Annotated in this window: 52 protein-coding genes, 1 tRNA gene and 4 pseudogenes (1 of these 57 only partly in view); 24 read left to right on the top strand and 33 right to left on the bottom strand. The window is 70.3% G+C overall.

Annotation, left to right across the window (positions count from 1 at the left end):
- The 7 genes from ACTMS0_RS12000 to ACTMS0_RS11970 form a co-directional block, all read right to left on the bottom strand.
- Nucleotides 1-947, bottom strand: the 5' portion of a protein-coding gene (locus ACTMS0_RS12000; protein ID WP_441155217.1) for a TIGR03557 family F420-dependent LLM class oxidoreductase. Its footprint begins 16 nt before the window's first position; only the first 947 of its 963 coding nucleotides appear in the window; its start codon is at nucleotides 945-947; its stop codon lies off the left edge, out of view.
- A gap of 188 nt (nucleotides 948-1,135) precedes the next feature.
- Nucleotides 1,136-2,395 (bottom strand): RNA polymerase sigma factor, encoded by a 1,260-nt coding sequence (locus ACTMS0_RS11995; RefSeq protein WP_441155574.1) that lies wholly within the window; start codon nucleotides 2,393-2,395, stop codon nucleotides 1,136-1,138.
- Between the two features lie 3 nt (nucleotides 2,396-2,398).
- Nucleotides 2,399-2,791: a YciI family protein gene (locus ACTMS0_RS11990; protein ID WP_441155573.1), complete on the bottom strand. Its 393-nt coding sequence runs from the start codon at nucleotides 2,789-2,791 to the stop codon at nucleotides 2,399-2,401.
- Nucleotides 2,792-2,905: 114 nt separating this feature from the next.
- Nucleotides 2,906-5,116, bottom strand: a complete 2,211-nt coding sequence (locus ACTMS0_RS11985; RefSeq protein WP_441155216.1) for an alpha-galactosidase — start codon at nucleotides 5,114-5,116, stop codon at nucleotides 2,906-2,908.
- Complete coding sequence (locus tag ACTMS0_RS11980; protein WP_441155215.1) at nucleotides 5,113-6,024, bottom strand: carbohydrate ABC transporter permease; 912 nt, start codon at nucleotides 6,022-6,024, stop codon at nucleotides 5,113-5,115. The genes ACTMS0_RS11985 and ACTMS0_RS11980 overlap by 4 nt, the downstream gene beginning before the upstream one ends.
- A complete protein-coding gene (locus ACTMS0_RS11975) occupies nucleotides 6,021-6,977 on the bottom strand; it encodes a carbohydrate ABC transporter permease (protein ID WP_441155214.1) in 957 nt (318 codons plus the stop codon). Before ACTMS0_RS11975 ends, ACTMS0_RS11980 begins: the two co-directional genes overlap by 4 nt.
- 21 nt (nucleotides 6,978-6,998) lie before the next feature.
- Nucleotides 6,999-8,327 (bottom strand): ABC transporter substrate-binding protein, encoded by a 1,329-nt coding sequence (locus ACTMS0_RS11970; protein ID WP_441155213.1) that lies wholly within the window; start codon nucleotides 8,325-8,327, stop codon nucleotides 6,999-7,001.
- Between the two features lie 279 nt (nucleotides 8,328-8,606).
- Between ACTMS0_RS11970 and ACTMS0_RS11965 the strand changes: the two genes are divergently transcribed.
- Together ACTMS0_RS11965 and ACTMS0_RS11960 are read left to right on the top strand one after the other, a co-directional pair.
- On the top strand, nucleotides 8,607-10,667 hold the full coding sequence (locus tag ACTMS0_RS11965; RefSeq protein ID WP_441155212.1) for a beta-galactosidase: 2,061 nt from the start codon (nucleotides 8,607-8,609) through the stop codon (nucleotides 10,665-10,667).
- A gap of 36 nt (nucleotides 10,668-10,703) precedes the next feature.
- Nucleotides 10,704-11,486, top strand: coding sequence for a DeoR/GlpR family DNA-binding transcription regulator (locus tag ACTMS0_RS11960; protein WP_441155211.1), 783 nt, complete (start codon nucleotides 10,704-10,706; stop codon nucleotides 11,484-11,486).
- A gap of 13 nt (nucleotides 11,487-11,499) precedes the next feature.
- On the opposite strand, the gene ACTMS0_RS11955 is transcribed toward ACTMS0_RS11960, so the two are convergent.
- Entirely contained in the window at nucleotides 11,500-11,736 is a 237-nt protein-coding gene (locus tag ACTMS0_RS11955; RefSeq protein ID WP_441155572.1) for a hypothetical protein, read from the bottom strand.
- Nucleotides 11,737-11,834: 98 nt separating this feature from the next.
- Nucleotides 11,835-12,088: pseudogene (locus ACTMS0_RS11950) on the bottom strand (DivIVA domain-containing protein).
- Between the two features lie 308 nt (nucleotides 12,089-12,396).
- On the opposite strand from ACTMS0_RS11950, the gene ACTMS0_RS11945 reads away from it, so the two are divergent.
- A complete protein-coding gene (locus tag ACTMS0_RS11945) occupies nucleotides 12,397-13,182 on the top strand; it encodes a GntR family transcriptional regulator (protein WP_441155210.1) in 786 nt (261 codons plus the stop codon).
- A gap of 353 nt (nucleotides 13,183-13,535) precedes the next feature.
- Nucleotides 13,536-14,453: a sporulation protein gene (locus ACTMS0_RS11940; RefSeq protein ID WP_441155571.1), complete on the top strand. Its 918-nt coding sequence runs from the start codon at nucleotides 13,536-13,538 to the stop codon at nucleotides 14,451-14,453.
- Nucleotides 14,454-14,524: 71 nt separating this feature from the next.
- On the opposite strand, the gene ACTMS0_RS11935 is transcribed toward ACTMS0_RS11940, so the two are convergent.
- Nucleotides 14,525-14,902: a hypothetical protein gene (locus tag ACTMS0_RS11935; protein ID WP_441155209.1), complete on the bottom strand. Its 378-nt coding sequence runs from the start codon at nucleotides 14,900-14,902 to the stop codon at nucleotides 14,525-14,527.
- A 154-nt stretch (nucleotides 14,903-15,056) separates the two neighbouring features.
- Entirely contained in the window at nucleotides 15,057-17,099 is a 2,043-nt protein-coding gene (locus ACTMS0_RS11930; RefSeq protein ID WP_441155208.1) for a glycerophosphodiester phosphodiesterase family protein, read from the bottom strand.
- 198 nt (nucleotides 17,100-17,297) lie between these two features.
- On the opposite strand from ACTMS0_RS11930, the gene ACTMS0_RS11925 reads away from it, so the two are divergent.
- Nucleotides 17,298-17,705 (top strand): hypothetical protein, encoded by a 408-nt coding sequence (locus ACTMS0_RS11925; protein WP_441155207.1) that lies wholly within the window; start codon nucleotides 17,298-17,300, stop codon nucleotides 17,703-17,705.
- Nucleotides 17,706-17,782: 77 nt separating this feature from the next.
- Here the strand turns inward: ACTMS0_RS11925 and ACTMS0_RS11920 are convergent, their stop codons facing one another.
- Nucleotides 17,783-20,005, bottom strand: coding sequence for a HelD family protein (locus ACTMS0_RS11920; protein ID WP_441155570.1), 2,223 nt, complete (start codon nucleotides 20,003-20,005; stop codon nucleotides 17,783-17,785).
- A 249-nt stretch (nucleotides 20,006-20,254) separates the two neighbouring features.
- The gene (locus ACTMS0_RS11915; RefSeq protein ID WP_441155206.1) at nucleotides 20,255-21,331 is read right to left on the bottom strand and encodes a LolA family protein; all 1,077 of its coding nucleotides are present in this window, start codon (nucleotides 21,329-21,331) and stop codon (nucleotides 20,255-20,257) included.
- A gap of 97 nt (nucleotides 21,332-21,428) precedes the next feature.
- Here ACTMS0_RS11915 and ACTMS0_RS11910 point away from each other — a divergent pair, with 97 nt between their 5' ends.
- Nucleotides 21,429-22,085 (top strand): response regulator transcription factor, encoded by a 657-nt coding sequence (locus ACTMS0_RS11910; RefSeq protein WP_441155205.1) that lies wholly within the window; start codon nucleotides 21,429-21,431, stop codon nucleotides 22,083-22,085.
- Nucleotides 22,086-22,189: 104 nt separating this feature from the next.
- The gene (locus ACTMS0_RS11905) at nucleotides 22,190-23,530 is read left to right on the top strand and encodes a sensor histidine kinase (protein ID WP_441155569.1); all 1,341 of its coding nucleotides are present in this window, start codon (nucleotides 22,190-22,192) and stop codon (nucleotides 23,528-23,530) included.
- Here ACTMS0_RS11905 and ACTMS0_RS11900 read toward each other — a convergent pair.
- Both ACTMS0_RS11900 and ACTMS0_RS11895 read right to left on the bottom strand, forming a co-directional pair.
- Nucleotides 23,527-25,350, bottom strand: a complete 1,824-nt coding sequence (locus tag ACTMS0_RS11900; RefSeq protein ID WP_441155204.1) for a tetratricopeptide repeat protein — start codon at nucleotides 25,348-25,350, stop codon at nucleotides 23,527-23,529. The genes ACTMS0_RS11905 and ACTMS0_RS11900 overlap by 4 nt on opposite strands.
- 47 nt (nucleotides 25,351-25,397) lie before the next feature.
- On the bottom strand, nucleotides 25,398-25,859 hold the full coding sequence (locus ACTMS0_RS11895) for a MarR family winged helix-turn-helix transcriptional regulator (RefSeq protein WP_441155568.1): 462 nt from the start codon (nucleotides 25,857-25,859) through the stop codon (nucleotides 25,398-25,400).
- A 49-nt stretch (nucleotides 25,860-25,908) separates the two neighbouring features.
- Here ACTMS0_RS11895 and ACTMS0_RS11890 point away from each other — a divergent pair, with 49 nt between their 5' ends.
- Nucleotides 25,909-26,436 carry a VOC family protein gene (locus tag ACTMS0_RS11890; protein ID WP_441155203.1) on the top strand — a complete coding sequence of 176 codons (528 nt, stop codon included), beginning with the start codon at nucleotides 25,909-25,911 and terminating at the stop codon, nucleotides 26,434-26,436.
- Between the two features lie 118 nt (nucleotides 26,437-26,554).
- Entirely contained in the window at nucleotides 26,555-27,535 is a 981-nt protein-coding gene (locus ACTMS0_RS11885) for a hypothetical protein (protein WP_441155567.1), read from the top strand.
- Nucleotides 27,536-27,551: 16 nt separating this feature from the next.
- Here the strand turns inward: ACTMS0_RS11885 and ACTMS0_RS11880 are convergent, their stop codons facing one another.
- The 4 genes from ACTMS0_RS11880 to ACTMS0_RS11865 form a co-directional block, all read right to left on the bottom strand.
- Nucleotides 27,552-27,731: a DUF4236 domain-containing protein gene (locus ACTMS0_RS11880; RefSeq protein WP_441155202.1), complete on the bottom strand. Its 180-nt coding sequence runs from the start codon at nucleotides 27,729-27,731 to the stop codon at nucleotides 27,552-27,554.
- A gap of 163 nt (nucleotides 27,732-27,894) precedes the next feature.
- Complete coding sequence (locus tag ACTMS0_RS11875; protein ID WP_441155201.1) at nucleotides 27,895-28,404, bottom strand: GNAT family N-acetyltransferase; 510 nt, start codon at nucleotides 28,402-28,404, stop codon at nucleotides 27,895-27,897.
- Complete coding sequence (locus ACTMS0_RS11870; RefSeq protein ID WP_441155200.1) at nucleotides 28,404-28,859, bottom strand: RrF2 family transcriptional regulator; 456 nt, start codon at nucleotides 28,857-28,859, stop codon at nucleotides 28,404-28,406. Before ACTMS0_RS11870 ends, ACTMS0_RS11875 begins: the two co-directional genes overlap by 1 nt.
- Before the next feature lie 7 nt (nucleotides 28,860-28,866).
- Complete coding sequence (locus ACTMS0_RS11865; RefSeq protein ID WP_441155199.1) at nucleotides 28,867-29,934, bottom strand: helix-turn-helix transcriptional regulator; 1,068 nt, start codon at nucleotides 29,932-29,934, stop codon at nucleotides 28,867-28,869.
- A 261-nt stretch (nucleotides 29,935-30,195) separates the two neighbouring features.
- On the opposite strand from ACTMS0_RS11865, the gene ACTMS0_RS11860 reads away from it, so the two are divergent.
- Nucleotides 30,196-30,972, top strand: coding sequence for a RhlG family 3-oxoacyl-ACP reductase (locus ACTMS0_RS11860; RefSeq protein ID WP_441155198.1), 777 nt, complete (start codon nucleotides 30,196-30,198; stop codon nucleotides 30,970-30,972).
- Between the two features lie 106 nt (nucleotides 30,973-31,078).
- Here ACTMS0_RS11860 and ACTMS0_RS11855 read toward each other — a convergent pair whose 3' ends face one another.
- Entirely contained in the window at nucleotides 31,079-31,510 is a 432-nt protein-coding gene (locus tag ACTMS0_RS11855) for an SsgA family sporulation/cell division regulator (RefSeq protein ID WP_007457244.1), read from the bottom strand.
- Nucleotides 31,511-31,804: 294 nt separating this feature from the next.
- Here ACTMS0_RS11855 and ACTMS0_RS11850 point away from each other — a divergent pair, with 294 nt between their 5' ends.
- Nucleotides 31,805-32,362, top strand: coding sequence for a TIGR02611 family protein (locus tag ACTMS0_RS11850; RefSeq protein WP_441155566.1), 558 nt, complete (start codon nucleotides 31,805-31,807; stop codon nucleotides 32,360-32,362).
- A 49-nt stretch (nucleotides 32,363-32,411) separates the two neighbouring features.
- Nucleotides 32,412-32,483: transfer RNA gene (locus ACTMS0_RS11845), tRNA-Val, on the top strand.
- Between the two features lie 78 nt (nucleotides 32,484-32,561).
- On the opposite strand, the gene ACTMS0_RS11840 is transcribed toward ACTMS0_RS11845, so the two are convergent.
- The 3 genes from ACTMS0_RS11840 to ACTMS0_RS11830 are packed head-to-tail and all read right to left on the bottom strand — an operon-like array spanning nucleotide 32,562 to nucleotide 35,544.
- Nucleotides 32,562-33,782, bottom strand: a complete 1,221-nt coding sequence (locus ACTMS0_RS11840) for a tyrosine-type recombinase/integrase (RefSeq protein ID WP_441155197.1) — start codon at nucleotides 33,780-33,782, stop codon at nucleotides 32,562-32,564.
- Entirely contained in the window at nucleotides 33,782-33,979 is a 198-nt protein-coding gene (locus tag ACTMS0_RS11835; protein ID WP_441155196.1) for an excisionase family DNA-binding protein, read from the bottom strand. Before ACTMS0_RS11835 ends, ACTMS0_RS11840 begins: the two co-directional genes overlap by 1 nt.
- The gene (locus ACTMS0_RS11830; protein WP_441155195.1) at nucleotides 33,976-35,544 is read right to left on the bottom strand and encodes a replication initiator; all 1,569 of its coding nucleotides are present in this window, start codon (nucleotides 35,542-35,544) and stop codon (nucleotides 33,976-33,978) included. The genes ACTMS0_RS11835 and ACTMS0_RS11830 overlap by 4 nt, the downstream gene beginning before the upstream one ends.
- Nucleotides 35,545-37,268: 1,724 nt before the next feature.
- Between ACTMS0_RS11830 and ACTMS0_RS11825 the strand changes: the two genes are divergently transcribed.
- On the top strand, nucleotides 37,269-40,394 hold the full coding sequence (locus ACTMS0_RS11825; protein WP_441155194.1) for an HD domain-containing protein: 3,126 nt from the start codon (nucleotides 37,269-37,271) through the stop codon (nucleotides 40,392-40,394).
- A gap of 52 nt (nucleotides 40,395-40,446) precedes the next feature.
- A complete protein-coding gene (locus tag ACTMS0_RS11820; protein WP_441155193.1) occupies nucleotides 40,447-40,908 on the top strand; it encodes a hypothetical protein in 462 nt (153 codons plus the stop codon).
- 602 nt (nucleotides 40,909-41,510) lie between these two features.
- Here the strand turns inward: ACTMS0_RS11820 and ACTMS0_RS11815 are convergent.
- Nucleotides 41,511-41,690, bottom strand: a pseudogene (locus ACTMS0_RS11815) (IS5 family transposase); the annotation flags it as partial.
- Between the two features lie 44 nt (nucleotides 41,691-41,734).
- Here ACTMS0_RS11815 and ACTMS0_RS11810 point away from each other — a divergent pair.
- Nucleotides 41,735-42,292, top strand: a complete 558-nt coding sequence (locus tag ACTMS0_RS11810) for a dihydrofolate reductase family protein (RefSeq protein WP_441155192.1) — start codon at nucleotides 41,735-41,737, stop codon at nucleotides 42,290-42,292.
- 272 nt (nucleotides 42,293-42,564) lie between these two features.
- Here the strand turns inward: ACTMS0_RS11810 and ACTMS0_RS11805 are convergent, their stop codons facing one another.
- Nucleotides 42,565-42,816, bottom strand: coding sequence for a winged helix-turn-helix domain-containing protein (locus ACTMS0_RS11805; RefSeq protein WP_441155191.1), 252 nt, complete (start codon nucleotides 42,814-42,816; stop codon nucleotides 42,565-42,567).
- Between the two features lie 410 nt (nucleotides 42,817-43,226).
- On the opposite strand from ACTMS0_RS11805, the gene ACTMS0_RS11800 reads away from it, so the two are divergent.
- Both ACTMS0_RS11800 and ACTMS0_RS11795 read left to right on the top strand, forming a co-directional pair.
- Entirely contained in the window at nucleotides 43,227-43,445 is a 219-nt protein-coding gene (locus tag ACTMS0_RS11800; protein WP_441155190.1) for a flavin reductase, read from the top strand.
- The gene (locus ACTMS0_RS11795) at nucleotides 43,442-43,615 is read left to right on the top strand and encodes a hypothetical protein (protein ID WP_441155189.1); all 174 of its coding nucleotides are present in this window, start codon (nucleotides 43,442-43,444) and stop codon (nucleotides 43,613-43,615) included. Before ACTMS0_RS11800 ends, ACTMS0_RS11795 begins: the two co-directional genes overlap by 4 nt.
- Nucleotides 43,616-43,993: 378 nt before the next feature.
- Here the strand turns inward: ACTMS0_RS11795 and ACTMS0_RS11790 are convergent, their stop codons facing one another.
- The 5 genes from ACTMS0_RS11790 to ACTMS0_RS11770 all read right to left on the bottom strand — a co-directional run bounded on the left by ACTMS0_RS11790 (nucleotide 43,994) and on the right by ACTMS0_RS11770 (nucleotide 47,655).
- Entirely contained in the window at nucleotides 43,994-44,545 is a 552-nt protein-coding gene (locus tag ACTMS0_RS11790; protein ID WP_441155188.1) for a topology modulation protein, read from the bottom strand.
- A 703-nt stretch (nucleotides 44,546-45,248) separates the two neighbouring features.
- Entirely contained in the window at nucleotides 45,249-45,395 is a 147-nt protein-coding gene (locus ACTMS0_RS11785; protein ID WP_441155187.1) for a hypothetical protein, read from the bottom strand.
- A 189-nt stretch (nucleotides 45,396-45,584) separates the two neighbouring features.
- On the bottom strand, nucleotides 45,585-45,713 hold the full coding sequence (locus tag ACTMS0_RS11780; RefSeq protein WP_441155186.1) for a hypothetical protein: 129 nt from the start codon (nucleotides 45,711-45,713) through the stop codon (nucleotides 45,585-45,587).
- Between the two features lie 121 nt (nucleotides 45,714-45,834).
- Entirely contained in the window at nucleotides 45,835-46,494 is a 660-nt protein-coding gene (locus ACTMS0_RS11775; RefSeq protein WP_441155185.1) for a DUF1003 domain-containing protein, read from the bottom strand.
- 132 nt (nucleotides 46,495-46,626) lie between these two features.
- Nucleotides 46,627-47,655 (bottom strand): Acg family FMN-binding oxidoreductase, encoded by a 1,029-nt coding sequence (locus ACTMS0_RS11770; protein ID WP_441155565.1) that lies wholly within the window; start codon nucleotides 47,653-47,655, stop codon nucleotides 46,627-46,629.
- A gap of 1,302 nt (nucleotides 47,656-48,957) precedes the next feature.
- Here ACTMS0_RS11770 and ACTMS0_RS11765 point away from each other — a divergent pair.
- On the top strand, nucleotides 48,958-49,356 hold the full coding sequence (locus ACTMS0_RS11765) for a hypothetical protein (protein ID WP_441155184.1): 399 nt from the start codon (nucleotides 48,958-48,960) through the stop codon (nucleotides 49,354-49,356).
- 218 nt (nucleotides 49,357-49,574) lie between these two features.
- On the opposite strand, the pseudogene ACTMS0_RS11760 reads toward ACTMS0_RS11765, so the two are convergent.
- The 3 genes and pseudogenes from ACTMS0_RS11760 to ACTMS0_RS11750 all read right to left on the bottom strand — a co-directional run bounded on the left by ACTMS0_RS11760 (nucleotide 49,575) and on the right by ACTMS0_RS11750 (nucleotide 51,277).
- Nucleotides 49,575-50,394: pseudogene (locus ACTMS0_RS11760) on the bottom strand (slipin family protein).
- Entirely contained in the window at nucleotides 50,391-50,948 is a 558-nt protein-coding gene (locus tag ACTMS0_RS11755) for a DUF5994 family protein (RefSeq protein ID WP_441155183.1), read from the bottom strand. The pseudogene ACTMS0_RS11760 and the gene ACTMS0_RS11755 overlap by 4 nt, the downstream one beginning before the upstream one ends.
- A gap of 35 nt (nucleotides 50,949-50,983) precedes the next feature.
- Entirely contained in the window at nucleotides 50,984-51,277 is a 294-nt protein-coding gene (locus tag ACTMS0_RS11750) for a lipopolysaccharide assembly protein LapA domain-containing protein (RefSeq protein WP_441155182.1), read from the bottom strand.
- Nucleotides 51,278-51,951: 674 nt separating this feature from the next.
- On the opposite strand from ACTMS0_RS11750, the gene ACTMS0_RS11745 reads away from it, so the two are divergent.
- The 6 genes and pseudogenes from ACTMS0_RS11745 to ACTMS0_RS11720 form a co-directional block, all read left to right on the top strand.
- Nucleotides 51,952-52,683, top strand: coding sequence for a GAF and ANTAR domain-containing protein (locus tag ACTMS0_RS11745; protein WP_441155181.1), 732 nt, complete (start codon nucleotides 51,952-51,954; stop codon nucleotides 52,681-52,683).
- A 130-nt stretch (nucleotides 52,684-52,813) separates the two neighbouring features.
- Nucleotides 52,814-53,506 (top strand): GAF and ANTAR domain-containing protein, encoded by a 693-nt coding sequence (locus tag ACTMS0_RS11740; RefSeq protein WP_441155180.1) that lies wholly within the window; start codon nucleotides 52,814-52,816, stop codon nucleotides 53,504-53,506.
- 167 nt (nucleotides 53,507-53,673) lie between these two features.
- Nucleotides 53,674-54,474: a SigB/SigF/SigG family RNA polymerase sigma factor gene (locus ACTMS0_RS11735; protein ID WP_441155179.1), complete on the top strand. Its 801-nt coding sequence runs from the start codon at nucleotides 53,674-53,676 to the stop codon at nucleotides 54,472-54,474.
- 297 nt (nucleotides 54,475-54,771) lie between these two features.
- Complete coding sequence (locus ACTMS0_RS11730) at nucleotides 54,772-55,068, top strand: hypothetical protein (RefSeq protein ID WP_441155178.1); 297 nt, start codon at nucleotides 54,772-54,774, stop codon at nucleotides 55,066-55,068.
- 21 nt (nucleotides 55,069-55,089) lie between these two features.
- On the top strand, nucleotides 55,090-55,464 hold the full coding sequence (locus tag ACTMS0_RS11725) for a DUF5994 family protein (RefSeq protein ID WP_441155177.1): 375 nt from the start codon (nucleotides 55,090-55,092) through the stop codon (nucleotides 55,462-55,464).
- Nucleotides 55,457-55,566 (top strand): annotated as a pseudogene (locus tag ACTMS0_RS11720) (inorganic diphosphatase); the annotation flags it as partial. The gene ACTMS0_RS11725 and the pseudogene ACTMS0_RS11720, both read left to right, overlap by 8 nt.

The raw sequence follows: 55,566 nt of genomic DNA, 5'->3' as shown, positions 1-55,566 counted from the left end.
CGCGGCAGCAGCTGCTCCTGCGCCCACTCCAGGAACATCGGCTGGCTCTCCCCGCCGACCTGCACGATCGCGACGTGGCTGAACCCGGCGTCGACGAACTTCTTGAACGCCTCGACGTGCTGGTCCACGTCCGGCCCGCAGGAGATGGTGTCGGCGACGTCCTCCTCGCGTACGAACTGGGTGGCGGCGGCGAACGACTCGGGGCCGGGCAGTTCCGCGTTCACCTTCCAGCCCAGCCCGAACCAGCGGAACTGGTCGTGGACGATCTTCCGGCACTCGGCCTCGTCGGGGCCGTAGCAGATGGCGACCTGCCCGAACCGTGGCTTCCCGACGCCGCCGGCGTCGTCGTACATGTCGACGAGGTGCGGCAACGGCTCGGTGGCGACGAGGCCGTCGCCGTACTCGGCGGCCAGGGTGACCGACTGGCGGCCGGAGGCGGCGATCACCATCGGCACCGGCCGCTCCGGCCGGTCCCAGACGTAGGCGTCGGGCACGTCGTAGTGGTTGCCGGAGAAGGTCAGCGTCTCCCCGTTGAGCAGCGGCCGGATGATCTGGAGGGCCTCCTCGAACATCTCGTGCCGCTGCTGCACGTGCGGCCAGCCACCGATCACGTGCTCGTTGAGGTTCTCGCCGGAGCCCAGGCCGAGGGTGAACCGCCCGTCCGAGAGCACACCGACGGTGCTCGCCTTCTGCGCCACGACCGCCGGGTGGTAGCGGCGGATCGGGCAGGTCACGAAGGACATCAGGTGCGCCCGCGAGGTGGCGTGGGCGACCGCGCCGAGCACCGACCAGGCGTACGGGGAGTGGCCCTGGGAGTCGAGCCAGGGGTAGTAGTGGTCGGACATGACCAGGTGGTCGAAGCCGGCCGCCTCGGCGCGCACGGCGTAGTCGACCAGCTGCTTCGGGCCGGCCTGCTCGCACATGAGGGTGTAGCCGACGTTGACCATGGTGCCTCCTCGTTCCGGCCGCGCGGATCCTCCCGGGATACCCCGGTCGGCGTCGGCCAACCCTTGGCCGATGGAGTTCCTTAACCGGTTCATTGCGCTCGGCCGGTCGCCGTCCTACGCTGATGCCTGCGCCGCCGGGAGCCAGGTAAACCTGTGCGCCGGTTGAAGCAGAGCAAAGGGCCGACAGGTCATGTTCCCTGTCGAGTGGCGAGGCGGGCGGCGTGCATGCGCAGGTACCGCTGCTCCGGCAGGCTCGTGGTCAGGTCCGCCGCCACGCCGTAGTCGGCGATGGCGCGCTCCCGGTCGCCGGCCATCTCGTGCAGGTGGGCGCGGGCGGCCGGGAGCCGATGGTGACCGGCGAGCCGCGAATCGGCGGCGAGGGTGTCGAGCGCGGCCAGCCCGGCCGCCGGGCCGTGCACCATGGCCGTGGCCACCGCCCGGTTCAGGGAGACCACCGGGCCGGGGGAGAGCCGCTCCAGCACCTCGTAGAGCGCGAGGATCTGCGGCCAGTCGGTCTCCTCGGCGCTCGGCGCCTCGTCGTGCAGCGCGGCGATGGCCGCCTGCACTTGGTATGGGCCGACCGGCCCCCGGGGCAGCGCCCAGGTGACCAGCGCGACGCCCTCGCCGATGGCCGCCCGGTCCCAGCGCGAGCGGTCCTGGTCGGTCAGGGAGACCAGTTCTCCGGACGGGCCGGTGCGCGCCGCGGACCGCGCGTCGGTGAGCAGCATCAGCGCGAGCAGCCCCGCGACCTCGCTCTCCTGCGGCAGCGCCGCGTGCAGCGCCCGCGCCAGCCGAACCGCCTCCTCGGCGAGGTCCACCCGGCGCAACTCGGCGCCGACGCTGGCGGTGTGCCCCTCGGTGAAGATCAGGTAGAGCACGTGCAGCACCGCGGCCAGGCGGGCCGGCCGCTCCGTCGCGTCGGGCATCCGGAACGGCACACCGGAGGAGCGGATCCGCTGCTTGGCGCGGCTGATCCGCTGCGCCATCGTGGCCTCCGGCACGAGGAACGCCCGGGCGATCTCCGCCGTGGTCAGGCCGCCGACGGCTCGCAGGGTCAGCGCGATCGCCGAGGCGGGGGAGAGCGCCGGGTGGGTGCAGAGGAAGAGCAGGACCAGCGTGTCGTCGCGGTCCGCGCCCAGTTCGTCGTCCGCCGCGGGCGCGGCCCGCCGGTCGTCCGGCTCGCGGGTAGCGGCCAGATCCTCCCGCCGCCGCCGCGCCGTCTCGGAGCGGACCAGCTCAATCATCCGGCGGTACGCAACCTGGATCAGCCATCCCCGGGGGTTGTCCGGCAGCCCCTCGACGGGCCACTGTGTCACCGCCGCGAGCAGCGCCTCCTGGACCGCGTCCTCGGCGGTGGCAAAGTCACCGAAGCGGCGGGCGAGCACGCCGAGGACCTGCGGCGCCAGGTCGCGCAGCAGGTCCTCGACGTCACGGTCAACCGTGTCCAGGTGTCACAGCTCCTCGGGCGGGGCCGACATGACCGGGTGCACCTCGATGGGCATGTTCAGCGGCCGGCGGCCGGGGCCGGGCGCGGTCGAGATGTGCGCCGCGATCGCCACGGCCCGCTCCGGGGTGTCGACGTCCACGATCCACCAGCCGGCGAGGAACTCCTTCGTCTCGGCGAACGGCCCTTCGGTCACCACCGGCGTCCCGTCGGCGCCCGCCCGCACGATCTTCGCCTGCGCCGGGCCGCCGAGGCCCTCCCCCTGGACCCACTCACCGTCGGCGACCAGCTTCGCGTTGACCTCCCCCATGAACCCGATGTGCGCCCGGATCTCCTCCGGCGTCCAGGTGTGGACCGGCGGGAAGTCGGTGCCGGCGGCGCTGAACTGCATGAGCAACATGTACTTCACGTCTGGCTCCTCAGGTCTCGGGCACCATCGTCGGTGCTCTCACCCGTAGGTAGAAGCCGACGCACCGCCGCTCGACATCCGGCGCCGAGAAATCTCCGAAAAAGTTCAGTCGACACCGGTGACCTCCAGCAGGAGGGCCTGCTCCGGATGCAGCGCCGGCACCTGGAGCCCGACCGAGGCGAGCGCCGCCCCGGACAGGGTGGCGCCACCGGCGGCCAGCCAGCCCGGTTCGGTCATCTGGAGCACCGCCGGTTCCGGCACGCCCGCCGCCGGGCGGACCGCGTACCGCCGGGTCCGGTCCAGCCCGGGGAGCCGGACCGGGCCCGGCGCCTGGGTGACCGAGGTGGCCAGCCGCGCCACCGCGTACACGGCCCGGGAAGCGTCGTGGGCGACCACGCCGTGCGCCCAGACGGCTGGGTCCGGATGGTCGACCCGGACCACCCGCCCGGTGTGCAGCAGCGGGCGGAGCCGCTTGTGCAGGGCCACCCAGGCGGCCAGCTCCCGGCGCTCGTCGGCGCTGATCGCGCCGATGTCCCACTCGATGCCGTGATGGCCGAAGAGCGCGGTCGCCGCCCGGAAGCCCAGGTCGTGGACGCGGTGGGTGGTGTGCGACCGCTCCGGCCCGACGTGGGTGCCGACCAGTTCGGGCGGCAGCAGCAGCCCGGTCCAGCGCTGGATGGCCAGCCGTTCGAGGGCGTCGTTGCAGTCGCTGGCCCAGACCCGGTCGGTGCGGCGCAGGATCTCCAGGTCGACCCGGGCGCCGCCGGAGGCGCAGCTCTCGATCTCGACCTCCGGGTGGCGGGCTCGCAGCTCGTCGAGGAGCCGGTAGACCGCGAGGGTCTGCTCGTGCACGCCCGGCCGGCCGTGGTGGGCGGCCTCGGTGAGGTCCCGGTTGTGGTCCCACTTGAGATAGCTGATGCCGGGATGCTCGGTGAGCAGGGTGTCGAGCCGGCCGAGCAGGTACGCGTACGCCCCGGGGTGGGCGACGTCGAGCACCTGCTGGTGCCGCCACTCGGGCGGCAGCCGGCCGGGTACCGCGAGCACCCACTCGGGGTGGGCGCGGAACAGGTCCGAGTCGGGGTTGACCATCTCCGGCTCGACCCACAGCCCGAACGCCATCCCGCGCCCGGTCACGTGGTCGACGAGCGGTGTCAGGCCGTCCGGCCAGACCTCCTCGTCGACGTACCAGTCCCCGAGGCCGGCGCGGTCGTGCCGCCGGCCCCGGAACCAGCCGTCGTCGAGGACGAACCGTTCCACCCCGACCTCGGCGGCCCGGTCGGCGAGGGCGCACAGCCGGTCCAGGTCGTGGTCGAAGTAGACCGCCTCCCACACGTTGAGGGTGACCGGCCGGGGCGTGCGCGGGTGGGTCGGCCGAGCCCGCAGGTGCCGGTGCAGGGCGTCGCTGAGCCCGTCCAGTCCGGCGTCGGACCAGGCGGCGTAGAGCAGCGGGGTGGCGTACTCGGCGCCCGGCGCGAGCATCACCTCGCCAGGGGCCAGCAGCTCGCCGCCACCCAGGATCGAGTCGCCGGTGGGCCGGCGTTCCGCGAAGGTCACGTGGTCACCGCTCCACGCGGTGTGCACCGCCCACACCTCGCCGTGCCCGAACCCGAACCCGGCCGTGCCGGCCACCAGCAGCAGGGTGGCGTCGTGGCCGGTGCGGCCGTGCCGGCCCTCCCGGACCCAGGTGCCCATCGGCCACGGGTGCCGCTGCGGCGACCGTTCCCGGCACCACCGGCCGGTCAGGTCGAGCAGTTCGGTGGCGACCGCCGGCACCGGCAGCACCGGCGTCAGCTCCCGCAGTTCGTAGCCGGTGGCGCCGTCGTTGCGCAGCCGGTGCCGTACGGTCAGCACCCCGTGCGGGTCCAGCGCCAGCTCGACGATGAGCGAGAGACCGGCGGCCGGGTCCGACGCCCGCACGGACACCCGCGCCGCGCCGGCCCCGTGGTGGTCCCGCTCCTCATCGGGTACGCGCACCGCGTCGCCGCCTCGGGCCACGCGACCCGGGTCGGAGGCGCCGTCGGCGACGTCGATCCCGTCCAGGCGGAACGCCGTGGACCAGGCCGCACCGTCCCGGTGCCCGGCCAGCGCCGGCCGGCCGCTCCACCCCGCACCCGGCTCGGGCAGTAGAGACAGCACGGTCGGCGCGTCGAAGCTGCTCGGCACCACCGGTGGTACGGTCGCGGCGACCAGTGTGGACAGGTCCTCGTCGGTGAGCGGGCCCAGGTCGGCGCCCCAGTGCACGACGCGCGGCAGACCGGGCCCGCGCGCGTCGAGCACCAGGCTGGCCCGGGCGCGGCGGAGGTGCAGGATCGTCATCCTTTGCTGGCTCCCAGGGTGAGGCCCCGGACGAACTGCTTCTGCAACAGGAAGAAGATCACCAGGGTCGGGATCGCGACCAGCACCGAGCCGGCCGAGACCAGGTTGTTGTCGGTGAAGAACTCGCCGCGCAGGTTGTTCAGCGAACTGGTCACCGGGAACTTGTCCCCGGTACGCATGAGCACGGTGGCCCAGAAGAACTCGTTGTAGATCCAGGTCACCTCCAGCGTGGCGAGGGCCGCCAGGGCGGGCCGGCACAGCGGCATGGTCACCTGCCAGTACTGCCGCCAGATGCTCGCCCCGTCGACCATCGCCGCCTCGTACAGGTCGCGCGGGAGCGCCTTCATGTAGTTGCTCAGCACGAACACGCAGAAGCCGCACTGGAAGGCGACGTTGACCAGGATCAGGCCCCAGTAGCTGTCGTACAGCAGCTCGGAGTCGCTCATGAACTCCGGCAGCGGCACCTGGGTGAAGAGGCGGAACAGCGGGATCAGCAGGGCCTGCTGGGGCAGCAGGTTCGCCGCGGTGAACAGGCCGAGCAGGACCAGGTTGGTCCGCCAACTGAACCGCGCGATGACGAACGCGACGCAGGACGCGAGGAAGAGCGTCAGCAGCACCGCCGGCACCGTGATGTACACGGAGTTGAGGAAGTGCTGGCCGAACTCGGCGGTCCGCCACGCGGTGACGTAGTTGTCGAAGGTCCAACCGCCGAGCGAGACGTAGCCGTTGGCGGCGGTGTACTCGTACGACCGCAGCGAGGTGAGCACGGCCCACAGGATCGGGAACAGCCAGCTCACCGCCACGACGGCGAGGAAGACGTGCAGCAGCACCCGGGCCGGGCGCAACGGCCGGCGGGCCGGGGCCGGCGCGGTCGCCTCCTCGGCGCGGCTCAGCGTCGCGGTGCTCATCGCCGGTCCTCCCTCATGACGGTGGCCAGGTAGACGGTGATGAAGACCAGCGAGACGACCAGCATGATGGTCGCCAGCGCCGAGCCGAAGCCGATCCGGCTGGCCTCGCCGACCACGTTCGCGGTGACCAGCGCGGAGATGAGCTCCAGACCGTTGCGGCCCTTGTTGATGACCCAGACCAGGTCGAACGCGCGCAGCGACTCGATCACGGTCACCACCAGCACGATGATGTTGATCGGGCGCATGACCGGGAAGACCACCTTGAAGAAGGCGCTGGTCTCCGAGGCGCCGTCGACGGCGGCGGCCTCCCGCAGCGACGGGTCCACGCCCTTCAGCCCGGCCAGGTAGAGCAGCATGATGTAGCCGACGTGCCGCCAGCCGGCCGCGACCAGCACCGCCCAGATGTTGACGTCGGGGTCGCCGTACCAGTCGACGCCGGTGCCGAGGACGCCGTTGAGCAGCCCCTGGTCGCGCGAGTAGATGAGCTGCCAGACGAAGCCGATCAGCGCGAGGGAGAGCACGACCGGCAGGTAGAGCGCGGTCTGGTAGAACCGGGTGCCGCGCAGTTCCTTGTCGAGCAGGACGGCCAGGAACATCCCGAACGGGGTGGCCACCACGAAGAGCGCGGCCAGCCAGAGCATGTTGTTCTGCACGGCCGGGACGAACGGCGGGTAGATCTCGACCACGTCGGAGTAGTTGCGGCCACCGACCCACTCGATCTCGCTGATCGGGCCGATGCCGTCCCAGTCGGTGGCCGACAGCGCCACCGTGGCCAGCGCCGGCAGCCAGACGAGCGCGACGACGAGCAGCAGCGGTACGAGCACCATCAGCGCGATGACCACGCGGTCGGTGCGGGACAGGAGCCGTAGCCGACGGCCGCGTCCACGCGTGGTGGTGGTCGCGACCGGCGGCGGTACGGCGCGGTCCGCTTGGACCAGGGGCAGGTCGGACACGATGTCCTCCCCCTTCCGCCGTCAGTCGGTGAAGATCGATTTTTTCTGGTTCTCGATGCTGTTGGTGAGCCCGTCGATGTCGGCCGGGTCCTTGATGAACTGCTGGAGCGCCGGGATCATGACCGTCGAGGCGAAGTCCGGGCGGGTGTCCCGGTCGAGGAACTGGGCGATCTCGGTGGCCGAGCCGACCAGCTCCGCGGCCTTCTTCTGGAGCGCGGTGTAGCCGCTGGTGTCGGCCTCGCCGTTGGCGACCAGGGTGCTCGGGTCGTTCTTCACGGTGATGTCCGCGGCGGCCTTGGAGCCGACGTACTCCAGCAGCTTCCTGGCGTTGTCCTCCTCCTTGGGTCGGCGGGCCATCATGTAGCCGTCGATCGGCGCGTCCAGGGCCTTCGCCCCGATGGCCGGGTCGATCTCCGGGAACGTGAAGAAGTCCAGGTCGTCCTGCTCGTCGTTGTTGAACTGCTGGGCGACGAAGAGGCCGAGCAGGTACATGCCGCTCTTCTTCTGCTGGAGCGACTGGGCCGCCTCCTGCCAGGTGCGGCCGAGGCTGTCGGGCTGGTGCAGCGGCAGCAGCCCGCGCCAGGTGTCGAACACCTTCTTCACCTTGTCGGAGGTCCACGACTCCTTGCCGGCCATCAGGTCGACGTGGAACTGGTAGCCGTTGATCCGCAGGTTGAGGATGTCGAAGGTGCCCATCGCCGGCCAGCCGTCCTTGTCGGCGAAGGCGATCGGGACCAGTCCGTCCTTCTTCATCTCGGCGGCGAGTGTGGTCAGCTCCTGGAGGGTCTTCGGCACCTGGTAGCCGTTCTGCTGCCACACCGACTTGCGGTAGAAGACCGCCCACGGGTAGTACGACGAGGGGACGAAGTACTGCTTGCCGTCGTCGCCGGTGGACGCCTTCTTGAACGCGTCCGACATCCCGGAGAGCTTGCCCCAGATGTCGCTGACGTCGCCGGCGAGCCCACGTGCGGCGAAGAACCGCATCCGGTAGCCGGCGAACCACATGAAGACGTCGTCCGGCTTGCCCTGGAGATAGTTGTTGATGTTCTCCTGGTAGGTGTTGTGGTCGACGGTGTTGACCGAGACCTGGAGGCCGGACGAGGTCTGGAACCCGTCCACGACCTTCGCGATGACCTCCTTCGGCTTCGGGTCCGACTGGTTGGAGCCGAGCGACACGGTCTTGGAGCCGGAGCCGCCCGAGTCGTCGCCGCCGCAGCCGGCGAGCAGGCCGGTGCCGAGCAGCGCGCCGGTGCCGGCGGTGCCCGCGAGCAGTGAGCGGCGGCGGAGACCGGCGACCGAGGGAGGTACGAGCCGGGCGAGGTACTCGGCTTGGGATCGGGGACGGGACATGGTGCCTCCTGCGGATGAAGAGGTGCGCTGCGCCCGAGGGCCGTCGGCTGGCAGTACCACCCGTCGTGATTCCACATGTCGAATCCACCGCGAATCCACATTGGCGAACACGAACTGCCAGTGGCCGCTCAAGCTACTCGCCTAACGGGCCCTGTCAAGAGGGGTGCACTGCGCGGATAACCCAGTCGCAACAAGCCTGTTACGAGGTAAACGTTGGAAACAACGGTCGATGTTGGAAAGTGTTGACTTGCGCTCACCAGCGGGGCACCCTCTGCTGTCATGCGGCGGTGGCAGGGCGAGCGGATCTTCTTCGGCGGCGACTACAACCCGGAGCAGTGGCCCGAGGAGACCTGGGTCGAGGACGTCGCGCTGATGCGCCGCGCCGGGGTCAACCTGGTCTCCGTCGGGATCTTCTCCTGGGCCCTGCTCGAACCCGAGCCGGGCCGGTACGAGTTCGGCTGGCTGGACCGCGTGCTGGACCTGCTGCACGACGGCGGCATCGCCGTCGACCTGGCCACCGCCACCGCCAGCCCGCCACCGTGGCTGGCCCACCGGCATCCGGAGACGCTGCCCCGGCGCGCCGACGGCGCGGTCCTGTGGCCGGGAGGCCGGCAGGCGTACTGCCCCAGCTCGCCCGTGTTCCGGGAACGGTCGCTCGCCCTGGTCGAGGCGGTCGCCACCCGGTACGCCGACCACCCGGCCGTGGTCATGTGGCACGTCTCCAACGAGCTGGGCTGCCACAACGTGCACTGCTACTGCGACGTCAGCGCCGAGGCGTTCCGCGGCTGGCTGCGCGAGCGTTACCGCACCGTCGACGCGCTCAACGACGCCTGGGGCACCGCGTTCTGGAGCCAGCGCTACGGCGACTGGGCCGAGGTCAATCCGCCCCGGCTCGCCCCGACCTTCGCCAACCCCACCCAGCAGCTCGACTTCCTGCGCTTCTCCTCCGACGAGCAGCGTGCCCAACTGCGGGCCGAGCGGGCGGTGCTGGCCCGGCTGGTGACCCAGCCGATCACCACGAACTTCATGATCGGCACCGGCGTCAAGTACCTGGACTACCACTCCTGGGCGTCCGACGTGGACCTGCTCGCCAACGACCACTACCTGACCGCGGCCGACCCGCAGTCGCACGTCGGGCTGGCCCTCGCGGCCGACCACACCCGCGGCGTCGCCGGGGGCGAGCCCTGGCTGCTGATGGAGCACTCCACCAGCGCGGTCAACTGGCAGCCCCGCAACGTGGCCAAGGTCCCCGGGCAGCTGCGGCGCAACAGCCTCGCGCACGTCGCGCGCGGCGCCGACGGGGTGCTGTTCTTCCAGTGGCGGGCCTCCCGGGCCGGCGCGGAGAAGTTCCACTCCGCGCTGGTACCGCACGCCGGCCCGGACACCAAGGTGTTCCGCGAAGTGTGCCGCCTCGGCGCCGACCTGGCGACGCTGTCCGAGGTGATCGGCAGCCGGGTGGACGCCGAAGTGGCGATCCTGTTCGACTACGAGGCCTGGTGGGGCGTCGAGTTGGATTCGCACCCGAGCGTCGACGTCACGTACGCCGACCGGCTCCGGGCGCTCTACGAATCGCTGTGGCGGGCCGGCATCACCGCCGACGTCGTGCACCCCTCCGCCGACCTGTCCGGCTACCGCCTGGTGCTGGTCCCCACCCTGTACCTGGTGCGGGACGCACACGCCGCGGCGCTGCGCGCCTTCGTCGAGGCCGGCGGGACGGCGCTGGTCACCTACTTCAGCGGCATCGTCGACGAGAACGACCACATCCGACTCGGCGGATATCCCGGGGCGTTCCGGGACCTGCTCGGCGTCCGCGTGGAGGAGTTCTTCCCGCTGCGGGCGGGGGAGCGGGTCACCCTGGACGACGGGTCGGGCGCCGACGTGTGGACCGAGTGGCTGCACGCCGAGGGCGCCGAGGTGCTGGCCGCGTACGCCGACGGGCCGCTGCCGGGCGTGCCGGCGGTGACCCGCCACCCGGTCGGCGCGGGCGCCGCCTGGTACGCCGGCACCCGGCTGGACGGCGCGGCGACGGACCGGCTGGTGACCCGGCTGGCCACCGAGGCGGGCGTGCGACCGCCGGCCGAGGCGCCGCCCGGCGTCGAGGTGGTCCGGCGCCGCGCCGGCGAGCGGAGCTGGCTGTTCGTCCTCAACCACACCGGGGAGGAGGTCCGGCTCTCCGCCAGCGGCACCGAACTACTCGGCGGGACGCACTGCTCCGGCGAGCTGACCGTCCCGCCCGGCGAGGTGGCCGTGGTACGGGAGGACGTACCCGCGGCATCGACGGCCGTTGCCGACGCGGACCCGGCGCCCGGCCGGCGGGATCGCGCCGCGGACGCCGCCTGACAGTTAGTGTTCCCCTCGACGCGCGAAGGAGGTTCGATGCTCGCCCAGCAGCGGCAGACCGCCATCCTCGACCTGATCCGGCAGCGGGGCGGCGTGCGCGTCAGCCACCTGGTGAGCCGGTTCGGCGTCTCGGACATGACCATCCGGCGCGACCTGGAGGTGCTGGCCGAGCGCGGGCTGGTCGACAAGGTGCACGGCGGGGCGACGCTGGCCGGCCCGGGATCCGCCGAGGAGCCCGGCTTCGCGGCCAAGTCGGTGCGCCAGCAGGCCGAGAAGCGCGCGATCGCCGAACGGGCCGCGACGCTCGTCGAGCCCGGCATGGCGATCGCGCTCTCCGCCGGCACCACCACCGCCGCGCTGGCCGGGCTGCTCGCCGACGTCCGCGGGCTGACCGTGGTGACCAACTCGATCCCGGTCGCCGACGCCCTCTACCAGAACCCGCGCGCCGACCAGACGGTCGTGCTGACCGGCGGCATCCGTACGCCGTCGGACGCGCTGACCGGGCCGGTCGCCGAGGCCGCCATCGGATCGCTCAACGTGGACCTGCTCTTCCTCGGCGTACACGGGATGAGCCCGCGCACCGGCTTCACCACCCCGAACCTGCTGGAGGCAGGGGTGAACCGGGCCCTGATCGCCGCGTCCCGGCGGCTGGTCGTGCTCGCCGACCACACCAAGTGGGAGACGATCGGCATCGCCACCATCGCGCCCCTGGAGGACGCGGACCTGCTCGTCACCGACGCGGGCCTGCCGGCCGAGGCGCGCGGCCAGATCGGCGACCAGGTCGGCGAGCTGATGGTCGTCGACCCCATCCCGCTCTGACAGCACGAGGCGATCACCCTCGCCCAGCCGGGTGGCACGGACCGTCGTGGTCGGCCCGGCGAACGCACCGACTCCGGCCCGGCATGGTCCGGTCGCAGTACACCCAGTGCCGTACGTGCTGGGCGTCCTCGGTGGAGACGGTCGTGCCGGCCGCCTCGATACCCGGCACCAGTGCCAGCGAGCGGGTCAGCGTGTACGCGAAGCGCAGCGCTTGACCCAGCTCGGTGAAGGCCACCGGGAGGTGGATCACGTGGCGGGGAGCGGGACTGTGCGTGCCGGTGGCGGCGTCGACGGCAGCTCCGGGCAGTGACGCGAAGACACCCCCGTCTGGCTGGCCTGACCCCGCGCTCACGACATCCTCCGCTGCGCCTGGGCGCTCTGCCAGTCGCGCAGCGCCCGCTTGATCCGGGTGTTCTCGTCGTTGAGCCGGGCCACGTCCTGGTTCAGGGCAGCCAGTTCGAGTGCGACCCGGTGCAGGAACTGCCGTACCTCCTGGGGGTCCAGGCCGCGCCGACCGAAACTCACGTGGAGAACTGACGGTCGCGGACGTGGCGCGGATGCAGCCGGGGCGGTGCGCCGCCGTAGACGGTGCCTCGATTCATCGGTCGGCTCCCTTCGTTGTTGGAGGGGCGGCCCTGTGCGAAGGGGGAATTTCCGCACAGGGCCGCCCGCCCGGCGACCGCAGCCTCAACCGGCGGGTACGGCCACCGGGCTGCCGGTGGAGGAGCAGGTAGAGCGACAGGGATCGCACGGCCCGCGTCCGTGGTTGTTCGGACGACCGGCACAGTGCGCCTACCCCTAGACCACTCTCTGTGCCGGTCGCATTGCTACGGTAATACCTGTCTGTTCGACCTGTCTAGACAGGTACTAGCGTGGGCCCAGAAGGGAGCCGGCAAAGATCGGCGGTACGGTGACCGATGTGCCTACCCCGCACTCGCAGCCCCGCCGGTATCGGCTGGTTGCAGACGAACTGCGCCGCCGCATCCGGGCAGGCGTCATCCCGCCAGGCTCGCTGCTGCCCAGCGAGCCAGCGCTCATGGCTGAGTTCTCCGTCGCGCGGGGCACCGTTCGAGAAGCCCTGGCTCTGTTGCGTGCCGAGGGCTTGGTGGTCACTGAGATGGGGCGCGGTACCTACGCCCGCCCCGCTGTGCCGGTGCGTCGTCTCGGCTCCGACCGGTACCGTGCGGAGCTCGAACAGGTCCGCAGCGGCGGGCTGACGACATCGTTCACCGTGGACCGACAGGTCGAGTGGTCCGACTACAGCCTCGACAAGGAGTTCCGGGAGTCGCCAGCCACGTCGCCAGTGGCCGAGCTGTTTGGGGTTGAGCCCGGGACGATGCTGCTCGAACGCCGGTTCGTCTTCCGTGCGCACGGGATCCCGCAGCAAACGTCAACTTCGTACCTGCTGCTGGATATGGTTGCCGGAACTCCTGTCGCCGATCCCGCCAACGAACCCTGGCCAGGGGGCAACACTTCACAGCTTCATAGCCTTGGCTACACGATCACCGCCATACGCGAGCAGGTCCGCGCGAGGATGGCCGTAGCGGACGAAGCTGATGTGCTCCGAATCCCCGGTGGGGTGCCAGTTTTCGTCATCACTCGACAGACGTACGTGGAGGCCAAAGTCGTTGAGGTCGCGGAGATCGTGATTCCCGCTGATCGGGTGAGTCTCGACTATCGAATCGACTTGGCCTGATCTTTGCCGTCCAGCTTGCCAAGGGCGGCCCGTAGCGACTCGTGCAGGAGGTTGTCGGCGCCCGCCACGATGGCGGCGAGTGCCGGCCTCCCGCCGGCGGTCCGCTGGAGGTCCCAACCTCGGCGACAACGGCGGCGGCGCGTCGATGCGCGTACGCCAGTGGTTCTGACCTGGGCGCGGCGGCTGGTGGCCGCGCGGCGTCGGTGCCACACTTTTCAGCGACCTCACAGCGGCACCGGATACGGTGCACCCCGTCACCGTCCCGCTCCGGGAGAGCGTGGGCATCAGACCCAGCGGGAGTTCCGATGGTCTTCAAGAAGATGTTGAGTGCGTTCGGTGTGGGCGGGCCCAGCGTGGACACCGTCCTCACGAACCCGAACACCCGCCCCGGCCTCACCCTCGACGGCCAGGTCAACCTGCTCGGGGGTGACGCGCCGGCCAACATCGAGCAGATCGTCGTCGGCCTGGTCACCCGCGTGGAGATCGAGGGGCACGACACCGAGTACGCGGGCATCATGGAGTTCCACCGGATGCCCGTCTCCGGGCCGCTCCAGCTCGCCGCGAAGCAGCAGCTGTCGATCCCGTTCCAGCTGCCGGTGCCGTGGGAGACCCCGATCACCGACGTGTACGGCCAGCGCCTGCACGGCATGACGATGGGCCTGCGCACCGAGCTGGCGATCGCGCGGGCCGTGGACAAGAGCGACCTGGACCAGGTCAACGTGCATCCGCTGCCGGTGCACGAGCGGATCCTCGAGGCGTTCCAGCGGCTCGGCTTCCGGTTCAAGCACGCCGACCTGGAGCGCGGCCACATCCGCGGGACGCAGCAGACGTTGCCGTTCTACCAGGAGATTGAGTTCTTCGCCGCTCCGCAGTACGCGCAGACGATCAACGAGGTCGAGCTGACGTTCGTCACCAGCCCGCACGGGGTCGACGTGATCCTGGAGTGCGACAAGCGTGGCGGCTTCTTCAGCTCCGGGCACGACGTGTTCGGCCGCTACCAGGTCTCGCACGCCGACGCGGACCGCGGCGACTGGACCCAGGTGGTCGACGGCTGGCTGCGCGAGACCACCTCCCGGTACGGGAGCCTGCGGGCGCAGGGCTTCGGCATGCCGCACCAGCACGGCCACGGGCGCCACGGCCGGGGGATGGGCGTCGGCGGGGTGGTCGCCGGCGCCGCGCTCGGCATGGCCGGCGGCATGGTCGCCGGCGAGATGATCGAGGACGCGGTCGAGGGCGACTTCGGCGGGGACTTCGGCGGCTTCGAGGAGTAGGACCCGGACCCGCGACGGTGCCCTCCGGGACGGGATCCCGGAGGGCACCGTACGTCGTGCGGAGTGGCCGGTCAGTGCCGGGCCTTGCGCTCCTCAGCGGTGCGCCAGTTGCTGCCGGCCTTGGACAGACCACGGCTGACCAGGTAACCGATCGTCAGCAGCGTCACCATCAGCCAGGCGTTGTCGGCCCGGAAGATGTCCACACCGGCGGAGTTCTGCCCGGCCAACTGCGATGCGGCCAGCACACCGATCACGGCCGCGATGAAGACCCAGAACTCGGTGGTCCGTAGGGACGGCTTGGTCTCGGTACCCGGAGCCTGCACCGGCTCCCGGCGACCGTCCGGTATCGCCGCCATCGGCCGGGTGGGCGTCTCCTGCATGGCCGCGCGGTTCTGGACGTCCGTCGCGGGACGGTTCATCGGCCTGGTGGATGCAGCCTGCGTGCTCATCTGTCCTCCTCAGGATGTGATGAGTACCTGCGATCCCTCGCCCCGCTACCGCGTGTCGGCCACGGCACGGTTCACGTACTTGGCGGGGGCACCCCGCGTCTACCCGATCGGCCGGGGGCAGTAACACCGCCCCCGGCCGGAATCGGCGTACCGGTCAGCGGAGGCCGTTGCGGATCGCCACGCTGATCAGCAGGTCCGGGTCGTCGGTGATGATTCCGTCCACACCCAGGTCGATGACCCGCTGCATGACCGTCGCGTCGTTGACGGTGTACGGGATCACGCTCAGCCCGTACCGCCGCTGGAGAGTGCGGACGTCCGGTCCGTGGAAGTATGCCGGGTTCTCCCGCAGGTACCAGTCGGCGGAGCTGACGGTGCCCTGCGCCGGGTCGTGGACCTGCCAGTTGGCCGAGACCGTCCCGGCGCCGGCGGCCCGGGTGAGCTTGCCGAGGTCCTCGTACTTCCACCAGTCCAGGCCCCCGGTCCACGGGCTCTTCACGGTCGGGTCGTCGTGGACGGCGCGCAGCGAGCACTCGTCGGCGAGGCTGGCGCACTCCGCCGGGCCGTACTGCCAGACCAGGGCGACGGTGCCGATGCGCCGGTCCAGCTTGCGCGCGTACCGGATGGTCCGCCAGTCGAACGACTGGATGGTGACCCGGTCGGTGAAGCGGGCCCGCTGGACCGCCGTGACCAGCTTGCGGGTGAAGACGTCGTACGGGGCGGTGTCCGCGACCAGCGGGCTGATCTTCGTCTCGATGTTCAGCCGGACGTCGTCGCGGCCGCTGGTGCGCACCAGGGCGAAGACCTCGTCCAGGGTGGGGATGCGCGCGCCCGGCACCGCGACCTGGTCGGGCGCGTCGGCCGGGGTCTTCGAGCCGCAGTCCAGCGTCTTGAGCTGCGCCAGGGTCAGGTCGTGTACCCGCTTGCCGACGTACGGGAACTCCGGGTCGCCCGGCCGGGCCGGCGCGGTGTCCTCGCAGTGCGAACCGTTGACGGTGCGGTCGTGCAGCACGACCAGGTGCCCGTCGGCGCTGACGCCGGTGTCGAGCTCCAGGGTGGAGATCGCCGGGTTCTCCAGCGCGTGCGCGAAGGCGGGCAGGGTGTTCTCCGGCCGGGTGGCCCGGCCGCCCCGGTGCGCCTGCACGTCGAACGGCGACGCGTACGCCTTCGGCAGGCGCATCCCGCGCTGCGCGAGCAGGCCGCGCAGCCGGTCCGGGTGGTCGGTGATGATGCCGTCCACCCCGTCGTCGAGGAGCTTGGCCATGGTGGGCACGTCGTTGATCGTCCACGGGACGACCTTGATCCCGTTGCGGTGGGCGTGCGCCACCATCTGCTTGGTCACGTACGGCCGGTAGCCGGGGTCGGTGACGGTGCCGTTCTGCGGGAAGCCGTGCACCGGCGAGAACGTGGTCGCGCCGAAGCTGCGGATCGCGGCGATCGGGTCCCCGCCGAAGTCGTCGATGTCCAGCCCGCCCAGCCACGGCGAGGCGCCCGACTGCCCGGTCTGGAGGAAGTCGTAGTTGGTCAGCGCGACCAGCGGCAGGCGCGGCTCGACCTGACGCATCCGCATCAGCGCGCCCCAGTCGAAGCTCTGGATCGTCACCTGCTTCAGCAGGCCGGCGGCGCGGATCTCGGCGGCGGTCACCTGCACGAACTGCTCGCGGGGCGCCGTCTCGGCGGGGGCGCCGGCCTCCACCTTGGTCTCGATGTTGAGCGTGACGTCGTCCGCCCGGTACCGCTTGACCAGCGCGAACACCTCGCGCAGCAGCGGCATCCGGGCGCCCGGCACGGCGAGCTGGCCGGGCCGGTACGCGAGGGTCCGCGACCCGCAGTCCAGCGTGCGCACCTGCGCCAGGGTCAGCGTGTTCACGTACTTCCCGACGTACGGGAACTCCGGGTCGCCGGGCGTCACCGGTGCGGTGTCGACGCACTTGGCGCCGCTCACGCGGCGGTCGTGGGTGACGACCGCCTGGCCGTCCTCGGTGATCTGCACGTCCAGTTCGAGGGTGTCCACACCCAACTGGAGCGCGTTGCCGAAGGACGCGAGGGTGCTCTCCACCCGTAACCCGAGGCCGCCGCGGTGGGCCTGCAGATCGAACGTCCGGTCCGGTCGCGGCTTCGCCTCGGCGGGCGCCGCGAGCCCGGCTGTCACGGTCGCGGCCACCAGGGCGGCGACGGCGGTACGGCGTACGGTGCGCACGCTGTTTTCTCCCTCCCGCGGGGGTGTCCCGCTGGTCCGCCGCTCAGCATCGGCAGCGCGGGCGGCGGGCGGGCGAGCACGGGGCGACGTCCGGGTGAACCGGCCGTGCGGGTTTGGCCCCGGGCCGGCCTGCGGGTTTGGCCGGCCGGGCGTCGGGCACGCAGTGGGACACCGACGATTTCTGCGAGGTGAGACAGCATGCGTGAGGACGACGTGCGGAACGAGGCCGCCCGGCGGGCCGAGGAGCGGATCGCCGGTGGGGTGTACGGCGAAGGCGTCCTGGACGAGGTGACCGTGCCGCAGACCGACGTGCAGCGGGTCATCCAGGACGAGGACCCGGACGACCCGGCGCATGTCCGCGTCGATCCCCAGGTGCTGCGCGACGGCGGCCCGACCCGGGGTCAGGGTGCGATCACGACGACCGGCGGCACCGCCGGCCCGGCCAGCGTCCGCCGTGTGGCCCGCCAGCCGGAACGGCACCCGGGCAAGGTGGCCCCGACGACGACCGGCGACGCGACGACGGGTGGCCTGAGCACCCCGACCTCCGGCTCCACGAGCGACCAGTCCGGACCGGCGACCCACATCGCCAACGTCTCCCGCGACTGACCCAGCTTCCTGTTGATCATGAGGTTGGCGGCAGTAGAAGAGATCGACATCGCCGCCAACCTCATGATCAACGCTGGTCAGGGGGTGGGGCGGAGGATGGTCAGGCGTTGGGTGGCGCGCGTCAGCGCGACGTAGAGGTCGTTGCGGCCGCGCGGCGACTCGCCGGCGATTCCGTCCGGGTCGACCAGGAGAACCGAGTCGAACTCGAGACCCTTGGCCTGGGCGACGGTGAGGACGACGGTGCGGCTCTCCAGGTCGGGGTCGGCGCCGACGGTCGCCTCCGGAAGGGCCGTCGTCAGTGCCGTGCCCAGGTCATCGACGGGGGCCCCTGGCAGGATGATGCCGACGCGGCCGTCGGTCAGGTCGGCCACCTCCCGGATCGCCGCGTCCACCAGTTCAGCCGCGAGCCGTTCCCGCGGCACCGCCCGGTCGGTGGGCGGCACGCCGGTGGAGCGTACCGAGCGCGGCGGGCGCAGCGCCGGGTCGATCTCGGCGAGCACGTCTGCCGCGACCGCCATGATCTCGGCCGGGGTGCGGTAGCTGACGGTCAGCTCCTCCAGTCGCCAGCGCTGCGCCACGTACGGCTCGAGCGCGTCGGCCCACGACGCGGTGCCGGCGAGCGCGCCGGTCTGGGCCACGTCCCCGACGATCGTCATCGACCGGCTCGGGCAGCGGCGCATCAGCAGCCGCCACGCCATCGGTGACAGCTCCTGCGCCTCGTCGACGATGATGTGGCCGAACGCCCAGCTCCGATCGGCGGCGGCCCGCTGGGCGGTGGTCAGGTGCTCCGCCTCCTCCTGCCGTTCCAGCAGGCGGTCGGCGTCGAGCAGGTCGGTCACCCCGAGGATCTCGCCGCCGTCGGCCTCGTCCTCGACGTCGATCGACCGGGAACCCCGGGCGATCTCGAGGACGCCCTCGGCGTACTCCCGCTGGAAGGCCCGGATGCGGTCCCGGCGCGCCTCGGCGGCGCGGTCGTCCTCGCCGAGCAGCTCCGCCGCCTCGTCCAGCAGCGGCACGTCCGCCGGCGTCCAGCCGCCCGGCTCGCGGTGCAACAGGGCCCGCTCGGCGTCGGTCAGCATCGGCGCGGCGACGGCGATACGGTCCGGTTCGGCGTACAGGTCGGCGAGGAGGCGCTGCGGGGTGAGCACCGGCCAGAGTTGGTCCAGCGTCGCCCGGACCTCGGGGTCCTCCCGCAGCTCGCGGCGGATCTCGGCCAGGTCGGCCTCGTCGAGCAGGTTCTCCCCGCCCAGCGGGTCGGCGCCGATGCGCTCCGCCACCTGCGTCGCGAGCGCGTGCACGATCTCGACGTCGAACAGCGCCCGCGCCAGGTTGTGCGGGCGGTCGGCGCGGCGGGCCCGTTCCCGGGCCGCGCGGACGGTGTCGGGATCCAGCACCAGGATCTCCCGCTGGGGCTGCTCGATCTCCAACGGCTCGTCGGGCACCCACTGCCGGTCGCGTACGGCGGCGGCCAGCACGTCGACCATCACCTCGCGGCCCTTCAGCGCCGCCGCCTCGGCCGACTCGACGCGCCGGGCGGTGACGCCGGGGAAGAGGTCGGCCTGGGTACGCAGCAGTACCCCGGTCTCGGCCAGCGCGGGCAGCACCTGGGAGATGTAGCGCAGGAAGGTGGCGTTGGGTCCGACCAGCAGCACGCCCCGGGTGGAGAGTTCCCGCCGGTGGGTGTAGAGCAGGTACGCCGCCCGGTGCAGCGCCACCGCCGTCTTGCCGGTGCCCGGCCCGCCCTGCACCACCAGCACGCCCGGCAGGTCGGCCCGGATGATCCGGTCCTGCTCGGCCTGGATGGTCTCGACGATGTCGCGCATCCGGCCGGTGCGGCCGGCGGTGAGCGCGGCGAGCAGCGCCGCCTCGCCGGTCAGCTCCTCGTGGGCGGTGGGGGAGGCGGTGGCGAGGTCGAGCACCTCGTCGTTGAGCCCGACCACCTTGCGCTGCCGGGTGCGCAGGTGCCGCCGGCGGCGGACGCCCTGGGGGTTGGCGGCGGTGGCCAGGTAGAAGGCGCGGGCCGCCGGCGCCCGCCAGTCGATGAGCAGCGGGTCGTAGTCGCCGCTGGTGTCGAAGATGCCGATCCGGCCGATGTAGTGTCGCCCGTCGTCGTCGGTGTCCAGCCGGCCGAAACACAGGCCGTTCTCCACCGCGGAGAACTGCTCGACCTGTTCGGCGTACATCCGCACCGCGCCGTCGCGTTGGGAGCGGGCCTGGAGGGTGCCGCCGGTGGCTTGCAGCTCCTCGCCCAGCCGCCGGGAGGCCTGCTCACGCAGCCCGTCCAGCCGGTGGTAGAGCATCGAGACGTACTCCTGCTCGTGGCCGATCTCGTCGTCCCCGGACAGGTCACCGGAATTGCCGGAGTGCCTTGACAAGCCGTCTCCCAATTGGTTAGTATCTCTCTCAGAACGGCCATTGAGCCGTTCTTTTTTATTGCCTCGAATTGAGAAAGATACCGCGCGACGACCCGCTGCCCCAAGCTTTCCCGGCCATGTCACGGGACGAGGGGGCCCGCGCGGCGCGCGGACCCCCTCGTCGGGTGGGCGTGGTCAGCCCCGGGCCACCTCGTAGAGCCGCTCCGGGGTCACCGCCCCGGCGATCAGGCGGCCGTCGTCGGTCAGCAGCGCGGTCACCAGGTGGCTGCGGAACAGCCGGCCGCTGCCCCAGTCGCCGCGGACCGCCGGCAGCTGCCCGCTCAGCGCGTCCAGGTCCGGAGCGTCGGCGGTGTCGCCAGCCGCGCCGTCGACCTTCGCGACCACCACCGTGGTCCAGCCCTCGCCGACGGTACGCACGTCCGGCCGCTCGTCGCCGGCCGGCTTCTCCGGCCTGGCCGGGCGGGCCCGGTCGGTTCCCTCCTCGGTGACCTTCACACCCGGCGGCGGGTTGAACCGGAACTGGTCGTCGTCCGGCCGGGCGTAGTCGATCTGGGTGAACGCCACCTCGAACGCCGGGCGGTCACCCCCGTCGGCGAACACCTCGAACCGCAGCGGCAGGTGCTCGGTCGCGTCGATGGCGATGCGCACCTGGTGCACCAGGGAGGCGGCGTCGCGTGGCGTGAGCACCAGCTCGTACGCGTCCCGCCCGGCAACCGTGGCGGCCCGCCCGACGCTCACCTCGGTGGTCGGGTCGACGGCGGCGAGGGCCGCGTCGGCGGCCTCCTGCGGGGTGTCCGGCAGCTCCGGCGCGGCGTCGGCGCCCTTCTCCTCGGGCAGCGTGCGGTGGGTCGCCGTGTTGGTCCGGCTGCTCCACGTCCACACGTCGCGTCCGTTACGGACGATGTCCCGCTCGCCGAGCGTGTCGACCAGCGCGACCCGCTGCTTGTCCGGCCCCGAGTGCCAGACCCGCAGCGTGTGGGTCCCGGTGAGCAGGTCGGCGGGACCGTCGCCGCCGACCAGTGCGGCGATCGGCGGCAGGCCCAGGTCGGCGCGCTGCACGACGGTGCCGGAGAAGCCGTCGTGGCGGGCGGTCTGCAGGTCGACGAGGAGCTGGGCGGCGGTCCGGGGCGGCAGGCTCGGCTCGGCCTGTGCGGCGAAGCGGCCGAGCGCGGCGCCCCCGCCGACGACGGTCACGACGGCGGCCACCGGGACCAGCCAGCGCAGGGTGGGACGGCTTGTCAGGACGGACATGTGTGGCACCTCCTGCCGACCATCCTGCCCGCCCCACCCTGTGAGGGTGCTGAGGACGCACGTTCGGGTACGGGCGTCGGGGTGGCACCCTTGACCCGTGCGGCTGCTGGTGGTGGAGGACGAGGCCCGGTTGGCGGCCGCCCTGCAACGCGGCCTCCAGGCGGAGGGGTTCGTCGTCGACGTCGCGGCGACCGGCCCGGCGGGCCTGGACTCGGCCCGGCACGGCGAGTACGACGCGATGATCCTCGACGTGATGCTGCCCGGCCTCTCCGGGTACGAGGTGGTCCGCCTCCTGCGGGCCGAGCGGCGGTGGCTGCCGGTGCTCATGCTGTCGGCCAAGGACGGCGAGTACGACCAGGCCGACGGGCTGGACTGCGGCGCCGACGACTACCTGACCAAACCCTTCTCGTACGTGGTGCTGCTGGCCCGGCTGCGCGCGCTGTTGCGGCGCGGCGCGCCCGAGCGGCCGACCGTCCTCGCCGTGGGCGACCTGCGGCTGGACCCGGCACGCCGGCGGGTGACGCGGGACGGCGCCGAGGTGGCGCTGACCGCCCGGGAGTTCGCGCTCCTGGACTATCTGATGCGCCGCCCCGGCCAGGTCGTCTCCAAGACCGAACTGCTGGACCACGTGTGGGACGCCGCCGTGGACACCGCCCCGAACGCGGTGGAGGTCTACGTGGGCTACCTGCGCCGCAAGCTCGGCCGCGAGCGCCTGGAGACGGTCCGCGGCGCCGGCTACCGGCTCACCACATGACCCGCGACTCTCCCGGCCGCCGGCACCGGACGGGCTCCCCGTCGACTCGGGAGTTCGGGCCGCACCGGCGGCTGTGGGCCGCCCTCGGCCTGCGCGGCCGGCTGATGGTGATCGGGGTGAGCGGGGTGTCGGCGGGCCTCGCGGTCGGCGGCCTGGTGCTGCTCGCGGTGCTCGGCTGGGCCCTGCACCGCAACGTCGACACCGAGGCGCTGCGTACCGCCGACGCCGTCGCGCTGCTGGCCGCCGAGGACGCGCTGCCCGACCCGCTGCCGGTCGCCGGCGGCCAGGTACGGGTGCAGGTGGTCGACGCGCAGGGGCGGGTCCGGGCCGCCTCGATCGACGCCGACCGGCTGGTGCCGATGGTCCGGCCGGAGCAGATCGACCGGGACGCCCGACAGGGAGTCACCGTGGCGGGGGAGCGGATGGGGCTCACCGGGCCGGTCCGGGTGGTGGGCGTCCCGGCCGGCACCGACGCCGACCCGCTCACCGTCCTGGTCGCCCGGTCGCTGGTGGACGTGCGGCAGAGCACGCACGTCGTCCGGACCATCCTGCTGGTCAGCTTCCCGCTGCTCGCGGCGGTGCTCGCCGCCGTGGCCTGGCGGGTGGTCGGCGCCACCCTGCGCCCGGTGGAGGCGCTGCGCCGGGGCGCCGAGGAGATCACCGGGCGGGACGGGAGCGGTCGGCTGCCCGTACCGCGGTCGCAGGACGAGATCCACCGGCTCGCGGTCACGCTCAACGACATGCTGGACCGGCTGCGCGCCGGCCGGGACCGGCAGCGGGCGTTCGTCGCCGACGCCGCGCACGAATTGCGCAGCCCGCTGGCCAACATCCGCACCGAGTTGGAGGTCGCGCAGCGGCTGGGCGACCACACCGACTGGCCGGCGGTGTCGGCGGACCTGCTCGCCGACACCGAGCGGCTCGGCCGGCTCGTGGACGACCTGCTCCTGCTCGCCCGGCTCGACGAGGCCCCGCCGACGCGGGCCACCGGGCCGGTCGAGCTGGGCGCGCTGCTCACCGAGGTGGCCAGCCGCCAGCCGGCGCGGCCCGTCGAGGTGGTGCCGCCGCCGGAGCCGCTGTGGACGGTCGGCGACCCGGACGAACTGCGCCGGGTACTGACCAACCTCGTCGACAACGCCGTCCGGCACGCGGGTACCCGGGTGGTGCTCGCCGCCGGGCCGGACGGGTCCGCGTACCACCGGGTGACGGTGACCGACGACGGGCCCGGCATCCCGGCCACGGACCGGGAGCGGGTCTTCGGCCGGTTCACCCGGCTGGACCCGGCGCGCGACCGGGACGCCGGCGGGGCGGGCCTGGGCCTGGCCATCGTGCGCGAGCTGGTCCGTCGGGCCGGCGGCCAGGTCGACCTCGGCGACGCGGATCCGCCGCCGGGACTGCGGGTACGGGTGCTGCTGCCGGCGCTGCCCGACGAGACCGAGGCGGCCTAACCGCGGTCGGTGCAGATCTCCTTCGACCGGGCGATCGTGTCGGTCGACCAGACCACCGCCACGGTGAAGCAGTAGTCGGTGCTGCGGTTGAGGCCGTACACGACGAAGTCGGTGCTGCCGGCGGGCAGGTTCGCGAAGGCGGTCTGCGGTTGCCCGACCCGGCCGCCCGAGATGACGACCGGCCCCTCGCCGCCGGCCGGGTACGTCCAGCGCAGCGCGACGTTGTCGCGGTTGTCCCGCAGCGTCACCGCCTCGGGCGGGGTGCCGGGCGTGGCGGCCGCAGGGGGTGTCGGGCTCCCCGTCGCCGGGGCGGTGGTGTCGGTCGCCGGTCCCGCCGTGCCGGTGGCGACCGGCGGCGCACCGTCGAACCGGGCCACCCCGGCGATGACCGCGGCCGTCCCGAGCAGCACCACCGCCACGCCGCCCACCACGAGCGGTAGCAGCCGGGTGGCCGGAGGCGCGGGGGCGTGGTGCACCGGGACGGGCAGCAGCCGGGACGGCTGGTACGCCGGCTCGTCGGGTGTCGCGGGGTGCCGGACGCGGTGGACCCCGGCGGCCTCCTCGCCGCCGGCGAGGGGCAGCACCGACGGCGGTACGGCGGCGGTCCGCTCCTCGGCGGGCGGCCGCCAGGGGTCGTCGGTGTGCGCATCGTCCGGCGACTCCGGCCGCCAGGGGGCGTCGGCGCGGGCCTCGGTCGGCCAGCCGTCCCCGAGGTCGTGCTCGGGCGGCCACCGGTCGTCGGCCTCGTGCGGCGTCGACCGCCGGTCGTCGGCCTCGTGCGGGGTCGGCCGCCCGTCGTCGGCGTCGGGATCCGGGGGCCAGTGGTCGGCGCCGCTGTGCTCGGGCGGTCGCCAGGCCTCCTCGGGCGGACCCGGCGGCGTCGGCCCGGCCGTGCCGTCGAGCGGCTGGCGGGGCGTCGGCACCGAGGGCGGTGGCGCGTACCCCGTCGCGGGGTGCTCGTCCGGGTCGGGCCCGCCCGGGTCCGGCTCGGTCGGGGCGGACGGGGCGGCGGGCCGGTAGCCGGGCTGCGACGGGTGGTGGGGACCGTGGTGGGCCTCGTCGCCGGGCGGGGGAGTCCGGGCGGTCGGCACGATCGGGGTGTCCCGCCCGACGGGCGCCGTGTCGGCGCAGGTGTGGTCCGGGCTGGCGGCCGCCCGGGCGAGCGCGGCCACCTGCGCGGTGAGCGGGTCGTCCGGCGCCAGGTGCTGCCGGCACAGCTCCTCGGCCAGCGCGAGGTTGTCGTGCGCCTCGGTGAACAGGCCGCAGTCGCGGTGCATCGCGCCGAGCCGGGCGAGCATCTTGATGCCGCTGGGGTGCCCGTCGCCGTACACCTCGCGGTGCAGTTCCCACGCGTCGGCGAGCCGGTCGCGGGCGACCTGGCACTGGCCGCGCGCGTACTCCACAGTGGCCAGGTCGGCGTGTGCGGCGAGGACGCGCAGCGACTCGGGACCGTCCAGGGCGGTCAGCTCGATGATGACCTCCTGGTAGAGCCGGGCCGCGCGGGACCAGCTGCGGACGCGGTGCAGCACCGCGGCGAGGGTGGCGGCGGCGGCCACCGTGCGCTCGTCGGAGCGGCCGTACAGCCGGGTGGTGGCCGCGTACGCGTAGGCGGCCCAGCCCCGGGCCGCGTGCGGGTCACCGAGGGCCACCAGCACCCGGGCCTGCAGGCTCGCCGCCTCGGCCAGCTCGGGCGTGGCGTTGGCGGGGCGGGGATCGGCGTCGGCCAGCGCGTCGGCGAGCAGCCGCTGGGCGCCGGCCAAATCGCCGGTCGACACCAGGTGGTGCGCGTGGTCAGTCAGGTCACCGAAGCCGGAGGGCACGCCCCATCGTGCTCATCCGGCGACGGTAAGTACAAGACCCGCGCCGGTCAGGTTTCCCGGAGATGGTCGACCAGGGTTTCGCTGATCCGGCGCAGCTGGTCGACCTGCGCCGGGCTGAGCGCGTCGAACAGGTGCCGGCGTACTCCCTCGACGTGGCCTGGCGCGGCGGCCGCCAGGGTCGCGAAGCCCTCGTCGGTGAGGAGCGCGAGCTGCCCCCGCCGGTCGGTCGGGCACTCCTCGCGGCGGACCCAGCCGGCGGCCTCCAGCCGGGCGATGGCGTGCGAGAGCCGGCTGCGGGACGACCCGGTCGCGTCGGCCAGGTCGCTCATCCGCAGCCGCCGCTCGGGCGCCTCGGAGAGCCGCACCAGGATCTCGTAGTACGCGTGCGGCATCCCGGCGTCGCGTTGCAGCTCGCGGTCGAGCGTGTCCATCAGCCCCCGGGTGGCGGTGAGGAACGCCCGCCAGGTGCGCTGTTCGTCGGGGTTCAGCCAGCGGGTCATGACCACCATCATACGCAGGTAGTTGAAGGCTCAACTAAATCGCGCTACCGTCGTACGCATGGGAATCCACCGCCTCAACCACGCCGTCCTCTACGTCAGTGACCTGGAGCGCAGCGTCGCCTTCTACAGCGACGTGCTGGGCTTCCGCCGGGTGCCGATGACCCCGGACGGCTTTCGGGGCGCCGCCTTCCTCCAGGCGCCCGACTCCACCAACGACCACGACCTCGGCCTGTTCGAGATCGGCACGGGCGCCGGCCGTTCCGCCGCCGGCCGGAGCACCGTCGGCCTCTACCACCTCGCGTGGGAGGTCGACACTCTCGACGAGCTGGCCGCCACCGCGCAGCGGCTCGCCGCCGCCGGGGCGCTGGTCGGCACCTCCGACCACGGCACCACCAAGAGCCTCTACGGGCAGGACCCGGACGGGCTGGAGTTCGAGGTCGTCTGGCTGGTGCCCGCCGACCGGCTCGACGACGCCGTCCTGGCCGCCCGCAAGCGCATCGGCCGCCTCGACCTCGACGCGGAGCGCCGCCGCTACGGCGGCCAGACCCGCGGCGGCATCGGCATCAGCGTCCCTGCGGCGAGCTGAGACCGCCCTCCCCTCTCGTCGATCATGGGTCTTGGTGCCGGTTCCGAGGCGATCGGTCCATGTTTGTCACCCCACCACAACTCCATAATCGCCGGGGTGCGGTAGAAATCAGGGCGTGATTGACGAGGTGCTGCGGGAGGTGCTCGTCCGGCACGCCGAGGTGTGGGTGCCCCGGGTGTCGGGGCGGGGGCGGCGGGGTGTCGTCGCGCTCGCGTACGGGGACGGCGGGTCCGAGCCCGCGGCCGCGTCGGCGGAGGCGGTGCTCGGGGTGATCGCCGAGTACGCCGACCGGCTGCGCGGGCGGCAGGTCACCGTGCTGGTGCTCGCCGACGGCACCGAGGAGCTACCGGCCCGGCTCGGCGCCGTCGAGGCGGCGCTGCCCGCCGAGGTCGCCGTCCACCTGGTGCCCGGCGGGCCGGCCCGGCTGCCCGTCGCGCTGAAGGCGGCCGGCGCCGCCGGGGCACCGCTGTTGTCGTACCTGGACGGTGCCGAGGCGGCGGACCCGTCCGTGCTGACGGCCGCCGCGGCCGGCCGCCCGTCCGAGGTGCTCCTGGTCGCCGACGCCGACGCCGGCGCGGACGTGTCGCTGCGAGCGGCGCTCGGCGGCGCCGGGTTCCCGCTGGTGGTCGAGGTCGACCTCGTGCCCGCGGACGGGTCGCCCGCACGGCGGCTGGCCTTCGGCACCGGGCACGACCGCAGCCTCGAGGCGTTCAAGGACCTGCTGTGGGCGGTCGACGAGTACGCCGGGGTGCGCTACCGCGACCCGGCCGACCCCGCCGGGCGGCTGCTGGACATCGCGCTGGACCCCGAGCCCGGGCCGCTGCGCCGGGAACTGCTCGCCGAGCTGGCCCGCTCCGGCCCGCGTACGGTGACCGAGCTGCGCCGGCACGCGTTGACCGCGACCGTGTACCGGTCCGCCGACGCGCAGCGGGCGCTGGCCGGCCTGCTCCACTCCGGTGCGGTCACCCGCGACCCCGAGCACGGCCGCCTCGGCGGCGACGTGCTCATCGCGGCGGCGGCCCCGCCTCCGCCGCCGTCCGACCCGCCGCTGGGCCGGCCGAATGTGGATCCGGGTGCCGGCCCGGGGCCAGCTGCCTGACCACGAGCGACACTCATCAGGGGCGGGACTTGTCCTGCTTCCAGGACAGCGGGCCGGGCAGGTCCACGCGGTGCGCCCGCGCGCGGGAGTTCCACGACCAGCGGCCGATCTTGATGCTCCAGGAGGAGAAGCCGTTCTCGGTGAAGTTCAGGATGATCGGGCCGTACTTCTTGCGCTTCCGGAACATGAGGCCCATCGCGGGGCTCCCTTCGGTATCCCTTCCCTGCCGTGTCGAACCCGAACATGCCCGGAACGTCTTTCCACGAAACCCGGGTGCATCCAGGGTGGACGGACGGCTGTCCATAGGGATCGGGCGGTGGTGAACGCGGCTGACGCCGTGCGTGACGACCTGAGCGGCGTCAGCCGGCCGGCCTGGCGGCGACGACGCGGGTGGTCGTGCCGTCGGCCTCCGCGATGTCGCGCTCGTAGGTGAAGCCGATCTTGCCGAGCAGGGCCAGGCTGGCGTCGTTGGCGTCGGCGACCGTCGCGTACACCACCGGCAGCGCGAGCGTGTCGAAGCCGTACCGCACCAGGGCGCGGGCCAGTTCGGTGCCGAGACCGCCGCCCCAGGCCGGCTTCGCCAGCGCGTACACGATCTCGTGGCCGTCGACCTGGTCGGTGCGCTTGATCTCGGCGTGCCCGACGTAGCGGCCGTCGTGGCGGACGGCCCAGAGGTCGAACAGGTCGTTCGCGTACACCTTGCTGAACACGCGGCCGAACAGCGCGCCCGCGTCCTCGGCGCTCAGCGGGCCGTCGCCCATGAACCGGCCCACCTCCGGGTCGGTGAAGAGGGTGACGAAGTCCTCGGCGTCGTCCGGACGGTACGGCTCCAGCCGGAGTCGGTCGGTGTGCAGCACGGGGGTGGGCATCAGCGGGGCTCCCAGGCGTCGGGTAGGGCCGTCAGTTTGCGGACGTGCGCGGGGAGCCGGCCACTGACTATCTCGGCGAGGCTCACCTCGTCGACCACCCGCCGCACGGCCGCCCGGACGGCCACCCACAGGCCGGGGAGGTTCTCCGCCGCGCCCTCGTACCGTGTCTCCTCCGGACGCAGGCCGCGCACTCCGGCGAGTGGGCCCTCCACGGCCCGCAGCACCGCGCCGACCGTCACCTCCCGCGGGGGTCGGGCCAGGGTGTAGCCGCCCTCGGCGCCTCGCTGCGCGCGGACGATCCCGGCCCGCCGCAGGTCGGCCAGGACCGCCTCCAGGAACTTGCGGGGCATGTCCTGCTCCGCCGCGATGGCCTGGGTGGAGAGCAACCGGGGGTACGCGGTGGCGAGGCTCAACGCCGCCCGCACCGCGTAGTCACCGCGCGCCGAGATCTGCACTAGGCCATCATGCCGGGCGCCGGTCCCGGGCGGTGTCGGCAGGTGGGCGCGGGCGGACCACCCGCCCGGTCGTCCCGGTCTCCCGGCCGGCCCGGCCAGATCGGCGTTCCGGCGAGCCGCCGGTCGGGGAGGCCGGCGTACCGCTCACCGGTGCGCCCGGTGCGGGGGCGCCGCTGGTCGGTGCGCCGAGAGCGGGCGCTCCATGGTGGCCGGCAGCGCCCCCGTGCGTGGACTCCGGCGAAGCGGTCAGGGGCTGCTCGCGGGCGGCGCGGAAGGCGCCCGGGCTCACCCCGACCTCACGGGTGAAGAACCGCCCGAAGTTGGTCGGCTCGGAGAAGCCGAGACGGCGGCCGATCTGCGCCACGGGCACGTCGGTCGCCGCGAGCAGTCGCTGGGCCTGGAGGGCCACTCGGTCGTCGACCACCTGCTTGGCGCTGCGCCCGGTGACCGCCAGACAGGCCCGGGTCAACGTCCGCACCGAGCAGCCCAGGTGGGCGGCGTAGTCCTCCACCCGACGAGTGTGCTGGTAGCCGCGCTCGACCTCCCGGCAGAGCCGCTGGAAGGTGACCGTCTCGGCGCGCGGTGTGGGCCGGGCGGCGTCCGGCAGCAGGGTAAGGCGGAGCAGCAGCACGGCCAGCTGATGACGGAGCAGGCCGGCGGCGTCGGGTACGCCCCGGTGCCGCTCGCAGTCCACCGTCAGCTGGCTGACCTCGGTGATTATCGCGTCCTCGTCCTCACCGGCCAGCTGGAGCCAGGCCGGGACGGCGTCGGGGTCGACGTCGAACCCGCGCAGCGCCTCCGGCGCCCAGCGCACCACGGTCGCGTCCAGCTCGGGTACCGCGCACCGCAGCACCTGCCCGGCCCGGACCCGCAGCAGCGTGCCCGGCCGGCACGCCACGGCCTGGAAGTCCAGCTCAGCGCCACCGTGCCCACCGGTGACCAGGACCAGCAGATCCTGTTCCAGCAGCAGCGGACGCCGCCACGCCGGATCGGCCACGAGGTCACCCAGGGCGAGCGTCTCGATCTCGGGCGGCGCGGAGAACGGACCGGGGGAGGGCTGACCAGGAGAAACCATCACCTGCGACCGTAGCCCGGGGCGACGATCATCGCATCCTGAACATGCGTCCGGCGCGTCGGCCTGGTTCGTGCCCGCCCACCCTCATCCGTGCACTTTCACGGAAAGTGTGGCCTCGGGCGCCCGGATGGGCCCTCTTTCACCGAAAGTGCGCTCGCGATCCGGGTGCGGTCGGGCGGGCGGTGGGGGCTGGTGGGGTTGTGGGGGCCGGTGGGTGCGGTTACGTTACCGGGCGGTAGGGGCCTATTGCGAGGGGATGGCATGACGGATCTGTTCTCGGTCGACGGCAAGACGGTCCTGGTCACCGGCGGTTCGCGGGGGATCGGCCTGATGATCGCCCAGGGCTTCGTCCAGGCCGGCGCGCGCGTGATCATCTCCTCACGCAAGGCGGACGTCTGCGAGGCGGTCGCCAAGGAACTGTCGACGCAGGGTCAGTGCGAGGCGATCCCCGCCGACCTGGGCAACGACGCCGGGGCCGAGGGCCTCGCCGCGGCGGTGCGGGAGCGGTACGACCGGCTCGACGTGCTGGTCAACAACGCGGGCGCCACCTGGGGCGCGCCGCTGGAGGCGTACCCGGAGACCGCGTTCGACAAGCTGTGGGCGGTCAACGTGAAGGCCGTCTTCCGGCTCACCACCGAGCTGCTGCCGGCGCTGCGCGCCGCGGCCACCGCCGACGACCCGGCCCGGGTGATCAACATTGGCTCGATCGACGGCATCCGCGTGCCCTGGATGGAGGTGTACGCGTACTCCGCCACGAAGGCGGCCGTGCACATGCTGACCCGCAGCCTCGCCCACCAGCTCGCCGGCGAGCACGTCACGGTCAACGCGATCGCACCCGGCCCGTTCGAGAGCAAGATGATGGCGTTCGCGCTCGAGGACCCGACGTCGCGCGCCGCGATCGAGAAGCAGGTGCCGCTGGGTCGGATCGGCCGTCCGGAGGACATGGCGGGCACCGCCATCTACCTGTCCTCGCGAGCCGGGGCCTACCTCACCGGGGCGGTCATCCCGGTCGACGGCGGCATCACCACCCACGGCTGAGGGTGGCTGTCGGCAGGGAGGCTGTCCGCGTACTCCCTGGGTAGGCCGGAGCCGCGCGGACTCGGCAGATCCGCGCGGCCCCGTAGTGGCCGGTTGTTCCGGTTCTTCAGCGGCCGGCGAGCAGCCGGTTCACCGCCGTGTCGACGTCCAGGTGCTCGGCCTCGCGGCCGCGCGGGACGACGACGTAGGTCCGCCGCAGGAAGCGCACCAGGACGCTCCGCGGCACCTCGAACAGGGCGTTGCCGTCCGGGGACGACAGCGCCAGAGCGACGAAGTCCCCGCGCGGGGTGGCCCATGGCCAGACCCGCACATCGCCGATGCCGGCCGGCTCGTCGAGGCCGGTCACCAGCAGTTCCCGGGCGAACGACCAGCTGACCGCCTCGCCGCCCGCCGATTCCGCATGGAACAGGACATGGACGGCATACGGGTCAGCAGGGTCGTAACGCAGACTTGCACGCACCGGCAAGGCCGTGGCGTCAGGTGCGACGAGCCTTAGCGACGTCTCGACCTCTACGGTCGTCGGTCGGATGACACTCATGGACGTTCTCCCCCCGGCACCGCTGCGGAACGCGCGTGTCCCGCTTTTCCCATACTCAGGTGCTGCTCCTGGCTACGCTCCGCCATACGCTGACTTCACCCAGTGGTGGGAAGGCCATTGGAACGTCCTCGAGAATGTGAAGATTCCTGTAGGATTTCCGGTTCTACCCAGTCCGCGGTGCCGCCCGGCATCGGGTGGTTCAGACGTCGACTTACTCCGGTAACGTCCAGTCCACGGTTGCAGTGACGGGCGCGCGCCACACTGGGGGAGGAAATGGTGACGAAGCGATCCTCAATGGATCCGGTCACGCTGCCGGGCGCGCCGAAAGTCGCGCTCCGGGCAGCCGAAAAGCGGGGGTACGGGGTGCCGAACGAGCAGCGTGACCGGCCCGGTCGGCCGGCACGGGACAGGGGTGGGCCGGCTGGGGGTACGGCGCTGGCCGCCCGACGGGAGCGGCCGCGCTGGCGACAGCGGGTGTCCACCACCCTCGCGCTCATCCGGGCCAACCCCACCGGGCGGGTCGCCCTCAAGATCTTCATCGCCGTCGCCGGCGCCCTCGTGGTCACGATCGGTGTGGCACTGATCCCGCTGCCTGGGCCCGGTTGGCTCCTGGTGATCGCCGGCCTCGGCATCTGGGCGGTCGAGTTCCACTGGGCGCGGCGGCTGCTCACCTTCACGAGACGGCACGTCCACAACTGGACCGAGTGGGTGAAGCGACAGTCACTCGCAGTACGCTTCGTGCTCGGCGTGGTCGGCCTCGTGTTCGTGTCGACCGTGGTGTGGCTGTCGCTCAAGTACAGCCTCGGCATCGACGTGGTGGCCCGGGTGCTGCACTACCTCGCGACGCACTGAGGGGCGGTTTTGGTCCGCGCTGACGATCAGGTAGAGTCGTCGGCGCTGAGGGCGATTAGCTCAGCGGGAGAGCGCTTCGTTCACACCGAAGAGGTCACTGGTTCGATCCCAGTATCGCCCACGCAGGTCAAAGGCCACTTCCCGGGTTCGGGAGGTGGTCTTTCTGCTGTCGTACAGCAGTTAAGTACAGCAGCGGTGTTCAGCGGCCGAGGGAATCGCCGAGACGCTTGAGTGCTTCTCGCGTCGCCTTGGACGAGACCTGGGTGTAGATCTCCATCGTCACGGAGAAGCGGGCGTGCCGGAGGATCTGCATGGCGACTCTCGGGTGGACGTCCAAGTCGGCCAGGAGCGTCGCGCAGGTGCGCCTGGCGTCGTGAACGGTGATCGGACGGACCCCTGCTTTGTCGCACCGGGTTTGCCAGGAACGCTGGAAGTTGCGCGGCTCGATTGGCGTGCCATAGCGGGTGGTGAATACCAAGTCATTGTCGTGCCACGCATTGCCGGCGGTCGCTCGTGCCTCGTCGCGTTGTTCGCATCGCAGCTTGAGCGCCGTCAGACAGATATCGGGCAGGGGGAGTGTGGCGTCGGAGGCCTGGGTCTTGGTGTCGCGGTGGAGGAGTTGCCCGCGGACCCGTTGCAGTTGGCGGCCGACGGCCAGCTCTCCGGCGTCGAGGTCGATGTCCTCCCAGGTAAGCCCCAGCGCCTCGCCCTTGCGCAGACCGACGACGAGGACCAGGGCGTAGGCCGCGTAGAGCGGGTCCTCGTCGGCGCGGGCCGATTCGAGGAACTTGCGGGCCTCGTCGCTCGACCACGACTTGCCCCGGCGGCGGCGGACCGTGGCCAGGGTGACCGGCACGGCCGGGTTCTTGGTGATGAGGTCTTCGGCCTGGGCGTGGGTGAGGGCGGCCCGCAATGCAGCCCGGATGTCGCTGACGGTGCGCGTTGACGAGACGGCCTGGCAGCAGCGGCCGACCGTGCAGCAGCGCCGCTTGTCCTTGGGCCGGGCGGCGTCCTTGCCCTGGGCGCAGCACTGGCAGGTCCGGGCCACCTGGTTGATCCAGGTCTGCACGTCCCGCGACTGGAGCCGATCGAGCCGCTTGGCCCCGAGGCCGGGGGCGATGTAGCGGCGGACGAACGTCTCGTAGGTGGCGTAGGTCAACGGTGCCCGGTTCGGCTGGATGATCTCAGTCAGCCAGTAGGTGAGGAAGCTGCCGACCGTCGGAACGGTGGTCGCCACCGGTCCCTGTTTCGCCTGCTGGTGCAGCTTGATCCACTTGTCGTGGACGGCCTCCCGCGTCTTGCCGTAGACGTACTTGCGAGTGCGCTTGCCGTCAGGCTTGGTGACCCAGACGTAGGCGGCGAAGCCGTTGCGGTAGGGGAAGATCGAGCCTTCCCCGTTGGCGCGGGTGCGTCCGGACATCAGGCGGCCTCCTGGCGTTCGATCTGGTCGCGGATGTAGTCGTCGACCCATTCGGGGAGGATGCGGCGGTACTTGCCGTCCTTGATGGAGCGCAGCTCGCCGGTGGCGATCTTCATCTTGACCTTGGAGATGCCGAAGCCGAGGAGGACGGCGACGTCGGCGGGGGAGTACCAGCGCGGGGTGAGGTCTCTGCTCATGCGGCGGCCCCGATGAGCCAGGCTTCGTGGGCGAGTTCTTCCCGGCCGATGCGTCTGGCCTGCCGGCGCTTGGCGGCGGCGGTGTTGACCAGGAGGGCATCACCGTCGCTGAGCCAGCCGGCCCCGACGTAGGTGAGGGTGCCGATGGTGATGCTGTCTGTACTGTCGTCGTCTTCGCTGCGGCGGTAGGTGGCGCGGGTGTCGCGGAGCAGGCCGAACGTGACGGAGTAGCGGCGGGCCTTGGTGAGGAAGTGGCCGCCGAACCCGAGCATGTGCGCCCAACGGCGTAGTCCGGCGTAGGGGCTCGGTTCGTCGTCAAGGCCGTCTTGACGGTGGTTGGTCGGTGCGGCGCCGCTGGTTGTCTCGATGTGGGTGGGGCGGCCGAGGTGCCAGCAGGCGTCGATGAGGCGTGCCAGGTGGCCGCCTTGCGGGTCGGCGTGGTCGTCAATCGTGGCGGGGGTGAGGCGGGTGGAGCGGTGACCGGTGACCTCGGTCGATTTGGTGGCGTACTTGGCCAGGTAGGCGGCCACCTTGTCGTCGGTCACATCGCCATCTGTCGTGCCGATGCGCTGCACGTCGACCTGTTCGCCCCAGGCCACCTCCCAGCCCTGCGGCCGGTCGGGGTGCGGCGGTGTGGTGACGGTGATCTGTCGGGCGGCGGCGTGGACGGCGGCTTCCAGGTCATCGACGGTGATGCCGGCCGGCGGCGGCACCAAGGCGGTCCGGTCGTCCGGGTCGACGCCGTCGAGGCGGAGCAGGGCGTGGAAGTGCACCGCTCCTCGGCGTTGCATCTCGGCGACCTTGCCGTGTGATACCCGCACGGGCGGCACCCGGCAGACCTTGCCCGAGTCGGTGACGACCTGGACGTGAGGGATGCCCCGTCGGCGGCAGAGGACGGCGAGGCGGCGTTCGATGGCCTGCTTGGTGCGCCGCCACAGCTCACCCGAGAACCCATTCCAGACGACCTGGTGGTCGTGGTTGTAGCAATCCAGGCACAACGGCTGCCCGAGCTGTGGGACGTCGGCGTCGTGGCGGGCGAAGCACACCGCGGGCTGTCCGTGCTGGCAGGTGGCGGCGGTGCGGCGGGCGTGGCAGGGGGCCGGGCGGCAGTCGCAGCGCTGTCGGTTGTCGCAGGTGTGGCGGGGGATGTGCCGGTGGTGGACCGCGCCGAAGGACGGGGCGGTGAAGGTGGCGAAGACGACCGGGTGCCGGCCGACCGAGGCGGGTACGCCTTTGCCGCCGGTCAGGCCGCAGCGTACGACCTGGTAGGCGTCACCGGCGTAGACCCAGGCGCAGTCGGGGCACTGGGCGGCGCGGCGGTTGCCACACGCCTTGTAGAGCACACGGTCGGGCAGCTCGTCGGTGTGCTGCTCCCGAAGGACTCTGCCGCTGTCAGTATCGACAGCGGTGAGGGTGCCGGTGAGGCGGATCGGGCGGGTGCAGCCGCTGGCGGCGCGGGTGTGCTCCAGCCAGCCGAAGAAGTCCGGCGCGGCAGCGCGGTGCAGGACTTGAGCGTCACGGCCGGCGGCGACGTCGGGGCGGTGCAGGGCGAGCGGGGTGGACATGGATCTCTCCTCAAGGGGTGGCAGGGACGAAAGACGAACCGCCACCAGCCGTGGACCTCTGTCCGCTGGTGGCGTTCGTGCTGTCTCCTGGCACCGCCGAGAGGGGGGCGGCTGACGCCGGAGGGCGGATGTGTGGGGTGCCACTTCCCGCCGATGGGGCATGTCCTTTCGCGCTCGTGGACTGGCGAGTGGTGCCGGCACGGGTGGGGGACCTGAGAGTCGGCATCCGGCGGGTTGCCGCAGGCTGCCCCACCCGTGGAGGTGTGCGAATCCGGGCCATCGTGGACGGCAGGGAAGGCCGTGCTGGGCCGTTCAGCGGATTCAGGGGACCGGCACACCGGCCGATGTGATCGAGAGCCGGCGGGACGTGGCCCGCATCAGCGGCAGGAAGGCCGCTCGGCATCTCCGAAGTCGAGTCCAGCGATCCGGCATGAAGGCCGCGCTGACGTGCTCGATGAGCGTCAGAGTAGCACCGGGCGCCGACACGTCATCCGCCGTGACTCCGCAGCCTCGGGGGGCGTGAGGAGGGCATACGCCGCTGGTTGCGGACCACGCACCGTCGCGCAGAGGTACCGGCCTCCTGGAACGACGCCCGATTCCAAGCCGAATCGGGCAGCCTCGTCACCGGCTCGAACCTGCACGCAGCAGCGGTAGATGCCGGAGTCGTCGAACACGCCAAAGAACCTGCGCCCCCGCAGCGACCCGAGCATCGTCTCCAGACGATCCCAGGCCGCCCCGATCTCGTCGGACCCATCTCTGGCCGCCACAAACATGACCGGCGTCTCGATCCGCTCGACCCGCCGGACCGGTAGTCCCATCCTCGGCACCCCTTCGACGTGTAGTCCGCGTGCCTAGAAGCTACTGATGGCGGACGACATGTGGGGTCCCCGGAAGCAGATTCCTGAGGCGGGACAGCCGGCCGCCGGCCTGTGTGGGAGAACTTTCCTTACGTCTATGAACTTTCCTTACGTCTATCAAGGCGGCCCGCAACGGGCCGCACGCGCCGCCGCCAGGGCGCGCGCCCGCCGCTCCGCTGGCGCTCTGCGGCCGGCACGCCTGACGCCCGGCGGCTGGCGCGGAGAGCGGGAGCGCGGAGTGCCGCCGCGGAACGACAGACCGTTGACCGGTGAGGTGGTGGGCCGGCGGGCCACGCGGCTAGGACCCACGCGGCGCAGGGGAGCCCACGCCGGCCGCGTCGGCGAGCTGGCACCGTCGCGGGGTTGCGGTCACTACGCCTCCGGCCGGGGGCGCTCCGGCTCCAGGATGGCCGAAGATCGTCGGCAGCCGCCGGGTCCGTGGGTGGTTGCGGTAGGCCATCCCGCCTGCCATCGACCCGGGCGAGCCGAGCAGACCACCACCCGACCCGCCAGCGTCCGAACGAGGCGTCACGGTGCGTACGTCATGGCGGGCCGGACGGCGGCCCGCTCCCCGAGGAGGGCGGGTCGACGGCATACGGGATGGCAGCCAGCGCGACGGCCATAGGCCGTCTGTCGCCCTCAAACCGGCAGCCCAGCGTCAACGAGCACGACGCGTGAGAACTCCCCCGCTGGACGCTCTTACCGTCTTGGCCTTGGTTCATGCAAACGATCGTCAGGGCATGACTCGGAAGCGTATGTCGGCAATCTGCCCCGCGTGCCCATCAGGTTCCCCCCTCTTGCCTGTTTACCTTGCCTGTTGGTAGCGATAGCCTACAAAGCTATCCAATCGAAGCGGAAGGGTTCCGTATGCCGTTCAGATCGCTGGCAGAGAACGAAGCGTCCAAGGCAGCCGAGTTGAACGCGTTTCGTGGGTTCAGTTTGGATCTAACGCGGGATAAGGTTGACGAGGCGTTGAAGCACTTCGGGCGCCTGGGAATATTCTCTGAGTACACCAAGCATGATATCTCGCACATCGACGGCATGCTCGAGATCTGCGATTGGCTTGTCCCCCCCGGGACGCGAGACGCCATGACGCCTGCGGACTGGCTTCTAACCGTCTTGTCGACCTATTTTCATGATTTCGGCCTGCTTGTTACCGCTGACGAGTTCAGCAGAAGAAGAGATACCGGGTTCGATGACTACGTTCGGAGCCTCGAAACAGCACAAGATGCTAGCTCCAAGGACTACCTGGCGAAGCTAAGCGTCCTGGGGGCTGAGGAAAGGGAGCGGTTCCATTATCAGGAGTTCGTCCGAGCCAATCATGCAACGCGCATCAAGACGTGGCTCTCTGGCAATCCAGGTGCGCACCTTGGATATGACCCCAAGCTAGTAGAAGCCCTCAGCCAACTTCTGGCACCGCTTCACCCCAGTTTCGTGAGGGACCTCGGGATTGTTTGCGAGAGCCATCACAAAGAAGATCTCAATAACGTCGAGAAGTATAAGGTTCGCGCTCCATATGGGCGAACTGATGCCGAGACTGCGAACGTTCAATATGCGGCAATTCTATTACGGACGACGGATCTGTTGCATATCACCGAGGATCGAACGCCCTCTGTGGCGGCGCTCGTAATCAACCCCTCAAATCCCGTAAGCCAAGACGAGTGGGCGAAGCAGCAGGCCGTTAGAAACGTTCGGTCGAAGGTTGCAACTAATCGTGAAGGGGCACTCGATGAGAATGCAAGCAGAGATACTGTCGAGATTTTCGCCACGTTCTCCGATGAGCGTGGCTATTTTGGGCTCACTCGGTATCTGCGATACGCAGAAGAGGAGCTGAGGAGATCCTTCGGCTGGGCCCTTGCTAGCCGCAAGCAATACGGCGTGCGGCACCATTTCCCGTGGCGGTATATCGACACAGAGAATGTCGAAGCGGAAGGGTTTATAGCGCACCAGTTCGAGTTTGAAATCGATCAACACAAGATTCTCGAATTGCTGACCGGGCACACTCTATATAATGACACGAAGGTCGTTCTTCGTGAACTAGTGCAAAACAGTATTGATGCCGTCCGACTGCAGCAGGTAATCGAAGAATCCTCGTCTTTCGAACCAACTGTGAAAGTCACGTACCTTCACCCAAACGTCGAAATAGAGGTTATGGACAACGGTACGGGCATGTCTCAGGAAATCATTGAGGCAAACTTCCTCAAAGTCGGCTCTTCCAGGTACCAAGATCCGGACTTCAGGAAGCTGTATCCAGGGTTTCATCCCATCAGCCGATTTGGCATCGGCGTGCTATCGGCGTTTATGATTGCGGATCATGTGCGAGTTGTAACTTCGCATCCTGACGACGAGGAAGCGAGAGAGCTGACGCTTGAGTCAGTTCACGGAGATTACCTAATCCGTCTATTGGATAAGAGTTCGACTGAGGTGCCGGAACACATCCGAAATCACGGCACGTGTGTACGTCTGAAAATCAGACCTAGTGCCGGATTGGAGGACGTGGAATCGATCCTTAGGCACTGGCTAGTCGTGCCGCGGTGCAAGATTGAGTATGTGACCGATGAATCAACGAAGCGTATCGGTTACGACGACCTTCGTGCCGCTCTAGAGTATTCCCTCACGCTTAGCGGAAGATCAATTGCTGCCGAGGACAGCGGCAAGCCGCCTAAATGGAAAGTAAACGTCCATGCTGAGGATGGCTTCGAAATCGCTTATGCGACATACTGGGACGGCTGGAACCAAGAGTGGCAGCTCGGGGAGACTAAGTCCCATCTCCTTGACGAAGACGGCGAGGAAGGGGACCGCGATCCCTCTGCGGATATGATTGGCGTCTGTGTCGAGGGGATTCGAGTAACAAACATCTCCCCAGGGTTTCAGGATGAGTCCGGTGTGATTGCGGTCTTGAACGCTACTGGGCCGGGCTCACCTAAGACTAATGTGGCTCGATCTAATCTGGAGCGGACGCCCGAATATCGGTCCCTCTTGAAGAAAATCTACGGAGCCTATTCCCGCGAAGTCGCCTCCGAGTTGCACGAACTCAGCCAGACTCGCAACTTCTCCTTGTCTAGAGCCGCACGTGAAGCACAGTACCTTTTGGGGCCGCTAGGCGACCGTAGTCGATATGCTCGTGTAGAATCTCGTTCTCTTCTCGACCAAGCAATTAGCGACGTTCCCTGCTTTTTAGTAGAAGACGGCGGTGGTCGACAACTCAAATCCCTTAACGATATAAAGCGGCTCGTTGAGATCGGAACTGTGCAGGGCCCGATAACTCGCCATTTGGGCTACTTCCTAGAGCAGGTGCAGACCGACGTAACTATCAGGGCTATCTTGGACTTGGTGGCTAACGCGCATGTTCCGATGCCTGAACTCCCGATAGTTGGAGCGCACGAGGATTCTCTCTATCTCTCGCATCTTCTGCGAAAGCAGTGGGAGGTTTCCTCACTCGAGACGTTCGTGGAGCCTCCATTTGTGGTGGCGCGCTGGAAGCATCGGGAAACCCCTTCGCGCTGGATTCGCATGGAGGACGAGGCAAGGATGTCGGCGGCAGCAGTGCAAGCGGCCAAGGAACTGGCTGGCCTATATCGGAGAACATCTCGCACCGGACGCCTCTTCAACGTTATGGTACCCACTGGATCAGTCGCGTTTAACGTGAGTCATGACAATGCTTATGCCGTCGAGGTGGGGCGCGATCTTCTTCTCACGCACAACAACCCATTTCTTGCTATTCGACCGTCCGGGCGGGATGTACCGGAACTAGAGCGGCTTTGGTTAATTGGGCGGGTCGCGCGTCATTACTATGTCCGTGGAAACCGGAGCTACTTCGCGGCGCAAGATTCGAGCGAATCGGCCGCGAAGAACCGGCTCGCCTTGGCCTGCGCCCGCTACTTGTCATCGTTTCTTGATGAGAGATCGGTGAAGGAGGCGGTTGAAGCGGCGCAGCCTAACACGTTAAATGTTCTGCTTTGGGACCGCCGATACACAGACTCAAGCGATTGAGCTGTAAGGTCTAGTCGGAGACGTTGCGCGGGGTGAACAGTGGGGAAGGCATATGAGAGGCGAGCGGACCTTATCTGAACTGCACGTTGAGCGCTACAAGTACATATTGCAACAGCTTAACGCGAGCAATGAGAATGTGCACCGTTTCCTGGCGATTTACCAATCGCTCGCGACAGGCATACTTGGCGCAGGGCTGGCGCTTTTTGTGGGTTACCGTAAGTGGGGAATCGGCGCCAGCGTGGCCCATGCTGGCCTTATCGGGCTTGTGTGCCTGCTGACGATCGTCGCCGCCTTCACAGTCTTGTTAGTGGTATCGAGCGTATTTTCATGGCTTGATTACCGCAAGGAGGAATGTGCTTTGACTGATGATTTGATAGGTCCAGGTTTTCGCGATCCTCCCCGTCTTGCCAATTTAGTGCGATGGCACGAGACCTATATTGTTGGATTTATTGTGGTTTCGACGACAGCGATCTGGGTGCTTGTGTTCCACTTCGCTCTTCCGAATATGCGTTGACCGGGCGAAGGCCGTCAGCATTGCATGAGGCTGCTGACGGCCAGCCCGTTCGGGGCAAGGCGCCTCTACCTTGCGGCGGCACGCCATGTGCCCTCTTTTGTAGGACGGCAGCCACGAGCACGGGAAGTCCGTCAAGTTGGCAATCCCCTAAATCGCCTGGCTGCAAGCTACTCGGCGACGAACATGCTGAACGTGCCACGAGATCACGGTACCGGGACCGGCGCCAGTGCGTGTTCTGCGCGTCGTCGACGAGGGCGTGGTCCAGGCCCTGACATCTACGGCTGACATCAACCATCGGGGACTGCGAGGGACGGACACGTACCCATCGTGTGCGGCGGCCAGGACGTGGCGGACGACGACGGACGCTACGACCAATCGGGAAGTCCTTGTAAGCGAGACGTCGTCGACAGGCCAGTCACGCGGCTTGCAGCCGCCGCGCGATGTCGATGAGAGAGTTGAAGGTGTCTCGCTCTGCATCGGTTGGAGGCGGAAGCGGGGTGGCGACCTGGTGGTGACGACGGACGTAGTCCGCTGCGGCGGCGATCACCCCACTCGCCCCCCAGCCGCGGGCTTGATCTGTGGCGAAGTATTGCTCGATGGCTCTAGGCCGTGTTTCGTAAGGCGCGCAGCCATTGGTTGATGGCGGCGATGGTGAGGGTGGCTTCGTAGCGGACGGCGAGTTTGTCGTACCTGGTGGCCATGGCGCGGTGCTGTTTGAGCTGGTTGATGCCGCACTCGACAGCGTGCCGCTGCCGGTAGACAACGGGATCAAATGCCGGTGGGGCTGCACTCTACCGACCTAGAAGTGGCGTTAGACTCGCCGGCCATGGGACTCCTCACCTTCAGCCTCAACCTCACCCTGGACGGTTGCGTCGACCACCAGGAGGGGATCGCCGACGACGAGACGCACGCTTTCTTCACCCGTCTCATGGACGAGGGCGGGGCAATGCTGTGGGGTCGCGTCACCTACGAGATGATGGAGAGCTACTGGCCGGCCGTCGCCCGCGGCGACGAGGAGGCGCCGCCGGCCATGCGCGAGTGGGCGGTCAAGCTGGGGGCCAAGCCCAAGTACGTGGTGTCGTCGACGCGCAAGGACTTCGCGTGGACCAACAGCCACCACATCGCCGGCGATCTGCGCGAGGGTGTGCAGAAGCTCAAGGACGCGACCCCGGCCGGGGTCCTCCTCGGAAGCGGCAAGCTCGCGACCGAGCTCGACCGGCTGGACGTGATCGACGAGTACAAGCTGCTCGTCCATCCCAGGATCGCCGGCCACGGCCCGACGCTGTACCAGGGCGGGCTGCCCGGCACGCGCCAGCTCGAGCTGCTCTCGGCGAAGCCGCTCCGCAACGGCGCGGTGGCCATGCACTACCGCCGCGCGCGCTGAATCACAGGAGTCCATCGCCGCCAGCTCACCGGCAGCGCGGCGTCCTCCTCGCGCTCGCCAGGCCGTCATCAGGTCGTCGGAGGTCGACCACTCTGAAGGCAGCAAGAAGGCAGCGAACGCGTTGCCTGCCGTCGACAAGTCGCGACCGCAGGCGGGGTCGCAGCCGAACTGATAGGCGCGGGATGACAACCGATGACAGCAGACGATGCACCGCAACCGCGTTCACACCGAAGCGCTTTCATGGCACTGACCTGATTCAGGCCGCTGAGTACCTACTCGGCGACGAAGACGCCGACGCCGGGCAGCGTCTCGGTCATGCCCTTGATCCGTAGCACCTGCATGGCGCGGTCGATCACCGGCTCGGTGACCCCGTAGTGCTCGATCAACTCTCGCCGGCTGGGCAGTTTAGAGCCGCGTGGGAACTCTCCGGACGCGATGCGTTCGGCGAGGTCGTCGGCGATCTGCTCGTAGCGGTAACGCGGTGGCACGGTGTTTCTCCTCGGTTGGCAACACGAGTAGACCACCTACGTCAGCCCTTGACTACCCAACGGTACCTGTGGGAGGTTTCCGAGGAGGTCGATTCCCTCGGTTGGCGCTGTCGGACCCGTCCTCGCCGGCGTGGATGTCCGGCGCATCCCCCGCGTTCGGGCATCCACGCCCCGGATAGAGCTGCCCACGAAGGTGGAGCCGGTGTTCCCTTCGTCTTGGCCGGTACGGCGGTTCCTGGGCCAGGCGAGAGCAGCGAGCCGATGAAGCGCGTCTCCTACGACGCGTACGTCCTGGCCGTGGCGCTGACCCTTGCGCGCCGTCACCGGCCCGTCTGGTCCTGGCGGCACTGGCGGCGCATCTGCCGCTGTGGAGGCGACCTGCCGTGCAGAAGTCGTCATCGCATCCCAATCAACCGCGGGCACTGGCCCGGCCAGGAGAGCCCGAGATGACGACCCACCTCCCGGTGACGCCGGCCTGGACGTGCGGCGGCTGCGGCGCCGACTGGCCGTGCCAAACTCGCCGCCGGGAACTGCTTGCCGAGTACGACCACGCCCCGGTCTCCCTCGCTCTCTACCTGGCTGCCCGCCTCGTCGATGCCGCCGAGGACTTGGCCCACGTCCCCGCCGGCCATCTGCACTACCGCTTCCTCGGCTGGACGCGATGAGCATCCTGCGGCCCGGTGACGAGAAGTTCCACTACAGCGACGGCTCCCACAGGTGGATCCCGCCCGACCCGGACTACGACCAGGAGGTCTGGGACGAGCAGGTCCGCCAGCACAAGCAAGGCCACCTGAGACACGAGCGCCCGAAGGTGCGAATCCAGCGTCTCGTCTGATGCCAGCAGTACCGCAGCGAAGTACAGCAACCGTGTCAGCCGAACCGGACCGAAAAGACCCCCAGCAGGCCGGATGACCTCGGGAAACACTCGATCCAACCGGCCCGCCCAGAGTTCACACCGAAGAGGTCACTGGTTCGATCCCAGTATCGCCCACCATAAATATTTGCAGGTAGCGAGCCCGTCGCCGGAACCACCGGTAACGGGCTTTCGCGTTGTTGCCCCTTAAATTGGGAGCAGATTGGGAGCAGGGCGCAACCGGCTCGCGCTCCTCACCCGGGGGAGGCTGAGCACATCCGTGGCGGCCCCAACGATCCGTCGATCCCCAAGGAGAGCCGTTGCGCAGTTGCGTCGGTTCCTGGGCGGGGCGCGGTTTGATCATCGGCCGGGCGGCTGCTGTGTCGACTGCCGACTCGTCCGCGGCGGCTCGTCTCGCAGTCGGTTGATGAAGAGGTTGACTTGCCGGCGGCTGGTGAGCGTGATCAGCCGGGCATCGGGTCCGTGTTCGCGGACGAGGCGCTGCACCCGGGGTCGCATCCGGCGCCGATAGCTGAGGATGTAGCGGATGAAGCTCCAGGTGAGTCGGTCGTAGACGCCGTCGGCGGAGTGCTGGCCGCCTCGGTATCGCCAGCGTCGTTGGGCGATGCCCCAGAGGCAGGTTGGCGTCGGCAGGTCCAGGAAGATCACGGTGTCGGCCGCGACGAGCCGGATGGGGAGGGTGCTGGCGTAATTGCCTTCGATGATCCACCGCTTGGCCCCAACCAGCTGTCGTTGCTGCTGGGCGAACTGGTCCTGCGGCAGTGGGTCCCACTGCTTGTCGTAGTAGATGGCGTCGAGGTGGATCAGTGGTGCATTGAGGACCCGGGCGAGATGCCGGGCGACGGTTGACTTGCCGCTGCCGCCGCAGCCGATGATGGCGATCCTGTCCATGACCCTCCAGTTGTTGGTGTCTGGGGCGAGTTCTCCAGATGTCTAGGCGACAGAGTGTGGCTTAGCCCCTTCTGTCTGGGTGGCTCGCGATGAGTGGCCGACGTCCACTGCGACCCGGAGCGAGCCGGCTCGGAGAGACCTAAGGATCGGCACGACGGGCGGTCGCTGGCCCCGCAGGGCCAACCCGACGCAACGGCGATCACCAGGTCACGTCCCCAATGATCCAGCCACTCCAGCCGTCGGCACCGGACACCTCATCGTCCCCACGACACGTCCTGCTTGGGCGTCGCTGCGGGAGCGCCTCGGACTACGGATCAGAAGGTTAGGGGTTCGAGTCCCTTCGGGCGCGCCACTCTGAGCAGGCAAAATGCCCCTCCGTCCATCGACGGAGGGGCATTTTTTTTCGCGCGCCCATGGGCGCGCGCCCGCCACCGACACTGCTTTCCCGTTACGGAGAGTCGCCTCCATGGCACCGTTCCTGCAGCATGCGGGAGTGGTCGGGTCGCGACGGCGACCCCGTTGGCCTTGGGAAGCTCGCCTTCCAGATGCTCCACCCGCGCACGGAGCCGGGCCAGTTCCGTGTCCCGGAGGCCCCGCGGGCCGGGACCAGGGCGGCCGCGCGCCCTGGTCCCGCTGCTGACGTCACTGGCGAGGCCGACGACGTGTCACGGTGGCTCTGGCTATCTGACGGGCTCGCCGGGAGTCACCCGCGTCGCCGGAGTCGTTGCGCAAGCTGCCGCAGCCGCCGCTGGTTGTCGGGCTTGTTGAGCTGGTCACGCGCCTGGCCGGTGAGCCGTTGTCCTTGCGGATTCTGCAGGAATGTGCGGATGCGGTCGACCATGGTTGCCATGCGGGTTTCCTTCCTATCGTGGATCTTCGTGCCGGCGGCGGGGCCTTCGCCGGAGTCGGGTGAGGGCGGGGATGGCGGTCGTATGCGTCCTGTGGCGTCCTTCCCGCCCCTCGCCTGTGGAACCCGGCGACCGGCTGGGGCTGAGGGGTGCGGTGGTCCAAGGGCGTCGGGTGCTGTGCGGGCCGCGGCTCAGTGGCGTTGGCGGGACAGGCGGCGCAGGTGGGTGATGCGGGTGGCGCCGACCACCATGGTCAGGATGAAGGTGACGGCGGCTGCGCAGAGACTGATCCAGGCGGCGCTGGCCAGGGTAGGGGGCACCGGCCTGGTGGGGCCTGCTGCGGCCCGCGGCGGCGCTGTGGTGGCCGGGTCTGCCGGTGCGCTTCGGGTGCGATTGACGGACATGACATCCCCTTGGGGTAGGGCCGGTGTGGCTGGCACCTCAGGAGTGGGATGTCGTCGGTTCCGGATAACTCGATCGTACGCTTGTTCGGCCTGGCGCGCTTGGTGCTCTTGGGGGTCGTTGCGTTTCCTCATCGGCGGCCGCGCCGAGCGTGGGTGCGCTGCAGCCAACCGGTTCCATGCGCAGACGGGAGCCTGCAGTGGCGTTCGGTGAACGTTGGCCGATCGCATGTCCACGATGACCGGCAGGCCGGTCGCCATACCTCCGCTGCCCGCGGCGCAGGCGGGCGCCGCTATCTCCGCCTGCGCTTGGCTTGTGGGGTTCAGGTCCGTGACACGACCCACCAGACACACCCCGTGCGCTTCCCGGCGAGGGGTCAAGGGTGCGCAGGGCGTGCCCGACCGCCTCGTGCCCCCGGACATGCCGCATCACAAGTCGCGCGCGAGCGCGGTGAGCATCGTGGACGACCGGTTCGGCGTGGCGTACGCAGTCGCAGTCTGCGCTGTGGGTGTCGCGGTGCCAGGCGATGGGGTACTGCAGGACGAGCTGGTTGACCTGGTAGTCGCGCTCGGCCTTGACCCGGTCGGTGTCGGCCTGGCGGTTCTGGCTGAGCAGGATCAGTGGGGCGGCGTAGGCGGCCTGGGTGGAGAAGAGCAGGTTGAGCAGGATGAACGGGTAGGGATCCCAGCGGTACAGCACGGCGACGACGTTGATGGCTATCCAGAACGCGACGACAGCGGTCTGGACGATGGGAACCGCCAGGACCCGAACACCGAGGTGACCGAGTCGGCCAGGCGTTGTCCGGACGTGCGGTGATCGTGCCGGTACTGGTTAGCGGGGTGTCGGTGGTGATGCGGGGTCATGTCGGCCGCCACCCTTCGGGCCGGAGGGCCTGTCGTCTTCAGCCGGGCCGGGACGAGATGCCTTCGGCGGCGGCCGGTCGATGCGCTGCTGGGCGGGCAGTCGCGGCGCGTTCGGCGGCCCGGCGGCGTCGGTGTCGAGCATCCCCAGACGCATAACCAGGTACGGATGACCGAGGTCGGCCACCAGCCGCCGCACCGACTGGCGGGTGCCGGCCACCTCGACGGCGGCGCTGAGCGGCAGGACGGACACCCCGAGCTCGACCGCGGTGAGCCAGGCCGACGACAGGGCTTCACCCGCGCGCACCCAGTCCACTGGCTGGTCATTGGGACCGTAGAGCACCCCGTACCCGGCATTGCGGTCGTGCCCGGTGCTCACCGGTAGGTCGCCGTGGTGGCCGAAGTCGCGGCCGGGCACGGTCGTCTGCGGAGCACGGAGGGGGATCGCGTCGTCGGGAACACCGACGCCACCTGGTCGGGTGCCACCGGTCCAGTACGCCAGCTCCGCCCGCCACGCCGGATCGGCGGTCTCCGTCTGTTGGGCGTGACTGGCTGCGGCGGCGAGGCCCAGCACCTGGTCCGGTCGCAGGATGTGCAGCCACGCTCCTTCGGCCTGCACCGCGGCGGTGATGGCGCGCAGGTCGTCGGGTCCGACCGCCGGGCCGGTGACGGGACGGCGATCGGTGTGGCGCAGCCGCATGGTGTGCGTACGGCGGACCGCCCGCAGTTCGACTGGCGCCCGCCCGACGACGCGTAGCTGCGCGAGATGGTCGGGGTCGGTCGGATCCGGCATCCGGGTCACGATGGCGCGCCAGCCCTGGGCCGCCAGGGCGATCCGGGCGTGCTGCAGGGCGGCCCCGCAGCTCAGCGTTGCGAGCCGACTGTCAGGGTCCGTGACGGCGAGCGCCCGGGCGCGGTCGGCGAAGAGGTCCAACCGGGTCCCGCCCACCCTCCACCGCCATGGCTGAGTGTTGTGGATCGACGGCGCGTATCCCGCCACGGTTGCTGCTCCGACCAGCGCCTGGATCACGGCCCGAGCGTCGGTTGGTTGAGTCTGCGTCGGCACGACAGCATCCCTTCGTGGATCTCTATGTCGTCTGGCGATGCCGGTCACGCACCTCGCTCGGCTCATGACGGGCGCGGCCCGAGGCCCAGCGGTTGGCGGCATCGGTTCATCGCGCCCGACGCGACCGGCGAGGCCGGCGGCAGGAGTGGTCCGCGAGGTAGCGCCGCGATTGCTTCCCAGAACGGGGATCGGGCCGTCATCGGGGCCTCAACCAGGGCGCGTGCACCAGCGGTGGACTGTCAGCCACCGGGGTCCCGAGCGACACCCGCAGCCTACGCTCCCACACCGCTGGCGGCGATGATCGGATCGAACCCGCTTCCCCACCAGCCCGGCTGATTCGCCCCGGTCAGCGCGAAGCCTTTCCCGCTGACTGCGCGTATGGTGAGGGTGTCGCTCGGGCCCCCGGTGGCTGACCGCCCGTCGCCGTCGATCCGCCCACGAGCCGACCAGATCACGTTGCTGTCGCACTGCGCTGCGCGGGGCCGGCCGACCGGTTGTGGCACCGATTCGCCGGCCCGACCACGTGACCGACCCACGGCCGTTCCCGTCGTGGGACTGCTCGATGAGCATCGAAGGAATGTGAGCGCGATGGCCTACATCGCCAAGGACCACAACAGCACCGTACGCACTACCGTGCCGAGCGCCGGCCTGGCACCGCTGGTGCCGGACGTTGCCGGGCACCAGCCCGCGCGGCCGGCTATGCCCTGACCGGCGGGCGGCGCGATTTCACATCCAGGAGTGCCACCGTACCCAGTCGTTTCGAGGTTCTCGTCGCCGCTGGGTACGGCGACCGGGCCCGCGCCGTGCTGAAGGGCGCGGCGCGCTGACCCGGCCGTGGCCGCGGCCCCACCGGAGAGCCACAGGTGGGGCCGCGCGGGGTCTCGAGCACCACGCTGGGCGCAGCAGCGCCAGCGTGTAGCAGGTGTCGGCCACCCCCTGCCGGGTGCGGATTTGTGGTGGCGCCGGGTCAGCGAGCCAGGTGGATGAACCTGGGTGGCGATGGGGGAGGGAGCGGTGGCGTCGACATGATCGCCACGGCCTTGCTGGAAGCCCCAGGCGTCCGCACGGGCTGCTCCCCGCCGAGCCGCCGACCGCGAATTGTGGACGCCCGATGCGCTCCGTGATCTGACCGGTGGCGTAGGGTGAGAGACGCAGTAGCCGCCCTGGTCCCTGGTGGTGCCCTGACCGCAGGCACACCACCAGGAGCATCGGATGCCTGTTCCGTCTAGCTACGTCGTGCCAGGCCCTGAGTCCATCAATGATCTCGTCAAGCGGATCGCCGACCGCGACCAGGCCGCTTTCCGCCGTTTCTACTGTCGTCTGGTCCGTGCCGTCTTCACGCAGGTGTGTGGGAGCCTCGGCAGCCCGGCGCTCGCCGTGGCGGTGACCCGAGCGGTTTTCGTCGAGGTGTGGCGGCTCGCGCCGATGTCCGGCTCCCGCCAGCTCGACGGCATCGCCTGGGTGACCGCCATCGCCGCTCGCCGGGCCGCTGACCGGCGCCGCGAGATCAACGGCCCTACGCCGGCCCTCGGCGCCGCCTATGACGATCTCCTCGGTCGCGAGCTCGCCGTCGCGCTGGGCGCCGAACCGCCGGCACAGCTCGGACTTCCTTCCGCACACCGACTGACTTACTGATTGCCTGCATGCCGCTTACTGACTCGCGGCTGGCTGTCAGCCGTTGTGGCCGCATATCCGATCCTGGGGTTGGCGAGCACCCGGGTCGTAGCCGATTCCACCAGCGCCGGCCCGGTGACTGGCGGGTCACCGGGCCGGCGCCGCGTCCGGTCAGCCCACCGAGATCGGTGCGGCCTCGGGTTCGGGCTCGCTGGTCACGCGTCGCAGGTCCGGCATCGTCACGGTTTCCGGGGCCCGGGGGCGGCTCGCGACGGCCGGCGCCGGCGCGCTCGCGACGGGCGTGAGGCGATCCAGGAGGCGACGGGGAACGGCATGACGAGGGTGCTGTTCTTCTCGGCGGCGACCTCCACGACTGTCTGCAGCAGTCGCAGTTGCAGGGCGGCGGGGTCGGCGGCCATGGTGGTGGCGGCCTGGGCGAGTTTGGTGGCGGCCTGGTGTTCGCCGTCCGCGGCGATGACCCGGGCGCGGCGTTCGCGTTCGGCCTCCGCCTGGCGGGACATGGACCGCTGTATGGATTCGGGCAATGCGACGTCCTTGACCTCGACACGTTCGACCTTCACACCCCACGGTCCTTCCGTGGGTGTGTCGATGATGCTGGTGAGTTCGGAGTTGAGCTTGTCCCGGTCGGACAGCAGTTCGTCGAGGTCGGCGCGGCCGATCACCGCGCGTAGCGAGGTCTGGGCAACCTGGGAGACGGCGTAGAGGTAGTTCTGCACGTTCACCAGAGCCTTTGACGGGGTCGACGACGCGGAAGTAGACGACCGCGTCGACGCGTACGGAGACGTTGTCGCGGGTGATGCCGTCCTGGGCGGGAACGCTGAGGGTGGTGATCTGCCGGCTGACTTTCACCAGCCGGTCGACGCCGGGGACGATGAGGGTCAGCCCCGGGCCGCGGCTGCCCTCCTGCACCCGTCCGAAGCGGAAGACCACGCCGCGTTCGTACTGCTAGACGACGCGCACCGCGCGTGCGGCGGTGATGAGGGCGATGATGTAGATCGCCACGATCGCGATCACGATGGCTGTCTGTAGAGCGTTCATGCGGGTACTCCAGTGCGAGGATGGGTGGGGGACTGGGTGTGGCTTCGGTGGATTCCGCCCGACGCGGGGCTGCCGCCCTCGTTGTCCCACACCGCGTACGCGTCGGAGCCGGTTGCCGTGGTCGCGCCCTGCGGGGTCGGTCCGGCGGCGAGGATGTCGGGTGCATGCCTGATGTTGGTCGGGTCGGCGGCGGTGGCCATGGCCCGTTCGGCTGTCGCGGGTGTCGTGGCGGGTGGCACGACGAGCAGGTCGAGTTGGTCGTCGCGGCCGGTGGTGGCGATCAGCAGGGCGGGGTCGAGGGTGTCGAACCAGCCGATCCGGACCACGTCCGGCCCGACGGCCAACCGGCGGAACCGGCTGTACCAGGTGTGGATGTTGAGCATGATGTGCCGGATCCGGCCATGTCGTTCGGCGAGGGCGAGGACGAGGCCGGGTAGTTCGGCCACCGGGTCCCAGGAACGTGGCCACCACCCGCCGTCCAGGACCGCCTGCCCCCGAGTGGGGGCGAGGGACAGTCGGGGTTGGATCATCGTGGTGCGTTGTGTGGTGTGCATGGCTCACCTGTCCTCAAGATGTGTGTGCGGCGATGTCACGCGGGCGGTGCCGGTCGCCGTCGGGAAGGGCGGACGGGCATGGATCCGGCGCCGGGATGTCCGGCGGGACGGCGGTGGAGCATCCGGAGTTGCAGGATGCGGGCGGTGCCGGGGAGGGCGACGAGCAGGATCCCGAAGACCGCGGCCAGCAGCAGGGCAACGCCCATCGGGAGGTGTCCGTGCGCGCCGAGGAACGACACCTCGGTGCGCTGGCCGTTCTGCAGTACGAAGATCAGGAGCAGCAGGAGCACGAACGCGAACACCACGGCGGCGACCCAGATGCCGCCCATCCGCGAGCGTGCCGCCGCCGGTCGGTCCGGCGTGGGCTAGGAAGCGGTGTCGATGCCGTCGTGGCCGTTAATCGGGGGAGCCGAGTGAGGATTGTTCTGCCGTGCGGTCATCACGAACCGCCGCCTTCCAACAACAGATGACATGCCTGAATGCCGTGGGGAGCCAGCGCAGGCATGGGGCGATGGCGGGCGTGTGACGCGACGTCCCGGTCCGGAACGCCGGTGTGACGGGACGGGCCGGGCCCAGGGGGCGCACGAGGGGGCTGGCGACGTGACCGGTTGATGTCGTGCGTCGGGCGGCCAACGAGGTGACCTCGATCGGTGGGGGGCGTCCGCCAGCGGCGAACTGTTCAGCCACCGGGGTCCCGAGCGACAACCATCATCGTACGCCTCCGCGCGACCTGCCGGCGATCGTGGCCGCCACCGCCATCTCGGTCCACGTCGACGGGCGCCAGACCGCGCCGGGGGCGCCGCTCAGGAGTACGGTGTGAGCGTCGCCCGGGATCCCGGTGGCCGCAGGGCAGATGTCCGCTGAGGACGATCAGGTCGGAGCCAGCTGTGGACGAGCGAACCAGCGCGACGCGTCTCCGCTTCAGAGTTGTCTCCCCGGTGAGCGCGCGGCGGCTGCTCGGCTCGAATCGCGATAGCGGGACCGCCGCGCGTACGGCCGATCGATGAACTCCGCACGCAGGACCCGGCTGTGGACCCTGGTCGTCGACGTGGCCCGCGGCGGGACGGTCGCGGTCGACCACGTCTGCGCCGCGTCGGTCTCGGCAACTGGCGTCGACTCCGCGGCCGTCGCCGTGACGCTGCGCGCCACCCCACGGGAAGTGCTGTGTGCCAGTGACCGGACCGCGTCGGCACTGGAGGAGCTGACCTTCACCCTCGGTGAGGGTCCGTGCGTGGACGCCAGCTCCGGTGGTCCCGATCTGGTCGCCGATCTGGCGGCGCCGGAGTGTCTGGCCCGCTGGCCGGTGTTCGCCCCGGCGGCGGTGCTTGCCGGGGTCCACGCGGTGTTCGCGCTGCCGCTCCAGGTCGGCGGAATCCGTCTCGGCGTGCTGGACCTCTACCGTGCGCGGTCCGGCGGCCTCGACGGCGAGCAGTTGGCCGACGCGCTGGTGTTGGCTGACACGGCCTGCGCCGTGCTGCTGGACGGCGGGTGGCGCCACCGGTCGGCCCAGGACGAGGGTCGGCCGGAGCATGCCGGTCTGCAGCATCCCGAGGTGCACCAGGCCACCGGGATGGTCACGGTCCAGTTGGGGGTGACCGCAGCGGTGGCCCTCATCCGGTTACGCGCCTTCGCCTTCTCCCACGACCGGCGACTGCGGGATGTGGCAAGTGACGTGGTTGCCCGCCGGCTGCGATTCGACTCCATCGACGACGCACGGGATGGCGGGTCCGGGTGAGAGCCGGACCCGGTCGTCGCGAGGCGGCGGAGCGGACCACGGCCCCGTACCGCCGGAGAGCCGGCGGGACTATCGTATGACGAGGGTGAGTGACATGGCCGAGGGCCAACTGTCCGACGTGTTTGTGGAGATGGCCGACACGCTCGTCGACGATTTCGACGTGCTCGAGTTCCTGCACGTGCTGACCGAACGATGTGTCGAGCTGCTGGGTATCTCGGCGGCCGGGCTGCTGCTGACCGACCAGCAGGACACCCTGCAGGTGGTGGCCGCCTCCTCCGAACGCACGAGGCTGCTGGAGCTGTTTCAGCTGCAGACCGACCAGGGTCCGTGTTTGGACTGCTTCCGCACCGGCCAACCGGTGTCGGTGGTCGACCTGCCCGCCGCCGGCCGGTGGCCCCGGTTCACCGCCGCCGCGGCCGAAGTCGGGTTCGCCGCGGTACACGCCCTGCCCATGCGCTTGCGCTCCGAGGTGATCGGCGCGCTGAACCTCTTCGACACCCACCCGGGCGCCCTCGACGAAGGCAAGCTCCGCGTCGGCCAGGCCCTGGCCGACGTGGCCACCATCGGACTGCTCCAGCAACGCGCCATCCACCGTCGCGACATCCTCACCGAGCAGCTGCAGACCGCACTGAACAGCCGGGTCCTGATCGAGCAGGCCAAGGGTGTCATCGCCGAGCGCCTCCAGATGGACGTCGGTGAGGCATTCGCGTTGTTACGCAACGGCGCGCGCAGCCACAACCGGCGACTGTCCGATCTGGCTCGGGCGATCGTCGACGGTTCCGAGCAGCTCACACCGTGGGCGGCAGCCAGACAACCCGGTTGACCGCCGGCTCAGGCCGATGCGGATGGACCGCCTTCTGCCGGTGATCCGGTCCCGCCGGACGAATTCCGCGGTGCTCAGCGGGGCGATAGGGCGTACGGTGATGGTGTCGCCCGGGCCCCCGGTGGCCGTCAGTCTCGCCGCCGCCAGCCCGTGAGGGGCGTTCAACAATGGTCATCCCCAGCACGACCGCGAGCACAATTTCCCGTTTCCCGCCGCCGAGTGAGCTGTCGGCGACCCGCGAACAGCTGTTGCGTCGACTTGCCGCTCTGACCTGCGGCCATCCCGATCGCGCGAGGCTCCGGGCCCGGATCATCGAGGCTGACCTGCCGATGGCCGGCCGACTGGCCCGCCGATATGCCGGACGCGGCGAGCCTTACGACGACCTGGCGCAGGTCGCGGCTCTCGCCTTGGTCAAGGCCGTCGACGGTTTCGACGTGAGCAGAGGAGTACCGTTCTCCTGCTACGCGGTCCCCACGATTCTCGGCGCCCTCCGCAGGCACTTCCGCGACACGGCGTGGGCGATGCGGGTCCCGCGCCGAGCCCAGGAGCTGAACAGCATGGTGCGAGCCGCCACGGGGGAGCTCACGCAGCGGCAGCGCCACCACCCCACCACCGCGCAACTCGCCGACCACCTGGAAGTGAGCGTCGACGAGGTCCTGGCCGCCCTCACCGCATCGCAGGCCTACCGCCTGGCATCCCTCAACGCGCCCCACCTCGGTGCCGACGACATCGAGACCATCGAACTCATCGGCGCCGTCGATCCTGGCTACGCGGGCGTGGACGATCACCTGACACTACTGCCGTTACTCGCCGTCCTTCCCCTGCGTGAGCGTCGGATTCTCACCATGTGGTTCTACCGCCACATGACCCAGGCGCGGATCGCCACCGAAGTCGGAATATCGCAGATGCACGTGTCCCGGCTGCTGAAGCGTTCCCTGGCCCAGCTCAGGGCCGACCTGCCCAGCTGACGGGCCGCCGTCCCGGTCGCATCCGGTCGCCCGGAGGAGGGCATCAAACGATCACGAGAGGACCTCGATGGCAGTTGGTCCGTCCGTCACGACTGAGTCCTCCGTCATCCGCACAGGGGGATCCATCCCGGTGCGGCTGGGCGTACGGGTGAAGCGGGCCGTCGAACTGCGCGCGGGTCGGCTGAGGATATTCCTGCTGGTGACCGTCGTGCTCCTGCCGTTGCTGTTGACAACACTGTTAGGTGGCCGCTGACCAGGTACTGACCAGCTACCGCAGCGACCCGGTCAGGAAGCGGGGTGGCCAGCCTGTTCCATCTGCAGGCGTGTTTGCCCGAATCGGCAGGTCCGACATATCGGACGTACGTGCACTTCTTCGGCGCGCAGGGGCAACTGCCGATGGGAGTCGCGCTGCTGCTCGCTGCGGTGTTCGGCGTGCTCCTGGTGACCATCCAAGCCACCATGCGGCGCATCATCCAGCTGCGGCTGCTGACCCGCAGGCACGGCACCCCGTACACCACCGCCACCATCACCCGTCCAGACCCCACCGCCGACACCGACCCGGGCGCCAACGCACCGGAGGGACGGAACTCATGATCCGCTCTGCGCGCGGACCGCATGACGTGGGTCTGCACCCGTGAACCGCCAACAGCACGCCTGCGGCTGACCGACTCCCCGTCCAGCCGTGCGATCCTCGACGGCGGTTGGTGGCCGACCTCACGCGACCCAGTCGTCGAACTGAGCGGCCTGGTCACCGCGCTCACCGCCCAGCGCGGCGGCGTGATCGAACGGATCATGCTGCAGCCGGCGGCCTGGGACAGGCATCCATGCCGGATCGGCGTCGGCGGCACCACGGTACGGGTGGGCTGGTTCACCACCCTCGGGGCCGCGCTGGTAATCGTCACAGGCCCACGGGATCTGCGGATCGACCTGGCCGTGATACCGCCGAAGACTGCCTACGCTGTGGCGACGGCCGCCATGCTGGCCCCTTGACGCGCTGGTACTGGTACAGGAACCGACCTTTCCCGGCTGCCTCATCCGATGCCGGGCCATCGGCATGTTCCGTATGCGGGACGAGAAGGGGCCCGACCCGAA

The organism is Micromonospora sp. H33 (assembly GCF_052068455.1).
Taxonomy (GTDB): Bacteria; Actinomycetota; Actinomycetes; order Mycobacteriales; family Micromonosporaceae; genus Micromonospora.
This window is presented reverse-complemented; position numbering and strand designations above follow the sequence as displayed.

Coding starts and splice junctions, on each gene's coding strand:
- ACTMS0_RS11990 (WP_441155573.1), bottom strand. CDS start 2,791: ATGTTGCTCATGCAGTTCAGCGCCGCCGGCACCGACTTCCCGCCGGTC.
- ACTMS0_RS11985 (WP_441155216.1), bottom strand. CDS start 5,116: ATGACGATCCTGCACCTCCGCCGCGCCCGGGCCAGCCTGGTGCTCGAC.
- ACTMS0_RS11980 (WP_441155215.1), bottom strand. CDS start 6,024: ATGAGCACCGCGACGCTGAGCCGCGCCGAGGAGGCGACCGCGCCGGCC.
- ACTMS0_RS11970 (WP_441155213.1), bottom strand. CDS start 8,327: ATGTCCCGTCCCCGATCCCAAGCCGAGTACCTCGCCCGGCTCGTACCT.
- ACTMS0_RS11965 (WP_441155212.1), top strand. CDS start 8,607: ATGCGGCGGTGGCAGGGCGAGCGGATCTTCTTCGGCGGCGACTACAAC.
- ACTMS0_RS11960 (WP_441155211.1), top strand. CDS start 10,704: ATGCTCGCCCAGCAGCGGCAGACCGCCATCCTCGACCTGATCCGGCAG.
- ACTMS0_RS11935 (WP_441155209.1), bottom strand. CDS start 14,902: ATGAGCACGCAGGCTGCATCCACCAGGCCGATGAACCGTCCCGCGACG.
- ACTMS0_RS11925 (WP_441155207.1), top strand. CDS start 17,298: ATGCGTGAGGACGACGTGCGGAACGAGGCCGCCCGGCGGGCCGAGGAG.
- ACTMS0_RS11920 (WP_441155570.1), bottom strand. CDS start 20,005: ATGCTCTACCACCGGCTGGACGGGCTGCGTGAGCAGGCCTCCCGGCGG.
- ACTMS0_RS11915 (WP_441155206.1), bottom strand. CDS start 21,331: ATGTCCGTCCTGACAAGCCGTCCCACCCTGCGCTGGCTGGTCCCGGTG.
- ACTMS0_RS11905 (WP_441155569.1), top strand. CDS start 22,190: ATGGTGATCGGGGTGAGCGGGGTGTCGGCGGGCCTCGCGGTCGGCGGC.
- ACTMS0_RS11895 (WP_441155568.1), bottom strand. CDS start 25,859: ATGGTGGTCATGACCCGCTGGCTGAACCCCGACGAACAGCGCACCTGG.
- ACTMS0_RS11890 (WP_441155203.1), top strand. CDS start 25,909: ATGGGAATCCACCGCCTCAACCACGCCGTCCTCTACGTCAGTGACCTG.
- ACTMS0_RS11880 (WP_441155202.1), bottom strand. CDS start 27,731: ATGGGCCTCATGTTCCGGAAGCGCAAGAAGTACGGCCCGATCATCCTG.
- ACTMS0_RS11875 (WP_441155201.1), bottom strand. CDS start 28,404: ATGCCCACCCCCGTGCTGCACACCGACCGACTCCGGCTGGAGCCGTAC.
- ACTMS0_RS11865 (WP_441155199.1), bottom strand. CDS start 29,934: ATGGTTTCTCCTGGTCAGCCCTCCCCCGGTCCGTTCTCCGCGCCGCCC.
- ACTMS0_RS11860 (WP_441155198.1), top strand. CDS start 30,196: ATGACGGATCTGTTCTCGGTCGACGGCAAGACGGTCCTGGTCACCGGC.
- ACTMS0_RS11855 (WP_007457244.1), bottom strand. CDS start 31,510: ATGAGTGTCATCCGACCGACGACCGTAGAGGTCGAGACGTCGCTAAGG.
- ACTMS0_RS11850 (WP_441155566.1), top strand. CDS start 31,805: ATGGATCCGGTCACGCTGCCGGGCGCGCCGAAAGTCGCGCTCCGGGCA.
- ACTMS0_RS11840 (WP_441155197.1), bottom strand. CDS start 33,782: ATGTCCGGACGCACCCGCGCCAACGGGGAAGGCTCGATCTTCCCCTAC.
- ACTMS0_RS11835 (WP_441155196.1), bottom strand. CDS start 33,979: ATGAGCAGAGACCTCACCCCGCGCTGGTACTCCCCCGCCGACGTCGCC.
- ACTMS0_RS11830 (WP_441155195.1), bottom strand. CDS start 35,544: ATGTCCACCCCGCTCGCCCTGCACCGCCCCGACGTCGCCGCCGGCCGT.
- ACTMS0_RS11825 (WP_441155194.1), top strand. CDS start 37,269: ATGCCGTTCAGATCGCTGGCAGAGAACGAAGCGTCCAAGGCAGCCGAG.
- ACTMS0_RS11820 (WP_441155193.1), top strand. CDS start 40,447: ATGAGAGGCGAGCGGACCTTATCTGAACTGCACGTTGAGCGCTACAAG.
- ACTMS0_RS11810 (WP_441155192.1), top strand. CDS start 41,735: ATGGGACTCCTCACCTTCAGCCTCAACCTCACCCTGGACGGTTGCGTC.
- ACTMS0_RS11800 (WP_441155190.1), top strand. CDS start 43,227: ATGACGACCCACCTCCCGGTGACGCCGGCCTGGACGTGCGGCGGCTGC.
- ACTMS0_RS11795 (WP_441155189.1), top strand. CDS start 43,442: ATGAGCATCCTGCGGCCCGGTGACGAGAAGTTCCACTACAGCGACGGC.
- ACTMS0_RS11790 (WP_441155188.1), bottom strand. CDS start 44,545: ATGGACAGGATCGCCATCATCGGCTGCGGCGGCAGCGGCAAGTCAACC.
- ACTMS0_RS11785 (WP_441155187.1), bottom strand. CDS start 45,395: ATGGCAACCATGGTCGACCGCATCCGCACATTCCTGCAGAATCCGCAA.
- ACTMS0_RS11755 (WP_441155183.1), bottom strand. CDS start 50,948: ATGCACACCACACAACGCACCACGATGATCCAACCCCGACTGTCCCTC.
- ACTMS0_RS11750 (WP_441155182.1), bottom strand. CDS start 51,277: ATGGGCGGCATCTGGGTCGCCGCCGTGGTGTTCGCGTTCGTGCTCCTG.
- ACTMS0_RS11745 (WP_441155181.1), top strand. CDS start 51,952: ATGAACTCCGCACGCAGGACCCGGCTGTGGACCCTGGTCGTCGACGTG.
- ACTMS0_RS11740 (WP_441155180.1), top strand. CDS start 52,814: ATGGCCGACACGCTCGTCGACGATTTCGACGTGCTCGAGTTCCTGCAC.
- ACTMS0_RS11735 (WP_441155179.1), top strand. CDS start 53,674: ATGGTCATCCCCAGCACGACCGCGAGCACAATTTCCCGTTTCCCGCCG.
- ACTMS0_RS11725 (WP_441155177.1), top strand. CDS start 55,090: ATGACGTGGGTCTGCACCCGTGAACCGCCAACAGCACGCCTGCGGCTG.